This is a genomic window from Bordetella sp. (assembly GCF_051960075.1).
Classification (GTDB): domain Bacteria; phylum Pseudomonadota; class Gammaproteobacteria; order Burkholderiales; family Burkholderiaceae_B; genus Bordetella.
This window is the reverse complement of sequence record NZ_JBQCER010000049.1, coordinates 54,738-111,081: the sequence shown is the minus strand read 5'-3', so window position 1 is coordinate 111,081 and position 56,344 is coordinate 54,738. Positions and strand designations below refer to the sequence as shown.

General features: G+C 61.5%; 52 protein-coding genes, 1 tRNA gene and 1 pseudogene (2 of these 54 only partly in view). 28 read left to right on the top strand and 26 right to left on the bottom strand.

All coding sequences use genetic code 11. The annotated features are described in order from the left end of the window. From ACTHJ1_RS07055 to ACTHJ1_RS07035, 5 genes and pseudogenes are all read left to right on the top strand, one after another. On the top strand, positions 1-392 hold the 3' portion of the coding sequence (locus ACTHJ1_RS07055; RefSeq protein ID WP_440189761.1) for an AsmA family protein. The gene continues 1,819 nt to the left of window position 1, outside the view; only the last 392 of its 2,211 coding nucleotides appear in the window; its start codon lies off the left edge, out of view; its stop codon occupies positions 390-392. Positions 393-528: 136 nt separating this feature from the next. Further along, positions 529-604: transfer RNA gene (locus ACTHJ1_RS07050), tRNA-Lys, on the top strand. Between the two features lie 170 nt (positions 605-774). Next, a complete protein-coding gene (locus ACTHJ1_RS07045) occupies positions 775-1,782 on the top strand; it encodes a site-specific integrase (RefSeq protein WP_440189758.1) in 1,008 nt (335 codons plus the stop codon). A 92-nt stretch (positions 1,783-1,874) separates the two neighbouring features. Beyond that, positions 1,875-1,967 carry a ParA family protein gene (locus tag ACTHJ1_RS07040; RefSeq protein ID WP_440189755.1) on the top strand — a complete coding sequence of 31 codons (93 nt, stop codon included), beginning with the start codon at positions 1,875-1,877 and terminating at the stop codon, positions 1,965-1,967. Positions 1,968-2,079: 112 nt separating this feature from the next. Then, positions 2,080-3,131: pseudogene (locus tag ACTHJ1_RS07035) on the top strand (IS3 family transposase); the annotation flags it as partial. Positions 3,132-3,282: 151 nt separating this feature from the next. Here ACTHJ1_RS07035 and ACTHJ1_RS07030 read toward each other — a convergent pair. Then, positions 3,283-3,462 carry a DUF4113 domain-containing protein gene (locus ACTHJ1_RS07030; protein ID WP_440189752.1) on the bottom strand — a complete coding sequence of 60 codons (180 nt, stop codon included), beginning with the start codon at positions 3,460-3,462 and terminating at the stop codon, positions 3,283-3,285. A 284-nt stretch (positions 3,463-3,746) separates the two neighbouring features. On the opposite strand from ACTHJ1_RS07030, the gene ACTHJ1_RS07025 reads away from it, so the two are divergent. The 9 genes from ACTHJ1_RS07025 (at position 3,747) to ACTHJ1_RS06985 (ending at position 13,929) form a co-directional block, all read left to right on the top strand. Next, positions 3,747-4,919 carry an ABC transporter substrate-binding protein gene (locus ACTHJ1_RS07025; protein ID WP_440189749.1) on the top strand — a complete coding sequence of 391 codons (1,173 nt, stop codon included), beginning with the start codon at positions 3,747-3,749 and terminating at the stop codon, positions 4,917-4,919. A gap of 20 nt (positions 4,920-4,939) precedes the next feature. Then, a complete protein-coding gene (locus tag ACTHJ1_RS07020) occupies positions 4,940-6,850 on the top strand; it encodes an ABC transporter permease (protein WP_440189746.1) in 1,911 nt (636 codons plus the stop codon). After that, on the top strand, positions 6,847-7,605 hold the full coding sequence (locus tag ACTHJ1_RS07015; protein WP_440189743.1) for an ABC transporter ATP-binding protein: 759 nt from the start codon (positions 6,847-6,849) through the stop codon (positions 7,603-7,605). Before ACTHJ1_RS07020 ends, ACTHJ1_RS07015 begins: the two co-directional genes overlap by 4 nt. A 13-nt stretch (positions 7,606-7,618) precedes the next feature. Then, a complete protein-coding gene (locus ACTHJ1_RS07010; protein WP_440189740.1) occupies positions 7,619-8,407 on the top strand; it encodes an ABC transporter ATP-binding protein in 789 nt (262 codons plus the stop codon). A gap of 418 nt (positions 8,408-8,825) precedes the next feature. Next, complete coding sequence (locus ACTHJ1_RS07005; protein ID WP_440189737.1) at positions 8,826-10,145, top strand: Rieske 2Fe-2S domain-containing protein; 1,320 nt, start codon at positions 8,826-8,828, stop codon at positions 10,143-10,145. A 13-nt stretch (positions 10,146-10,158) separates the two neighbouring features. Continuing rightward, positions 10,159-11,148 carry an ABC transporter substrate-binding protein gene (locus ACTHJ1_RS07000; protein ID WP_440189734.1) on the top strand — a complete coding sequence of 330 codons (990 nt, stop codon included), beginning with the start codon at positions 10,159-10,161 and terminating at the stop codon, positions 11,146-11,148. Between the two features lie 11 nt (positions 11,149-11,159). Next, entirely contained in the window at positions 11,160-12,125 is a 966-nt protein-coding gene (locus tag ACTHJ1_RS06995) for a PDR/VanB family oxidoreductase (protein ID WP_440189731.1), read from the top strand. 12 nt (positions 12,126-12,137) lie between these two features. Continuing rightward, positions 12,138-13,322 (top strand): Gfo/Idh/MocA family protein, encoded by a 1,185-nt coding sequence (locus ACTHJ1_RS06990; protein ID WP_440189728.1) that lies wholly within the window; start codon positions 12,138-12,140, stop codon positions 13,320-13,322. Between the two features lie 58 nt (positions 13,323-13,380). Continuing rightward, positions 13,381-13,929, top strand: a complete 549-nt coding sequence (locus ACTHJ1_RS06985) for a MarR family winged helix-turn-helix transcriptional regulator (RefSeq protein ID WP_440189725.1) — start codon at positions 13,381-13,383, stop codon at positions 13,927-13,929. Between the two features lie 852 nt (positions 13,930-14,781). On the opposite strand, the gene ACTHJ1_RS06980 is transcribed toward ACTHJ1_RS06985, so the two are convergent. The 9 genes from ACTHJ1_RS06980 to ACTHJ1_RS06940 form a co-directional block, all read right to left on the bottom strand. Next, on the bottom strand, positions 14,782-15,252 hold the full coding sequence (locus tag ACTHJ1_RS06980; protein WP_440189722.1) for a PRC-barrel domain-containing protein: 471 nt from the start codon (positions 15,250-15,252) through the stop codon (positions 14,782-14,784). Between the two features lie 88 nt (positions 15,253-15,340). Next, positions 15,341-16,378 (bottom strand): zinc-dependent alcohol dehydrogenase family protein, encoded by a 1,038-nt coding sequence (locus ACTHJ1_RS06975; protein ID WP_440189719.1) that lies wholly within the window; start codon positions 16,376-16,378, stop codon positions 15,341-15,343. Beyond that, a complete protein-coding gene (locus ACTHJ1_RS06970) occupies positions 16,375-16,797 on the bottom strand; it encodes a DUF779 domain-containing protein (RefSeq protein ID WP_440189716.1) in 423 nt (140 codons plus the stop codon). Before ACTHJ1_RS06970 ends, ACTHJ1_RS06975 begins: the two co-directional genes overlap by 4 nt. Positions 16,798-16,859: 62 nt before the next feature. Next, positions 16,860-18,392 carry an aldehyde dehydrogenase family protein gene (locus ACTHJ1_RS06965; RefSeq protein WP_440189713.1) on the bottom strand — a complete coding sequence of 511 codons (1,533 nt, stop codon included), beginning with the start codon at positions 18,390-18,392 and terminating at the stop codon, positions 16,860-16,862. 119 nt (positions 18,393-18,511) lie between these two features. Next, positions 18,512-19,540 carry an alcohol dehydrogenase AdhP gene (adhP, locus tag ACTHJ1_RS06960; protein ID WP_440189710.1) on the bottom strand — a complete coding sequence of 343 codons (1,029 nt, stop codon included), beginning with the start codon at positions 19,538-19,540 and terminating at the stop codon, positions 18,512-18,514. A gap of 242 nt (positions 19,541-19,782) precedes the next feature. Further along, on the bottom strand, positions 19,783-21,105 hold the full coding sequence (locus ACTHJ1_RS06955) for an MmgE/PrpD family protein (protein WP_440189707.1): 1,323 nt from the start codon (positions 21,103-21,105) through the stop codon (positions 19,783-19,785). Between the two features lie 13 nt (positions 21,106-21,118). Further along, the gene (locus ACTHJ1_RS06950; protein WP_440189704.1) at positions 21,119-23,218 is read right to left on the bottom strand and encodes an acetate--CoA ligase family protein; all 2,100 of its coding nucleotides are present in this window, start codon (positions 23,216-23,218) and stop codon (positions 21,119-21,121) included. Positions 23,219-23,222: 4 nt separating this feature from the next. Beyond that, complete coding sequence (locus tag ACTHJ1_RS06945) at positions 23,223-24,014, bottom strand: enoyl-CoA hydratase/isomerase family protein (protein ID WP_440189701.1); 792 nt, start codon at positions 24,012-24,014, stop codon at positions 23,223-23,225. Positions 24,015-24,048: 34 nt separating this feature from the next. After that, complete coding sequence (locus ACTHJ1_RS06940) at positions 24,049-24,981, bottom strand: tripartite tricarboxylate transporter substrate binding protein (RefSeq protein ID WP_440189698.1); 933 nt, start codon at positions 24,979-24,981, stop codon at positions 24,049-24,051. A gap of 233 nt (positions 24,982-25,214) precedes the next feature. Here ACTHJ1_RS06940 and ACTHJ1_RS06935 point away from each other — a divergent pair, with 233 nt between their 5' ends. Continuing rightward, positions 25,215-26,009, top strand: a complete 795-nt coding sequence (locus ACTHJ1_RS06935) for an IclR family transcriptional regulator (RefSeq protein WP_440189695.1) — start codon at positions 25,215-25,217, stop codon at positions 26,007-26,009. Between the two features lie 8 nt (positions 26,010-26,017). Here the strand turns inward: ACTHJ1_RS06935 and ACTHJ1_RS06930 are convergent, their stop codons facing one another. Together ACTHJ1_RS06930 and ACTHJ1_RS06925 are read right to left on the bottom strand one after the other, a co-directional pair. Then, positions 26,018-26,437 (bottom strand): DoxX family protein, encoded by a 420-nt coding sequence (locus ACTHJ1_RS06930; protein ID WP_440189692.1) that lies wholly within the window; start codon positions 26,435-26,437, stop codon positions 26,018-26,020. Between the two features lie 80 nt (positions 26,438-26,517). After that, on the bottom strand, positions 26,518-27,885 hold the full coding sequence (locus ACTHJ1_RS06925) for an HD-GYP domain-containing protein (protein ID WP_440189689.1): 1,368 nt from the start codon (positions 27,883-27,885) through the stop codon (positions 26,518-26,520). Positions 27,886-28,231: 346 nt separating this feature from the next. On the opposite strand from ACTHJ1_RS06925, the gene ACTHJ1_RS06920 reads away from it, so the two are divergent. Next, positions 28,232-30,520: a bifunctional diguanylate cyclase/phosphodiesterase gene (locus ACTHJ1_RS06920; RefSeq protein WP_440189686.1), complete on the top strand. Its 2,289-nt coding sequence runs from the start codon at positions 28,232-28,234 to the stop codon at positions 30,518-30,520. Between the two features lie 48 nt (positions 30,521-30,568). On the opposite strand, the gene ACTHJ1_RS06915 is transcribed toward ACTHJ1_RS06920, so the two are convergent. The 3 genes from ACTHJ1_RS06915 to ACTHJ1_RS06905 form a co-directional block, all read right to left on the bottom strand. Beyond that, positions 30,569-32,479 carry a diguanylate cyclase domain-containing protein gene (locus ACTHJ1_RS06915; RefSeq protein ID WP_440189683.1) on the bottom strand — a complete coding sequence of 637 codons (1,911 nt, stop codon included), beginning with the start codon at positions 32,477-32,479 and terminating at the stop codon, positions 30,569-30,571. A gap of 263 nt (positions 32,480-32,742) precedes the next feature. Further along, positions 32,743-35,283, bottom strand: coding sequence for a YbcC family protein (locus ACTHJ1_RS06910; RefSeq protein ID WP_440189680.1), 2,541 nt, complete (start codon positions 35,281-35,283; stop codon positions 32,743-32,745). A 19-nt stretch (positions 35,284-35,302) separates the two neighbouring features. Continuing rightward, complete coding sequence (locus tag ACTHJ1_RS06905; RefSeq protein ID WP_440189678.1) at positions 35,303-36,856, bottom strand: NADH-quinone oxidoreductase subunit L; 1,554 nt, start codon at positions 36,854-36,856, stop codon at positions 35,303-35,305. A gap of 100 nt (positions 36,857-36,956) precedes the next feature. Here ACTHJ1_RS06905 and ACTHJ1_RS06900 point away from each other — a divergent pair, with 100 nt between their 5' ends. The 5 genes from ACTHJ1_RS06900 to dmeF all read left to right on the top strand — a co-directional run bounded on the left by ACTHJ1_RS06900 (position 36,957) and on the right by dmeF (position 41,440). Further along, on the top strand, positions 36,957-37,898 hold the full coding sequence (locus tag ACTHJ1_RS06900; protein WP_440189675.1) for a LysR family transcriptional regulator: 942 nt from the start codon (positions 36,957-36,959) through the stop codon (positions 37,896-37,898). Positions 37,899-38,025: 127 nt separating this feature from the next. After that, positions 38,026-38,574 carry a fasciclin domain-containing protein gene (locus tag ACTHJ1_RS06895; RefSeq protein ID WP_440189672.1) on the top strand — a complete coding sequence of 183 codons (549 nt, stop codon included), beginning with the start codon at positions 38,026-38,028 and terminating at the stop codon, positions 38,572-38,574. Positions 38,575-38,747: 173 nt separating this feature from the next. Beyond that, positions 38,748-39,788 (top strand): sensor domain-containing diguanylate cyclase, encoded by a 1,041-nt coding sequence (locus ACTHJ1_RS06890; protein WP_440189669.1) that lies wholly within the window; start codon positions 38,748-38,750, stop codon positions 39,786-39,788. A gap of 86 nt (positions 39,789-39,874) precedes the next feature. Then, on the top strand, positions 39,875-40,147 hold the full coding sequence (locus ACTHJ1_RS06885; RefSeq protein ID WP_440189666.1) for a metal/formaldehyde-sensitive transcriptional repressor: 273 nt from the start codon (positions 39,875-39,877) through the stop codon (positions 40,145-40,147). 9 nt (positions 40,148-40,156) lie between these two features. Then, positions 40,157-41,440, top strand: a complete 1,284-nt coding sequence (dmeF, locus tag ACTHJ1_RS06880) for a CDF family Co(II)/Ni(II) efflux transporter DmeF (protein WP_440189663.1) — start codon at positions 40,157-40,159, stop codon at positions 41,438-41,440. Positions 41,441-41,549: 109 nt separating this feature from the next. On the opposite strand, the gene ACTHJ1_RS06875 is transcribed toward dmeF, so the two are convergent. Next, the gene (locus ACTHJ1_RS06875) at positions 41,550-42,338 is read right to left on the bottom strand and encodes a sulfite exporter TauE/SafE family protein (protein ID WP_440189660.1); all 789 of its coding nucleotides are present in this window, start codon (positions 42,336-42,338) and stop codon (positions 41,550-41,552) included. A gap of 202 nt (positions 42,339-42,540) precedes the next feature. Between ACTHJ1_RS06875 and ACTHJ1_RS06870 the strand changes: the two genes are divergently transcribed. Together ACTHJ1_RS06870 and ACTHJ1_RS06865 are read left to right on the top strand one after the other, a co-directional pair. Continuing rightward, positions 42,541-43,425 carry an MBL fold metallo-hydrolase gene (locus ACTHJ1_RS06870; protein WP_440189657.1) on the top strand — a complete coding sequence of 295 codons (885 nt, stop codon included), beginning with the start codon at positions 42,541-42,543 and terminating at the stop codon, positions 43,423-43,425. Between the two features lie 40 nt (positions 43,426-43,465). Continuing rightward, a complete protein-coding gene (locus ACTHJ1_RS06865) occupies positions 43,466-45,172 on the top strand; it encodes a TIGR01244 family sulfur transferase (RefSeq protein ID WP_440189655.1) in 1,707 nt (568 codons plus the stop codon). A gap of 21 nt (positions 45,173-45,193) precedes the next feature. Here ACTHJ1_RS06865 and ACTHJ1_RS06860 read toward each other — a convergent pair whose 3' ends face one another. The 6 genes from ACTHJ1_RS06860 to ACTHJ1_RS06835 form a co-directional block, all read right to left on the bottom strand. After that, complete coding sequence (locus ACTHJ1_RS06860) at positions 45,194-45,859, bottom strand: YoaK family protein (RefSeq protein ID WP_440189652.1); 666 nt, start codon at positions 45,857-45,859, stop codon at positions 45,194-45,196. Between the two features lie 82 nt (positions 45,860-45,941). Then, a complete protein-coding gene (locus ACTHJ1_RS06855) occupies positions 45,942-46,388 on the bottom strand; it encodes a DoxX family protein (protein ID WP_440189649.1) in 447 nt (148 codons plus the stop codon). A 20-nt stretch (positions 46,389-46,408) separates the two neighbouring features. Then, positions 46,409-48,301 (bottom strand): amidohydrolase, encoded by a 1,893-nt coding sequence (locus ACTHJ1_RS06850; RefSeq protein WP_440189646.1) that lies wholly within the window; start codon positions 48,299-48,301, stop codon positions 46,409-46,411. 54 nt (positions 48,302-48,355) lie between these two features. Then, positions 48,356-48,628: a XapX domain-containing protein gene (locus ACTHJ1_RS06845; RefSeq protein ID WP_440189643.1), complete on the bottom strand. Its 273-nt coding sequence runs from the start codon at positions 48,626-48,628 to the stop codon at positions 48,356-48,358. Positions 48,629-48,673: 45 nt separating this feature from the next. Then, on the bottom strand, positions 48,674-49,357 hold the full coding sequence (locus ACTHJ1_RS06840) for a hydrolase (protein ID WP_440189640.1): 684 nt from the start codon (positions 49,355-49,357) through the stop codon (positions 48,674-48,676). 146 nt (positions 49,358-49,503) lie between these two features. Beyond that, positions 49,504-50,208, bottom strand: coding sequence for a pirin family protein (locus ACTHJ1_RS06835; protein ID WP_440189637.1), 705 nt, complete (start codon positions 50,206-50,208; stop codon positions 49,504-49,506). A gap of 115 nt (positions 50,209-50,323) precedes the next feature. Here ACTHJ1_RS06835 and ACTHJ1_RS06830 point away from each other — a divergent pair, with 115 nt between their 5' ends. Continuing rightward, a complete protein-coding gene (locus tag ACTHJ1_RS06830; protein WP_440189634.1) occupies positions 50,324-51,244 on the top strand; it encodes a LysR substrate-binding domain-containing protein in 921 nt (306 codons plus the stop codon). Positions 51,245-51,259: 15 nt separating this feature from the next. Here the strand turns inward: ACTHJ1_RS06830 and pdxR are convergent, their stop codons facing one another. Further along, positions 51,260-52,726 carry a MocR-like pyridoxine biosynthesis transcription factor PdxR gene (gene pdxR / locus ACTHJ1_RS06825; protein WP_440189631.1) on the bottom strand — a complete coding sequence of 489 codons (1,467 nt, stop codon included), beginning with the start codon at positions 52,724-52,726 and terminating at the stop codon, positions 51,260-51,262. A gap of 85 nt (positions 52,727-52,811) precedes the next feature. Here pdxR and ACTHJ1_RS06820 point away from each other — a divergent pair, with 85 nt between their 5' ends. Continuing rightward, the gene (locus tag ACTHJ1_RS06820; protein ID WP_440189628.1) at positions 52,812-53,435 is read left to right on the top strand and encodes an FMN-binding negative transcriptional regulator; all 624 of its coding nucleotides are present in this window, start codon (positions 52,812-52,814) and stop codon (positions 53,433-53,435) included. A 4-nt stretch (positions 53,436-53,439) separates the two neighbouring features. Here ACTHJ1_RS06820 and infA read toward each other — a convergent pair whose 3' ends face one another. From infA to ACTHJ1_RS06805, 3 genes are all read right to left on the bottom strand, one after another. Then, positions 53,440-53,715, bottom strand: a complete 276-nt coding sequence (gene infA / locus ACTHJ1_RS06815; RefSeq protein ID WP_440189625.1) for a translation initiation factor IF-1 — start codon at positions 53,713-53,715, stop codon at positions 53,440-53,442. Between the two features lie 78 nt (positions 53,716-53,793). Beyond that, positions 53,794-54,090 (bottom strand): hypothetical protein, encoded by a 297-nt coding sequence (locus tag ACTHJ1_RS06810; RefSeq protein ID WP_440189622.1) that lies wholly within the window; start codon positions 54,088-54,090, stop codon positions 53,794-53,796. A gap of 15 nt (positions 54,091-54,105) precedes the next feature. Next, positions 54,106-54,318 (bottom strand): cold-shock protein, encoded by a 213-nt coding sequence (locus ACTHJ1_RS06805; protein ID WP_440189619.1) that lies wholly within the window; start codon positions 54,316-54,318, stop codon positions 54,106-54,108. A gap of 286 nt (positions 54,319-54,604) precedes the next feature. On the opposite strand from ACTHJ1_RS06805, the gene ACTHJ1_RS06800 reads away from it, so the two are divergent. The 3 genes from ACTHJ1_RS06800 to ACTHJ1_RS06790 all read left to right on the top strand — a co-directional run. Then, positions 54,605-55,387, top strand: a complete 783-nt coding sequence (locus ACTHJ1_RS06800) for a COG4705 family protein (RefSeq protein ID WP_440189616.1) — start codon at positions 54,605-54,607, stop codon at positions 55,385-55,387. Between the two features lie 92 nt (positions 55,388-55,479). After that, positions 55,480-56,145, top strand: coding sequence for a response regulator transcription factor (locus ACTHJ1_RS06795; protein WP_440189613.1), 666 nt, complete (start codon positions 55,480-55,482; stop codon positions 56,143-56,145). Continuing rightward, positions 56,121-56,344 carry the 5' end (the start) of an ATP-binding protein gene (locus tag ACTHJ1_RS06790; RefSeq protein ID WP_440189610.1) on the top strand. It continues 1,150 nt past the right edge of the window, so 224 of the gene's 1,374 nt are visible here — the first part of the coding sequence; it begins with the start codon at positions 56,121-56,123; the stop codon falls past the right edge of the window. The genes ACTHJ1_RS06795 and ACTHJ1_RS06790 overlap by 25 nt, the downstream gene beginning before the upstream one ends.

The window sequence follows — 56,344 nt, the reverse complement described above, 5'->3', positions numbered from 1 at the left end:
CCGCGGACCTGGGCATGAACAAGGGCATCATGAAGACCCGCGCTCTGGTGTTCGATACCGATAATGCGCTGGTCAATGTCAACGGCACCGCCAATTTTCGCGATGAGACGTTGAACTTGACCGTGTCTCCCGAGAGCAAGGGTTTTCGCATTTTTTCGCTACGGTCGCCGTTGTATGTCAAGGGCACTTTCGCCAAGCCGGATGTCGGCGTGGAGGTGGCGCCGCTGCTGGCGCGCGGTGCAGGCCTGGTGGCCTTGAGCGTGGCGCTGACGCCCGCAGCCGGTTTGCTTGCCCTGATCGCCGGGCCGGGCAACGATGCGCATGAGCAAAGTGCCTGCTCCCGGCTGCTGGCCGAGGCGAAAAAGCCTGCAAGGTTGTCGGCGAAAAAGTGAGGGCGGTCGGATCGAACCGCGGGTGATGGATAGATTTGACTTGCGCTAAAAAGACCATATACAATCATGGTCTTCGCTTTTTATTTCTGCTTTTTATGCAAGCAATGTTTGCGACCAAAAGCAGCAAAAAATGCGCGGGCTGTTAGCTCAGTTGGTAGAGCAGCGGACTCTTAATCCGTAGGTCGAGTGTTCGAGCCACTCACAGCCCACCACCACCCTTCCCAGGGTGTTGCGAGGAAAATCAAGCACTTGCGAGCGATCGCGGTGCTTTTTTTTCGTCCATGCTGGGCGCCTACGCGGCAAAAATTGGTATTTGCCGGAAATCTGCCGGATTTCGAGAATCCAGGTCAAGCGTGTTGTCACGCACCTGGAGTCTTAATAAATGGCATACATCAGTCAGCGCGGCGCTTTTTGGTGCGCAGAAATCCACCGGCGGGGATACAAACCGGTCTACCGTACCTTCGATAGCAAGCAGCTCGGCCAGCAGTGGGCTCGGCGGATCGAGTCTGAGATGGACGCAAGTGTTTATCTCGATCGCACCGACGGGGAGCGCACCACCCTAGGTGAAGGTCTGGACCGATATCTGCGAGAGGTCGTCCCTACCAAAACCTCGCCCGATCAAGAAAAAGGCCGTGTACAGCGCTGGAAACAGCACTCGCTTAGCTACCGGATGATGGCCAGCCTGCGCGGGGCGGACTTCGCCCGTTATCGGGACGAGCGTCGCGCCGCAGGTAAAGCAGAGAACACAATCCGGCTCGAATTGCAGCTCGTTAACCATCTGTACGAGACAGCTCGCAAGGAATGGGGAATGGAGGGGTTGATGAACCCCTTGAAGAACATCCGCAAACCTAGCGGCAGCAAGGCACGAGATCGGCGACTGCAATCCGGAGAGTACGAAGCCCTCCGGACCTACCTAGCCGATTCCGGCAATCCTTACACCGCGCCGGCTTATGACCTGGCGATCGAAACGTCGTTGCGTCAAGGCAAGCTCTTTGCATTGCGATGGGAATGGATCGATCTGAATGCGCGCTTGGTGCGTATCCCTTCGGTATTCCGTCAAGCAGGGAACAAGGGTGTTCCGGCTATTTTGCCGCTATCGCGACGAGCTTGCGATGTACTTGCCCAACTACAAGCGCGTGATGGTCGCACCGAAGGCAGAGTGCTCGATACGACCGCTAACGCCGTGGTCTGCTTGTGGAAACGAGCTACCAAGGCGCTCAAGATCCACAATCTGCGATGGCACGACCTGCGCCATGAGGCTACGTCACGTTTGTTCGAGAAGGGTTTGAATCCGATGGAGTTGGCCAGCATCACAGGTCACAAGAGCATGCAAATGCTCGCGCGGTATACCCATCTGAAACCCGAAACCATCCTGGCCAAGCTGGATTAGCAACGTTGTATCTCGCAAAGGTGAACGTTTATGGGGCTTATCCCCCACGTATTTAATGAAAATCGTAAATATCCAAATGCAGGAGTGCAGAAATGGTGATTTCAGTTCTGAATCAAAAGGGCGGTGTTGGCAAAACAACCTTGGCGGTGAACTTGGCCGCGAGCTTGCCCGTCCTGCAAGCATAAGGAACGAGTTTTCACGTTCCAAGGCAAGCCCATCGTTAACGCGAACACTCGCGCCTGGCGCAATGCATTGAAGAACGCCAGTATCGAGAATTTCCGTTGACACGACTTGCGCCATTGCTGGGCATCCTGGCTCGTGCAAAACGGCACGCCGTTATATGTAGTGCAGGAGCTGGGCGGGTGGAGTTCGGTTCAGATGGTGCAGCGGTATGCACACCTACAGGCCGAGCTCAAGCGGGTGACCGAGGAGTGCGACATCCTAAAAAAGGCCGCAGCGTACTTTGCCAAGGGGTGAGGGCAAAGTACGTGTTCATGCAAGCGCATCTGAAGCAGTTTCGGGTCACGAGCATGTGCCGGGTTCTGCGCGTGCAGCGCAGCGGCTTTTATGCCTGGCAGCGCTAGCCCCATAGCGCCCGGCACAAAGAGGATCAGCGCCTTCTGGGGTTGATCAAGCAGTCCTGGCTCGAGAGCGGCACGGTCTGCGGTTATCGCAAGATAACGCAGGATCTGCGCGACCTGGGTGAGCAGTGCAGCAAGAACCGGGTAGCGCGGTTGATGCACGATGAGGGCCTACGAGCGCAGGTCGGCTACGGCCGTCGTCCCAGGGCCGCAGCAGGCAGGCCGTCGGTTGTCGCACCGAACCGGTTGGATCGGCAATTCGATGTCCCGGCCGCCAATACTCATTGGGTCACCGACATCACCTATATCCGCACACATGAAGGCTGGCTGTACCTGGCCGTGGTCATTGATCTGTACTCGCGGCAGGTCGTGGGCTGGGCCATGGACGGTCGGATGCAGACCGATTTGGTATTACAGGCCTTGCTAGCGGCCGTATGGCGACGCAAGCCGCCTGCCGGATTGATGCTGCATTCGGATCAGGGCAGCCAGTTCACAGGCCAGCAGTGGCAAGCGTTCTTGCAGAACCACGATATCGTTTGCAGCATGAGCCGGCGCGGCAACTGCCACGACAATGCCGTGGCCGAGAGCTTGTTCCAGCTTTTGAAGCGCGAACGGGTCAAGCGTCGGATATACCTGACCCGCGACCAGGCGCGCAGCGATGTGTTCGATTACATCGAGATGTTCTACAACCCGAAGCGGCGCCACAGTTCCAACGGTGGCCTGTCTCCGGTAGAGTTCGAGCAACAGGCAGTTCTGTCAGGCTTGTAGGTGTCTACAGAACCCTGGTCGATTCAATCCAATGGATGGCCTTGCTTCATCTTTCTGGGTAAAGGGAACTGTTAGATCGATATGGGGCATGATTTTTATGGTCGATGTGTCAGCCATGCAATCATAAGCAAATCGGTCAGGCCGCCGGCGACTACTTCCAGGCTTCGATGCACTGGTCCCAGTTGGTTGTCGCCGCCGGCGTCATGCGCGACTGGTGGGTACCCTGGAGGGCATCTGGCCGGCACTGTCTGGCGCCCCAGGCTACGCTGCTGCGGCCAAAGCGCTGATTCAGTGTGTCCACCGCGTGCGCCAGCTGCAAAGTGTCGCGCACACTTATATGCGTCTGCGCTGTCGGCAGTGCCCCCAAAAGCTCGCCCTGAGCGCAGGCCTGCGCCGGGCTGGCGATGTCCAGCAGGCGCACACCTGCCGTGGCACTTCAGCTCGATCATCTTCTCTGTAAAGGGTATTCACTTAGGCTTCTAAGGTTGAGTTTTTTTTTCTCGCCAATATACTTAGAGGACTAATATTTTCTTTGCGCTTGTTGGCTGTGGATTCAAGCGCATAAGAATGACTAAGTGGGTTGAACAAATACCCCAAATATGTGAGGAGACAAAAATGAGAAAACTCAGGCAATTGATATCGCTGAGTGCGGTACTTCTTTGCGCGACATCCGCGTCATACGCGGTAGAACCCTTTGATATCGACGTCGTATTGCCCTTGACCGGGGGGGCGGCCTTTCTTGGCAAGGCCGAGCAGCTTGCACTACAACGGGCAGAAAAAGGACTGACGGGTGACCAAGGCATAGGCGGCCGTCCAGTCAGATTCGTTTTTCATGACGATCAGTCCAGTCCTCAGACAGCGGTTCAACTAGCAACCCAGATTGTGACCCGTAACCCGCCGGCGGTACTCGGTTCGGCGGTGGTCGCCATGTGCAACGCAATGGCGCCGTTGATGAAGAACGGTCCGGTTCTGTACTGCCTTTCACCTGGGGTACATCCAAAAGAAGGGAGCTTCATGTACACGTCCAGCGTGGCCACGGGAGATCTCGCTGCCGCTTTGCTGCGCTACTTCGACCTGAAAGGCATGAGAAAAATAGGCCTCATTACGAGCACTGACGCCTCAGGCCAGGACGCCGCGCACAACATTGAGGAATTGCTCAAAAAGCCAGAGTTCAAGCAGATTCAGTTGGTCTCGAATGTCAGTTTCAACCCGTCCGACGTCAGTGCCAGTTCACAGGTTCAACGTATCAAGGGATCGAAACCTGATGCCATCATTGCGTGGAGTACAGGCGCCGCAATCGGTACTGTATTCAAGGCCATTACAGATTCCGGCCTCAATGTTCCGGTCGCCACCACCGATGGCAACATGACCTACGCGCAGATGGCACAGTACGAAAAATTTTTGCCGAAAAACCTGCTGATACCTTCACCGCAATGGTTGCCTGATTCACCGCACGATGCTCCGCAAGGACAAGTGGAAGCCAAGCAAGCGTTGGAAGCCGCCTATGCGGGAACGGGTATCAAACCAGATGCGGCCTCATCTTTCGCCTGGGATCCTGCAATGTTGGTCGTAGCGGCCTTGCGTAAGTTAGGGCCCAGCGCAACAGCGGGCGAATTGCGCACCTATTTGGCGCAACTCAAGGGATTTTCCGGCCTAAACGGAACCTATGACTTCACTGCCGTGCCGCAGCGAGGTCTGGCCGACATGAATGTCTACATCACCAAGTGGGACGCCGAGAAAAAGACCTGGGTTGTCGTGAGCGGCTCCGGCGGCGCATTGCTGAAGTGATATTTGCCGAACAAACGGTCATGACAGAACTCATTCAGATCATCGTCGGTGGGCTGCAGGTTGGATGCATTTACGCACTGGTTGCCCTTGGTTTCTCACTCGTTTACCGCGTGACCAACGTCATCAACCTCGGGCAAGGTGCGTTTTGCATGCTAGGCGCTTTAGGAGCCTATACCATGCAGGTGAGTTTTGGCTGTGGACCGTTGCTATCGTTGGCGGCCGCCACCGTTTTTACGGTGGTGGTTGGCGTGTTCGTCGCCTACGTCGCATTTGTGCCTGGACTCTCGCGGTTGTCCAACGCCAATATGTTGATGCTCAGCGCTGGTTTGCTGACGATGTTGGAAGGGCTGATTCTGGTTGTCTGGGGTAGTCAGCCCTATGCGATGGCGCCATTCTCAGGAGAGAAACCGATTTCGACCTTGGGCATCCTGGTTCCGACGCAGGAGTTCTGGATTATCGGTACCACCTGCCTGGTCATTGCTTGCCTGTGGTATCTGATTCAGAAGACTTCGCTTGGTCAGGCATTGCGTGCCTGTGCCGAAAATCCGATTGCTGCCACCCTGATGGGTGTGAATGTCACGCGCATGCAGTTGTTCAGCGTCGCGGGGGCAGCACTAATTGGCTCTGTTGCAGGTATTGTTTCGGCGCCAGCAATGTCGCTTCAGTTTGACACCGGTCGGCTATTCACGATTCAAGGTTTTATCGCTGTCGCTATTGGCGGTCTGGCGTCATTCCCCGCAGCGGTTGCCGGGGGGCTACTGTTGGGCATTGTCAGTCAGCTCGCAACGGCATATGTGTCGTCGCTTTTCAGTAACGCCATTTCGCTGGCGCTATTGCTCGTCGTACTGTTATTTCGTCCCAATGGACTGATTAGTGGGCGCACTACAAGGCGTCAAGATGTGCGAGAGGAGCCTCGCGTCTGGAAACACGTTACTCGTCTACCGGTTCGCGCCAAGTGGCTGACTGCGGCGGCAGGATTGATACTTTCGCTGTTGGTTCCGGTTTTCATTCCCCAAGGCTCAGTGCTAAGTGGTGTGATCATTGCCGCTATTTTCTTCATTGCCCTGATGGGACTTGACCTGGTGATGGGTTACGCCGGACAAGTCAGTCTTGGCCAAGCCGGATTCATGGCAATCGGCGGTTACACCGCTGGCTACATGACGACCCAGTTGGGTGTCTCGCCGCTGTGGGCACTTCTGTCGGGCGCCGCATTGTCGCTGGCGGCTGCGTTGTTGCTATCAACGGTCACGATGCGATTGCGCGGGTTGTATCTGGCGCTTGCCACGTTGGCGTTTGGCTTGCTCGTTGATTCATGCGCTGTAGGCCTGGTCGATATCACTGGAGGGCCTTCGGGCCTTGTAGGAATTCCCTCTTTTTCATTGGGACGCTTTAGTTTTGATGCGCCGGTCTCAATGTATTACCTCGTATTGACGTTGAACGTGATCCTGCTGATTTCTCTCGGCGGTTTGATGCGATCCAGTTTTGGACGTTCGCTACAGGCAATTCGAACCGATCAGATGGCCGCTGCGGCCTTGGGCATCAAGGTGGTTCGCTGCAAGCTGATCGCGTTTTCAATTGCAGCGGTTCTAGCCTCCGTCGCAGGCAGTCTCTATTCCTACTTCTTTCACTTTTTATCGCCAGACATGTTAGGTACGCGCAGTTCGCTCGAATTGGTTTCGATGCTGGTGATCGGCGGCGAAGGAACGTTGGTAGGGGGATTGTTCGGTGCAACGCTCTTGACACTGATGCCGACGATTTTTCAACCGTTGGCGCAGTGGAAGACATTCGCCAGCGGCGCATTGCTGGTAGCGGCTTTCCTTTACCTGCCGGAAGGTATCTGGGGCTCGCTGGCACGCTACCTGTCGGTGCTTGACAGGCGCTTTAGGCCAAGCAATACGACGCCCGCCATTCCGCGGGAGATACAACCGTGAGCAATGCGAGTTTACGGGTGCGCGGTCTTAGCCGCTCTTTCGGCGGTCTTAGGGCTGCCAACGATGTTTCTTTCGATGTGGTACGCGGCACCATTACCGCGCTGATCGGCCCGAATGGCGCCGGCAAGACCACACTGTTTAATTTAATTACCAATCTGTTTTCTGCCGACACCGGCGAGATTGAGTTTGAGGGGCGACGCATCGACAAAATGCAGCCGGGACGGATCGCCGATCTCGGTCTGATCCGTACTTTTCAGACTGCGCGCGTATTCCCAGGTATGACGGTTCTCGAGAACGTCATGGTGGGGCGCAGTCGAATCTCAAAATGTGGATTGTTGCAGCAGGCGCTTTGGAGCTCAGATTGTCGCCGCGCCGAGCGAGATTTGACACAGCGCGCCGATGCGCTGCTGGCGCTAACCGGATTGACGAGGTTCCGCGATACCCATGCAGTGGAGCTGCCGATGGGGGCGCAAAAAATGCTCGAAATTCTGCGTGCACTGATGGCCCAGCCCAAGCTGCTACTGCTCGATGAGCCTGCCGCCGGTTTGAACGATACCGAGACTTCCGAGTTGGCGTCGCTGATGTTCGCCATTCGTGCCAGCGACATCACGGTGCTCATTGTTGAACACAATATGGGACTGGTCATGGGGGTCGCAGATCGTGTCGTGGTACTAGAGACTGGGGCCGTGATCGCCACGGGTACGCCAGCCGAAATTCAGACAAATGATCGCGTTATCAAAGCCTACCTAGGCTAGAGAGAATCAAAGAATGTTGCTCGAGTGCAAAGGCATTACAGCGGGCTATTCCAGGTCGCCGGTACTTCAGGACATTGACTTTGCCGTTGACGAAGGTGAGATCGTCACGCTGGTGGGTGCCAACGGAGCCGGAAAGTCGTCTCTAGTGAAGACCATCTCCGGTCTTCTGCGGCCGATGCGCGGTGAATTGTGGTACCTGGGCGAGCGCATCGATTCACTCCCGACCGCCGAGCGTCTACGGCGTGGAATTTGCCATGTCCCGGAAGGGCGACAGGTTTTTTCCGGGATGACCGTAGCTGAAAATTTGAGCATGGGCGCCTATGTCCGACGTGCGAAAGATAAGGCGTCAGTACAACAGCGCCTGGAAGAATTGGTGAATCAGTACCCTTTCCTCAGAGAGCGCCTGAGCGATGCCGTTGGCAATTTTTCCGGGGGGCAACAGCAAATTCTCGCGATTGTTCGCGGACTCATGTCGCAGCCTAAATTGATCATGCTGGATGAGCCATCGCTAGGGCTTTCGCCGATGATGATTATCGAGGTATTCGATTTGGTTAAGGAACTGCGCGCCAAAGGCCATTCCATATTGCTGTCTGAGCAAAATGCTTACGCTGCGCTGGCTATCGCGGACCGTGGCTACGTGATTGAAAATGGTCGTGTAACCATGACCGGAAAGGCCTCCGACCTGTTGGCGTCTTCGGAAATCGCTGAACGCTATCTAGGCGCCGGTTCGAGCGAACGATTTGAAACCGATACGACTCAGAGAACAGCCACGCAAATTCGCGCCTGCATTGACAGTTTTTGATCGGCAAGAGGGGCCTGATAGTTCGGCTAATAGGCTGCATGGCGAGGCACATTAAGTTTTTGCGTCTGCTGCGACATAGTGCGCTTCCATCTTCCTGCCACTAAGAAGTGGATTCCAGGTTCGATGGGATTTTTCGACTCCATTAGGGCAGTGATTTTGCGCTTAGATATTTTTACTTAGCTGGATAATTATTTATTGTTATTTAGTTAGATATCTAATAATATTCGAACATGAGATATGCCTCGTGCATCGGCAGGGACCAATGGCAACAATCCGCTTGCTGGAGAGCACAACAATGCAAGCAGAAAGTGATGTTCGGCCCGTGCCAGTACCGGCTCACTTGGTAGCCCGTGCCTTTTGAACTGGAAATAGGTGCTGCGTGGTTGCACAGTCTCAAAAAAAATTTTGAGGAATCATCATGTTGACCGTTGAAGAAAATGACCTGCTCTGCCGCGTCGAGGGCGACGCTGCCATGGGCAAGCTCATGCGCCAGCACTGGACGCCCATCTGCCTGACTGAGGAAGTCAGCGAGCCGGACGGCACGCCGATCCAGGCCCGCATCCTGGGCGAGGACCTGGTGGTGTTCCGTGACACCGAAGGCCGCGTCGGTGTGATGGACGAGTACTGCCCGCACCGCCGCGTCTCGCTGGTCTACGGCCGCAACGAAGACAACGGCCTGCGCTGTCTCTATCACGGCTGGAAGCTGGACGTGGCCGGCGCCGTCGTCGAGATGGTGTCCGAGCCCGCGGCGGCCTTGGCGGCCAATCCGGTCAAGCACAAGGCCTATCCGGTGCGGGAATGGGGCGGTATGGTGTGGGCCTTCATGGGTGACCAGAATGCAGTGCCTGAATTCACGCCGCCGCCCTGGGCGCCCACCGAAGACACCAAGGTCAGCGTTGCCAAGGTCATCCTGCCCTGCAACTGGGCGCAGATCCTCGAGGGCGCCATCGACTCGGCCCACAGCTCCAGCCTGCACTCGTCGGACTTCGTGCCGGCGCGCGTGACGGGCGCCGAAGCCACCGACAAGCTATGGCTGCGCCCGTCCACCGACAAGGCGCCGCGCCTGCAGGTGCAGCGCGCTGGCTACGGCTTTCGCTATGCGGCCATACGCCGTCCCATCGTCAATGCCGCGCAGAACGACTACATCCGGTCCACGGTCTTTGTCGCGCCCGGCACCGTCCTGATCCCGCCGAACAATCTGTACAACGTAGCCAACGTCAACGTGCCGCGCGACGACGAAAGCTCAGTCTTCTATTTCCTGGCCTGGGGCGACGCTGCCGCCACGCCGGACACGGCGACCTGGCGCCAGTTCCTGGGGCAGCAGGTCGGTATCGATCTGGACGAACGCTATCGCCCCCTGCGCAATCACGAGAACCGCTTCTGGCAAGACCGCCAGGCCATGAAGGCGGGCAATTTCACGGGCATCACGGGCTTTCCCAACCAGGACGTCGCCATGTGGGTGACCATGGGCAAGATCGCCAAGCGCTGGGAAGAGCGCCTGGGCGCGAGCGATCTAGCCATTGTCGAGTTCCGACGCCAGATGGTCGACGCCGCGCGCGAAGTCCAGCAAGGAAAGCCGGCCATCGGTACCGGCGAGCAGCGCATCCCTGCCTCGATCTGCTCGTTCCAATCCATCATTCCCAAGACCACGGACTGGCGTGACTTCGCGGCCCGGCCGGTCACTCGGCAGACTCCGGGCCAGCAAGGCCTGGACAGCAACTACGAAATCAAGGCCTGACAGGAGCATCGCCATGTCCAAGCTGCAACTCTCCATCGCCATGGGCGACTACGACCGCAACCGCGCGCTGTACGACGGCGCCGTGCAGATCGACGGCGTCGATCCCGTCTTCATGCTGCAAACGCCGGAGGAAATGTTCTTCCGCTCCTTCCGCCACCAGGCCTACGACGTGAGCGAGCTGTCGCTGTCGAGCTATCTGGTCAAGCACGCCGCGGGCGAGAGCCCCTACATCGCGCTGCCGGTATTCCTGTCGCGCGCTTTCCGCCACACGTCCATTTATGTGCGCAAAGACCGCATCAAGTCGCCGGCCGATCTCAAGGGCAAGCGCGTCGGCATTCCCGAATACCAGCTCACGGCCAACGTCTGGGCGCGCTCGATCCTGCAGGACGACTACGGCGTCAAACCGTCGGACGTGACCTGGGTGCGCGGCGGCATCGACGAGCCCGGCCGCCCCGAAAAAATCAAACTCAAGCTGCCTGCCGACGTGAAGATGGAGTCTGCGCCGGAGGGCGTCACCATCTCCGATCTGATCGACCGCGGCGAGATTGACGGCTTCGTGGCGCCGCGCGCACCCTCGGGCGCGGCACGTCATAACCCCAATGTGGGTTGGCTATTCGACGACCCCACCGCTGTCGCCAAGGACTACTACAAGCGCACGGGCATCTTTCCCATCATGCACGTGCTGGGTGTGCGCAAAGCGCTGGCCGAGCAGCATCCGTGGCTGCCCGGGGCGTTGCTCAAGGCGTTCGAGGCTTCCAAGGCCGCCGCCCTGGCCAAGCTCGAAGATACCTCGGCGACCAAGGTCACGCTGCCCTTCGTCGAAGAACAGCTCAAGGCCGCTAAGGAAACCCTGGGCGAAAACTTCTGGGCCTACGGCGTGGACGCCAGCCGCCCGACGCTGGAGGCTTTCGCGCGCGCCCACTTCGAGCAGGGCTTGTCCAGCCGCCGAGTGCAGGTGGAAGAGATGTTCCACCCGAGCACCTACGAAGGCTTCAAGATCTGAGGGATGGAATCATGCTGGACACGGAAAACGGCGATGCGCTGATGCCTCTGCGCATCGTGGCCACGCGCGAAGAAGCCAGCGGCATTCGCAGCTTCGAATTGGCGCGCGAGGACGACGGCGAGCTGCCGTCCTTCACGCCAGGCTCGCACGTCAAGGTGCGCGTGCCCAACGGCGAGCTGCGCAAATATTCGCTGTGCGACAGTCCAGAGCGCCTCAACCGCTACGTGATCACCGTCAAGCGCGAAGCCAACGGCCGCGGCGGCTCGATGAGCCTGGTGGACCTGGCCCGCGTAGGCGACATTCTCCCCACCTCGGTGCCGGACAATGCTTTCCCTCTGGTCGACAACCCCGGCAATCTGATCTTCATCGCCGGCGGCATCGGGATCACGCCCATGCTGTCCATGATCCGCTCTTTCGGCGAACTGCCGCCCTGCTCGTGGAAGCTCTACTACCTGAGTCAGTTGGCCGCAACCACCGCCTATCTGGACGTGCTGGCTGACCCTGCCATCAAGGCCAACGTCAAGGTGCATCATGACGAGGGTGATTTCAATAAATCCTTCGATCTCTGGCCCGTGCTGGAAAAGCCCAACCGCGGCCACGTCTATTGCTGCGGCCCGCGCGGCCTGATGGATGCGGTGCGCGACATGTCGGGCCACTGGTCGCCGGGCCGCGTGCACTTCGAGAGCTTCGTCGACGGCAGCGTGCCGCGCGCCGACGACCAGCCTTTCGAAGTCGAGCTGGCACGCACCGGCAAGACACTGACAGTGCCAGTGGGCAAGAGCATTCTGGGCGTGCTGCGCGAAGCGCAGGTGCGCGTGCCCTATTCGTGCGAGAGCGGCACGTGCGGCTCCTGCCGCACCACGCTGCTCGAAGGCCAGGCCGACCATCGCGACATGGTGCTGATGGAAGAAGAGCACGCCAGCCAGATCATGGTGTGCGTGTCTCGCGGCTGCGGCAAGCTGGTGCTCGACCTTTAAGGAGTGCTTTCCATGACAACTCCATTGCGGCTCGGCATCATCGGCCTGGGACGAGCGTTTTCATTGATGCTGCCCACCTTCCTGAACGACGAGCGCCTGCGCCTGGTGGCCGCATGCGATCCGCGTCCCGAGGCGCGCACGCGCTTTGCCGAAGATTTCGGCGGAACGGCCTTCGAAGATGCGCGGTCTGTCGTCGCCGACCCGGACGTCGAGGCGGTCTACATCGCCAGCCCGCATCAGTTCCATGCCGAGCACACGCGCCTGGCGGCGGCGCACGGCAAGCACGTGCTGGTCGAGAAGCCCATGGCGCTGAGCCTGGACGAGTGCGACGCCATGATCGCGGCCTGCGACGCGGCGGGGGTGAACCTCATCATCGGCCATTGCCACAGCTTCGACACGCCCTATCTGCATGCCCGCGACCTGATCCGCGGCGGCGAGTTCGGCGCGGTGCGGATGATCCACGCGCTGAACTACACCGACTATCTCTACCGGCCGCGCCGGCCCGAGGAACTGGTCACGGCGGAGGGCGGCGGCGCGGTGTTCAGCCAGGCCGCCCACCAGGTGGACATCGCCCGCATGCTGGCCGGCGAGCGGCCGGTGCGCTTGCGCGCCGCGCTGGGGCGCTGGGATCCCTCGCGCCCCACCGAGGGCGCGTATTCCGCGCTCCTGTGGTTCGAGTCCAGCGCCTACGCCTCGCTCAGCTACAACGGCTACGGCCATTTCGACTCCGACGAGTGGATGCGGTGGACGGACGAAATGGGCAACAGCAAGAATCCCGACGATTTCGGCCAGGCGCGCAGAAAGCTCGCCACCATCGGCAATCCCGAGGAAGAGGCCCGGTTGAAAGCGGCCGGCACCTACGGGGGTTCCGGCTTCAAGCTGCCGCCGCGCGGCGAGGCTGCCCGCCCGGCCGCGCACCAGCACTTCGGTGCGATCGTCGTGTCCTGCGAGCGCGCCGACCTGCGGCCCATGGCCGACGGCATCTGGATCTACGGCGATCAGGCAAAGGAATTCAGGCCCCTGCCCGCGCCCGCGGCGCCGCGCCTGGAAGTGATCGACGAATTATTCATGGCCGTCAGGCAAGGCCAGCTGCCTTTGCATGATGGACGATGGGCCAAGGCCACGCTGGAGATCTGCCTGGCGATGCTCGCGTCCAGCCGCGTTGGCGAGGACGTGCCGCTGCGCTGCCAGGCCTGATGGAGGGGGGCTGGTATTATTTCTCTCTGGTTTATCTGCACCACTTTATATCGATCGGATGAGCTCCCAGGAAACCCAAAACGTACTGCATCACTGGCGCGAAGCAGTACCCGAAGACCGCCTTGCACACTTGATCAAGGATGCGACGCGCTCCCTGATCCGCGCGTTGCAGTTTCGCCTTGCCGATCACAATGTTTCCTTCGGCCATTGGGCCTTTCTGCGCATCTTGTGGGAGCAGGACGGCCTGACGCAGCGCGAACTCAGCGAGCGGGCCGGCGTGATGGAACCCACGACCTTCGCGGCCATGAAGGCCATGGAAAGTCTGGGCTACATCGAACGCCGACATCTGCCGGGCAACAAGAAAAACCTCCACGTTTATCTAACCCGCACGGGCAAGGCGCTGAAGAAGCACCTGGTGCCCCTGGCCGAAGAAGTCAACGCCATTGGTACGCATGGCCTAAAAGAGTCCGAGATCAAGGCGGCGCGCAAAGTGCTGCTGACCATCATCGCCAATCTCGCCGAGGACGAGGCCGCGATGGAGGCGGAAGAACGCCGCCTGCCGTCCACACGCGAGCTATATCGTCGCACTAACGGTGGTGATGCCTAGAATTTGTTGACCGATTGTCCTCCGAAAAGCACGACACTAGTCTTCCCTGCCGCGGTGCAAAGCTGATGGTAATTAGAACGAAGGCCACGAACTGGAGGCACAACCAAGTCACCAGTGCTAAAGCTATACCCAAAAAGGGGCGGGTAGGCCAGCCTTCATAGGCGATTCCGACACCTACGGCGCAGGCAGCGATCCGCACTATGCGCGCCGCAAATGCAAAAGGTCGGGGGTGACTGAAATACGCGGTCAAGGCGCTCTGAATTGTGTGATTGGTCATGGCATGCTCTTTGGGTATGGGTAACCAGGGTTGGTGAACTTCCGATAAGTTCAAAGCGTTGGACGCATGCCAAAAGATATCAATTGCTAGCTTCCAGCGGTTTCGCTCATACCCGTGATTCAAGGGCGCACAAAAGCTATCAATAGCTATCTCAAGTAGAGTGCTGCCAGTAACTAAGCCCTTTGCATTTCCGCGGGAATCTTCGTCGACTCGACTGTCAACGCGATGATCACAATACGATTAAGGACGGCTGAAAATTGAGTAGAGAGTTGTTGGGGATCGTGATGAGAGATCTGGCGTAACACAGCACGTAAAACCTGACCATTTTCTGTGCCGTACATGTGTCATGGTGCGCCTGATGAGCACTGGATATGTTTGGTTTAGACTGGAAGAGAACACGGGGCAAGCGTTGTAAGGCATTGATTAATAATAATTAATTCCTTGGTTCTGTCAGTCTCTTAATCCGTAGGTCGAGTGTTCGAGCCACTCACAGCCCACCAAAACACATTAAAAAGCCCCTGCGGTCTTAAATTCCGCAGGGGCTTTTTGTTTTTTGGGGTCTTGTGCAATGAGCGCTACACCGCCTCCGTGTCGGTAGAGGTGGCCGCGCCAGGCAGATTGTCGCCACCGCTGGTGATGTTGCGTTTCATGTTGGATTCGGTACCGTAATATTCATGAACGGAATTTGCCCAGGCGCGGTTCGTCATCGAGGGCCAGCTATCTTTGTCGAAACCTGGCGCATTCTTGATCTTTTCCGACGAAATCGACAACTGCAAGGTCTTTCGCTCAGGATCTATGGCAAACGCGCGCCACGGAATGGCGAGCAGCTTGTCGCCCATTCCGAGAAATCCGCCGCTGGACAGCACCACGTAGGCAATTCGGCCGGAATTCATATCGAGCATGACTTCCTTTATTTTTCCGACATCGTCGCCATCGGCGCTGTAAACCGTCTCGCCGTCGAGTTTGCTGGCCGCGAGGACGCGATGGCCGGGTATCTCTACGGCGTCCAGATTTTTTTGTGTCGGTTGCTGATCGGATGAAATCATGATGAGGCCTCCTTGATGGGATTGGCGAGAATCATGCGAACTATCCTAGCATTTGATTCGTTCGCAAGGCCAGAAGGTCTGTCCCCGATCAGGCTTCGATGATGACTTTCAGCGCGTTGGTCTTTCCGGCGTGGCTGAAGGTTTCATAGGCGTCCGTGATTCTGTCGAGCGTGAAGTGATGCGTGATCAGTTTGGCCGGATCGACTTTGTGCGACTGCACCGTCTTGAGCAGCATCGGCGTTGTCGCGGTGTCCACGAGCCGCGTGGTGATTGCGATGTTTCGGTCCCACAGCTTTTCCAGATGCAGATCGACTTTCACGCCGTGCACGCCGATATTGGCGATGACCCCGCCCGGCGCCACGATGTCCTCGCAGGTGACGAAGCTCGCCGGCACGCCTACCGCTTCGATGGCCGTGTCGACGCCGCGTCCTCCCGTCATTTGCATGATTTTTTCGACCGCCTTGCCATCAACGGCATTGATGATCTTGGTCGCGCCGAACTTCTTCGCGGCGTCGAGGCGATTGTCGTCGAAGTCGACCATGATGATCTCGGCAGGGGAATAGAACTGCGCCGTCAGCAGCGCGGCCAGACCGATCGGCCCGGAACCTACGATGGCAACGGTCGCACCCGGCTGAATCTTGCCGTTGAGCACGCCGCATTCGAAGCCTGTGGGCAGAATGTCGCTCAGCATCACCAGCGCTTCCTCGTCCGAATTGTCGGGAATGTGATAAAGGCTCGTGTCTGCGTGGGGCGTACGCACATATTCGGCCTGGGTGCCGTCTATGGTGTTGCCGAGTATCCATCCGCCCGTGGTGCAGTGTGAATACATGCCCTTGCGGCAGTAATCGCACTTGCCGCAGGCTGAAACGCAGGACACGATTACCCGGTCGCCGGGCTTGAAAGCGGTGACGGCTGCACCGATCTGATCGACGATGCCGACGCCCTCGTGACCGAGAATACGGCCCGGTTTGCACGTCGGCACGTCGCCTTTGAGGATGTGCAAGTCGGTGCCGCAAATCGTGGTCTTGACGATTTTGACGATGGCGTCGGTCGGCGCCGCGATTTCCGGTTTCGGACGATCCATAAGCGCCGATTTCCCCGGGCCCTGATAAACGAATGCCTTCATGATCGGATTCCTTGATGTCGATTGTTGGTTGAATGCGGCATGGAGCCTGCCGGCGACGGACCCAGGGCGTCGAGAATGCGGGTTTCTTCGTCCGTGAAAAGCCGCGAGCGCGTAATGAAGCGCACACCCCCGGGCGCTTCGAGCGAAAAGCTGTCGCCGCCGTCTTTCGTCACGTCGATGACGAGCTGCATGCTGGAAAAATACTGAAATGTGGATGCACCGATGTAGAACGGGCAGCCTTCGATCATGCCCAGAAACACATCGTTGGCGCCGACGCGAAAATCGCTCTGCCTGAAGCACATCGGCGCCGTGCCCTCGCAGCAGCCCCCGGATTGATGGAATATCAGCGGGCCGAACTCATCTTTGAGCCAGCGCACCAGCGCCTTGGCTTTTTTGGTGGCGATGACGCGCTCGATCATGGCGATCTCCACGAGATGCGCCGGGCGAGCGCAGGAGTTCGCGCCCGTCCGGCTGCGGTTGATCAGAAAAAGCCCTGGGCCTTGGTGCTGTAGCTGACCAGCATGTTCTTGGTCTGTTGATAGTGCTCGAGAATCATCTTGTGAGTCTCTCGGCCGAAGCCGGAATGCTTATAGCCGCCGAACGCCGCATGTGCCGGATAGGCGTGATAGCAGTTCGTCCAAACCCGTCCCGCCTCGATGCCCCGCCCGACGCGGTAAAGATGGTTCGCATTGCGCGACCACACGCCGGCGCCCAGGCCATACAGCGTGTCGTTGCCGATATCGATTGCGTCGTCCAGGTCCTTGAACGTCGTGACCGAGAGGACCGGACCAAAAATCTCTTCCTGAAAAATTCGCATCTTGTTGTTGCCGGTGAAAATGGTGGGCTGCAAAAAGAAGCCCTTCTCGAAATCGCCCCCCAGATGCGCGCGGTCGCCTCCGGTGGCCAGCCTGGCACCTTCCTCTTTGCCGATCTTGATGTATTCCAGAATCTTCTCCATTTGTCCGTGCGAGCATTGCGGACCCATCTGGGTTGCAAGATCGAGCGGGTCTCCCACCTTGATTTTCGCCACCCGGGCAACCGCCTTCTCCATGAACCTGTCGAAAATCGACTCCTGCACCAGCGCACGAGACGGGCAGGTGCAGACCTCGCCCTTGTTGAAGGCGAAGAGCGCAAAGCCTTCGAGCGCCTTGTCGAGAAACTCGTCGTCCTTGTCCATGACGTCGGCGAAGAAGATGTTCGGCGACTTTCCGCCCAGCTCCATCGTTTGCGGAATGATCGTCTCGGCCGCGTATTGCATGATCTGGCGGCCGGTCGTCGTCTCCCCGGTGAAGGCGATCTTGGCGATGCGCGGGCTGCGCGCCAGCGGCGTGCCGACTTCGGCGCCATGGCCGAAAACCACGTTGAGAACGCCGGGAGGCAGAATGTCGCCGATCAGGTCCATCAACACGCACAGACTGAGCGGCGTGTCGGAGGCCGGCTTGATCACGACGCAATTGCCGGCGGCCAGCGCGGGCGCGAGCTTCCACGCAGCCATCAGCAAAGGAAAATTCCACGGGATGATCTGTCCCACGACACCCATCGGCTCTTTGAAGTGATAAGAGATCGTGTCGTGGTCGATCTCGGAGATGGCGCCTTCCTCGGCGCGGATGCATCCCGCGAAATAGCGGAAATGATCTGCCGCCAACGGCACGTCGGCGTTCAAGGTCTCGCGAATCGGCTTGCCGTTGTCGACGGTCTCGACATTGGCGATGAACCGAAGGTTTTCTTCGATCTTGTCGGCGATCTTGTTAAGAAGTCGCGCGCGTTCCGCCGGCGCTATATTCGCCCACCGACGGCGTGCCTTGTGCGCCGCGTCGAGCGCGAGCTCGACGTCTTCGGCACCGGATCGGGCGATCTGCGCCAGTTCCATCTGGTTCAGTGGACTGCTGTCGGTGAAGTAGCGGCCTTTTACCGGGGCTACCCAGTTTCCGCCGATGAAGTTGTCGTAGCGCGGGCGAATCGCCGAGGGCTTATATTCGAATTTCGGTGCGGATTTTGACACCGTCGTATCCATTTTCATCTCCTTGGTTCGATGGCGCGTGCGTCCACCGGAATGTCGGCAATGGAAAAAGGCTACGCTTCGATGAGTGCTCAGTCTTGACTCAGATCAATAGGCTTGCGGGAGCCGACAGGCTAGGCCTCGAAGTCGAGCACCACGCGACCCTGAATGTCGCCGCGGCGCATCCGGTCGAACACGTTGTTGATATCTTCGAGCCGAGCGGTCTCGACCGTCGCCTTGACCTTGCCCTCGCCGGCGAAGTTCAGCGCCTCCTGCAGGTCCAGTCGCGTGCCGACGATCGAACCGCGCACAGTAATGCCGTTGAGCACGGTGTCGAAGATCGGCATCGGGAAATCGCCTGGCGGCAACCCGTTCAAGGACACGGTGCCTCCGCGGCCGACCATGCCGAGCGCCTGTTCGAAAGCCTTGGGCGAAACAGCGGTCACCAGTACGCCTTGGGCTCCGCCGATTTCTTGTTTGACGAAGGCTATCGGATCCTGTTTGCGCGCGTTTACCGCCAGCGAGGCGCCAAGCTGCCTGGCCAGATTCAGTTTTGCGTCGTCGATATCGACTGCGATCACATTGAGCCCCATCGCCTTGGCGTACTGGACCGCGAGATGCCCAAGGCCGCCGATACCCGAGACCACTACCCAATCATCCGGCTTGGTGTCGGTCACTTTCAGCCCCTTGTATACCGTCACTCCGGCGCACAAAATGGGGGCGATGTCGATGAACGGCACATTGTCCGGCAGGAGCCCGACGTAGTTCGGATCGGCCAGCACATACTCGGCAAAGCTGCCGTTGACCGAATAGCCGGTATTTTGCTGCTCGCTGCACAAGGTTTCCCAGCCGCCCAGGCAATGCCGGCAATGCCCGCAGGCCGTGTAGAGCCAAGGCACGCCGACCCGGTCCCCTTCTTTGACATGTGTGACGCCGGAACCGACTGCAACCACATGGCCGACACCTTCGTGTCCCGGGATGAACGGCGGCTTGGGCTTGACCGGCCAATCGCCGCCCGCGGCATGCAGATCGGTATGGCATACGCCCGTCGCAGCGATTTTGACGAGAATCCGGCCCGGTCCGGGCGCTGGAATAGGCACGTCTTCGAAAACCAGCGGTTTGCCGAAATCGCGTACGACGGCTGCCTTCATGGTTTGGGGCATGATCGGATCTCCAGGGTTTCTACAGCGGTTTCCGTGGCCGGGCCGGCGCGAACCCGCTGCCGAGAAGAGGACGAGGCTGGGGTGCCGACGAAACCAGCGTAGGGCGCCGGGGAGTCATTGCAATTGACGCAGATCAACCGACGCCTCGCGTCGGGTGCCTTGTCACCGATTTGAAATAATCCACATCTCAAATCGCGATTCGGGTGGGCTTTGCGCGCCGTCGCCCCCCGATCGCGCCGCCATTACACCGACCGGGCTGACTCCAGCGACCACAGTCGCGCCAGCATTGCCCGAGCCGGGGTGTCGCCGATCGCGGGCGAAACCAGCTCGAGGAATTTTCCTTCCAGCTCGGCATCGGAGAGCGGCAATTCCGGATCGCCCTTGCGGTCGGGCTGCATGTGGATCAGGCGGTCGCCGCCGAGAGTCAACACGTCGACTCGAGCCGATCTTTTTCCCGGGAAAGCCGCGTCGATCTCGGGATCCACATGCACGTCGATCCGTTCCATCAGTTCGCGTACGCTGCGATCTTCCAATTGCGCCGGCTCGTAGGCGGCAAGCCTCACGCTGCCGCGCGCAAGCGCGGTGGCCACGACATAGCGCATGCTGAAGCGCGCCTCGTTGGCGCTTTCGGGTTTTTCGTAGCAGGCAATGTCCAGCGCCGGCTTGTATGTTTCTACACGCACCCGTGCAATATCCTGGACTTTCAGCCCATGCTTTTCCCGCAACGCAAGCGCGGCATCGATGGCCGCAAACGCGTGCCCGCAGCCGATGTGATTCTTGAAGGTGAGACGGGTAATGTGGAAATCGCTGCCCAGAGTATCGCCCACGCGGGACCAGTCCGGTCCGTCGCTCATGGCTTGGCCCAGGCCGGCCTCTCCGTCCAGAACATCCAGCGCGCCTGTGACGCCCTGCGCCGCCAGTTGCGCGGCGAGAAGGCCGGCTTCGGCCGCTCTGCCCGCGTGCAGAGGTTTGGACATGGAGTCCATGCGAAATGCCTGCTGCAAACCCGCCGTGAACGTGGCGGCGGTGGCGAGCGCGTCGGCGAAACGCTGTTCGCCCAGGCCGAGCACGCAGGCCGCCGCCGCCGCAGCGCCGAAGCTTCCTACCGTGCCCGTGTTGTGCCAGTAGCGATAGTGCGGACGACCCATGACCACGCCGATGCGCGTCGACACTTCATAGCCCAGTATCAGCGCGCGCAGGAAGGACAGGCCGTCTGCGCCCGCGTCCTGGCTGGCCGCCAGCGCGGCTGCAATGGTGGCTGCGCCGGGGTGATACATCGCATCGCGGAAACTGTCGTCGATCTCGGCGGCATGCGCCGCCGTGCCGTTGAACAAGGCCGCGGCGCGCGCGGTTGCCGCGCGGCCATTGCCCAGCCGGGCTCTGCCACGGTCCAGGTCGTCGGCCAGCACGTGTTCCAGCTGAGCCAGCGGCGCGGTCGACAGCCCTGGAAATAGCGAGGCATGCCAATCGATGACAGCCCGCTTGGCGTGATGGATGACCTCGTCGGGCAAAACCTGCTTCTGATATCGCTCGGCATAACTGCCGAAGACTTCCGTTGCGTACATGACCCGAGCCTCTTCACGCCAGAACGGCGACTCCGTCGGCCGCGCGCACGCCAAGGCCCTGCTCGAGCACGAAGACCGGATTGATTTCCGCTTCGACCAGGCATTCGCCGAGCTGGGCGACCATCCGGGAGAACGCGACGACAGTGTCGGCCAGCGCCTGAACGTCGGCTTTCGGGCGGCCGCGAAAGCCGTCCAGCAACGGCCAGGTTTTCAGATCCTGGATCATCGACAGCGCCTGGGCGCGGCTCAAAGGCCTCAAACCCCGTTCATCCTGTTGCAGCAGTCTCATGGTGACGTCCTTGAACAGCTCAGCCGTCACGCCGCCCATGCCCAGAAGGATTGCGGTTCCCAGCGCGTCCCGATGCATACCCAGTATGAGTTCCGTGCCCCCGGAAACCATCTCCTGAACAAGAAATCTCTCGGGCGTCACGCCGCTGCCGGCTTTGACATCGGCAATCATTCGGCCGAGCCGTTCGCCTATGGTCGCGCAGTTCAAGTTGACGGCAACGCCTCCGACATCGCTTTTATGCGTAATTTGCGACGATAGGATCTTGAGCACGACGCGGTCGCCCAGATCACGGGCGGCGGCCTCGGCTTCGGCAGCGCAGGCAACGGCCGATTCGCGGGCGCAAGGCACGCCGAAGCGCGCGAAAAGCTGTTTGGCCTGCATTTCGTCGAGAGCGCCGCCGGGCAGCGGGCCGGTTTCGATCGGAGCGGCCGCGGCATCGCTTTCCTCGGTTGGCGTGAAATGCCGGACGCTCAGCATGGCCGCCAGGGCCGCGGTGCAGCTTTCGGCGGCCGCGAAAGCCGGCACGCCGCTTCGCGTCAGCAGAGCCCCCACCTCGGGCGCATGCGGGCTTATATAAGCCATTATCGGCTTATCGGAATTGGGCAGGCATTCCTTGATGGCATCGACCATCAGTTCCGGCATGGCCAGGCTGGAAGAGCCGACAATGATTACCAATGCGTCGTAGCTCGGGCTTGCCAGCAGCGCATTGATGGCACCGCGCAACAGATCGGGGCGAAGGCCGGCCAGCGTTACGTCGATGGGGTTGCGGTCCAGCACCGCTTCGCCGCCGGTCTGCAGTGCGCGCAGTGCGCCGGCTGTGGCCGCATCAGGTGCCGGTGTCTCGAAACCCGCCACGCCCAGATCGTCGGAAACCAGTGTGCCGGCTCCTCCCGTGGAGGTCAGGACGGCGACCCGCTTGCCGCGCAACAGGCGGTGCGTGACCAGCGCAGCAGGGATATCCAGCAAATCGGAAAAATTCTGCGCCCGGATAACGCCGATCTGATTGAACAGCGCGTCGTACATGCTGTCGGCTCCGGCCAAGGCCCCGGTATGCGATACCGCGGCCTTGGCTCCGGCTTCCGAGCGTCCGATCTTGAACGCCACCACAGGCTTGCCCCGGCGCGCGGCTTTCAGGCAGGCGGCGCGAAACTTGGCCGGATTGCGGACCGTTTCGACGTACAGCGCGATCACTCGGGTGGCGGGGTCATCTGCCAGATGATCGATGAAATCAGCCAGCTCCAGATCCACCTCGTTGCTGGTGGATATCAGTTTTGACAGGCCGATTCCACGCGCGGCGGCACGCGACAAAAGCGCTCCCAGAATCCCCCCGCTTTGCGACACCACGCCGATGCCGCCCGCGGGAAATTCGCTCATTTCCAACGCCCCGGAAGGCGACAGCACGATCTTGTCGGTCAAGTTGACCAGGCCTATGGTGTTGGGGCCCAGGATGCGCATAGGGCCTGCGGCCTCGATCAGCTGCTTCTGGCGCCGCGCCCCCTCGTCACCCGTCTCGGTGTAGCCGCTGGCCAGAACGATGGCAGCCGCGCAGCCGCGTGCCGACAGTTCCTGCACCGCAATGTGCGCGCGATCGGCGCCCAACAGCACGACGGCGACGTCCGGCACATCGGGTAGCGAGGCGATATCCGGGTAACAAGGCAGATCGCCGATGCGTTCGACCTTGGGATTGACAGGCATGATTCGCCCGGAATATCCGTGCTTGCGCAAATAGGCGACGGGTCTGCCGGTGGTTTTCTGCGGATCGGCCGACGCGCCGATGATGGCGACGCTGCGCGGCGATAGAAGCTTGCTGATGGTGTCGCTCACGCCGTCACTCCCTGACTGCCGATTTGGCGAGAAAAGCTTCGACACAGGCGCGGTGCTCGCTGCTGGTGTAGCAGATTCCCTGAGCCTGACTGCCCTGGGCGAAGACATCGTGGGCCGAGAGTTCGAAGCTTTGATTCAGAATGGTCTTGGTAAGCGCCAGCGCGGTTGAGGACGCTTTCGATAGCTCGCAGGCCCATGCCTGGGCTTCGTCCAGCAGCGTCTCGGCACCGGTTTTGCGATCGACGATGCCCAGGCTCAGCGCTTCGTCCACCTTGACCTGGCGGCCAGTGAAAATTAGCTCTTTGGCCTTGGTCAGGCCGACGCGGCGCGGCAGGAAGTACATGCCCCCGCCATCGGGAATGAGGCCGCGATGGATGTAGGACCAGGTAAAGCTGGCCCATTCGCTGGCGATGATGAAATCGCAAGCCAGCGCGGTATCGGCCCCCAGGCCGGAGGCGGCGCCGTTCACGGCGGCGATCACGGGCTTGGGCATGGTGTGCAGCAACGCCTGCGCGTGGTGGACACGCTGCTGGCGTTGCCAGCCGTTGAAGGCGATCTCGCCGGCAGGCGCATTCATTCGCCTTTGCATGCCGCTGATATCCCCGCCTGCGCAGAATCCTTTGCCGGCTCCCGTGAGAACCAGCGCCCTGATGCGCTTGTCGGCTGCCACCGCATCCAGGGCATCGATGAATTCCGAACGCATGTCGTCGCTCATCGCATTGTGCTTTTCCGGACGGTTGAGCGTAATGGTCGCCACACTGTCGGTGACTTTGAAGTCAATCAAGACATGGTCCATGGCATTCTCCGATCTTTATCAAGTTGGTTCAGCGTTATTCGGGCTTGATGTGGTCTTCTTTGACAACATGTCCCCAGCGCTGCTCCTGGGCCTGGACATACTTCGCCAGATCCTGCGGCGTTCCCGGACTCGCGGCCAGGCCCTCGCGCTTGATCATTTGAGTGAACACGGGTTCCTGCACGGCCTTGCGCGCAGCGGCGTTGAGTCGATCGATCACCGCGGCCGGCGTACCTGCCGGGGCATACATTCCGTACCAGCTCTCGACGGCAAAGCCCGGAACGCTATCCGAGACGGGCGGCACGCCCTTGAATGCGGGCGAGGGCGTGGTGGTCGTGACGCCCAGCGCCCTGAACTTGCCGCTGTTGACTAGCGGTCCCGCTGCCTCGGCGGTGGCGAACATCATGTCGACCTGGCCGCCCATCAGGTCCGCCATCGCGGGACCCGCGCCGCGATACGGGACATGAGTCATTTTTGTCTTGAGAAGATCGGCGAACAGCGCCCCGGCCAAATGCGCCGACGTGCCGGTTCCCTGGGACGCATAGGTCAGCTTGCCGGGGTGGGCCTTGGCGTAGGCAATGAGATCCCCGATCGTCTTGAACGGGCTGCCTGCACGCACCACCAGCACGTTCGGTCCCCGCGCGATCAGCATGACCGGCGCGAACGCCTTGTTGCTACCGTAAGGCAAGCTGGGTTGCAGCGTGGGATTGACGGCGTGCGCAAACGTCGAGATGACCAGGGTGTATCCGTCCGGCTTGCTCTTGGCGACGAAGTCTTCGCCGATCATCGTGCCTGCACCGGGCTTGTTTTCAACGATCACCGGTTGACCGAGGTCTTTCGACATTCCCACGCTGATCGTGCGCGCGACCAAGTCCGTTCCGCCGCCGGGGGCGAAGGGCACGATGATTCGGATGGGTTGCTCGGGAAAGGCGGCCAGGGCCGGCCCGGCATAGGCTGCTGCAGCCAGCATAAGCGCAATCGATTTCACGCTGCGATTAACGAGGGAAGCCCACATTTGTCTGTCTCCTGAAGGTGCGACGAGTGCCGCGTTGATTTGCCTAGTCGGCGCCAACATCTGATTTATGTGCTGCAAAGCTTATCGATTGGTAGAATTTCCCACAGCCCTCTGATTCCAAGGAGTGGAAATGCCGGCCGCTCGATCCCAGGCGGGACCCGTCGCTGAAATTCATTTGAGACATGACCATGGGCCAGCATCGATCCGCCATCCTCGACGACAAGCCGGGGCAATCTCCCGCCAACCGCTCGCTCGAGCGGGGCATAGAAATTCTTCGGGCATTTCGGCCGGGATCCGTGCTGCTCGGCAATGGAGAGATCGCGGAAAGAACCGGTCTTTCCAAATCCACCGTCAGCAGGCTGACCCAGACCCTGGTCGGAACGGGCATGCTGCAGATCGATGCGCAGACGCGCGCCTATCGGCTGGCGCCGGCCGTTCTCAGCCTGGCCCATGCCATGCGCACCGGGTCTCATATCCTGACGATCGCAGCGCCGCTGATGCGCTCGTTGGCCGAGAGTCAGCGCATCAATGTCGGCTTGGCCGCGCCCGACAGAGACGAGATGGTCTATCTCGAATCGATACGCTATAGCCGTCGTGTTGCGCTTCGGCACGTCGTTGCGGGCCAGCGCGTTCCCATGGAGTTGACATCGCTAGGACGTGCGTATCTGGCCGTCGCGCCGCAATCCCGGCGCAATGCGCTGCTCGCCGTGTTCAAGCGGCGCAGAACTCAGTGGGACGTCGTCAGCAAAGCGATCGAAGAAGCGCGAGAATCCGTGATCACGCGCGGTTACTGCTTTGCTGCCTGGCAGCCAGAGGTCGTTGCGGTTGCGACGCCCCTGCTTGTGTCGGATGCCATTTACGTTCTCAACATCAGTCTCTCTACGGAAGAGCCTTTGAAGAGAGTGGTCGATAAATTCTGCTCGCCCTTGTTGGCGCTACGCCAGTCGATCCAGAAAGAGTTGGACGTGCATATCCGGGATTGAACCGGATATCAGGCGTTTGCCGCGCGCGAACGGGATTGTGCGCAGAACACGGCCGCAAGGAGCAGCCCGCCCACCATGCCGATGTGCTCGACGACGAACATCGAATCCAGAAAGGCCATGTCGCCCGATTCTTTCCAGAAGGCATGGGCGACGGGAATGGTCAGCAGAGTGAACACGATCAAGGCTCCCGAGCCCAGCCAGATCGCGCGGCGCATGATGATCAGCAGGGATCCGAGCAACTGCACGGCAATGACCAGAACCCCGAACACGGCCGCCGGCGCCAGATTGAAATGCTGCATTTCGCCCAGCGTGCCGTTGAAATCCAGCAGCTTCACGATGCCGCTGAACCAGAACGGAAAGGTCAACAGCACGCGGGCAAGCAAGGCCGCCCAAGGACGGGACAGCAGTGCGTTGATGACGTTGTTCATGGCGTCGCGGCTCCCGGCGAAAAATGATGAGAAGAATGTTTTGGGTTCGGGAATAGTACCCGGGAGTCGCGCTGGACCGGCTAGGAGACGAACTTGCGAAGCGCCTCGAAGCAGCTCGGGTCGATGGCCTTGCCGACTTCGTTTTCCATGATGGCCAGCGCTTTCTCCACGGGCATGGCGGCGCGGTAGGGCCGATCGGCGGTCAGCGCATCGTAGAAATCGGCGACGCTGATGATGCGGGCCTCGGGTGCGATCCGCGACGCCTCGAGGCCGAGCGGATAACCTTTGCCGTCCAGGCGTTCGTGGTGGGCACCTGCAATGCCGGCCATATCGCGCAACGGGCCTATGCGCGAAAGAATGGCGATGGTGTGGCTGGCATGGTTGCGCATTTCCACCCACTCATCGTCGTTGAGTTTGTCCGGCTTTTCCAGAATGCGGCTGGAAACGCCCAGCTTGCCGACATCGTGAAGCACGGCGGCACGGCGCAGTCTGCGCAAGGCGCTGCCTGAAAACCCCAGAGCCTCTCCCAGCGCCGTAGCATAGGCGCCGACCCGATTGGAGTGCCCGCCGGTGTAGGGGCTCTTGGCATCGATCACCGCGCCGAAGGCATCGGCGATGGCATCGAGGTAGTTTTCGTCTACCTGTTTGCGGTGTTCTTCGGGTTCCAGCGCGTGAATGCGCAGTTCGAGGTCGGGATCGCTGAGATCGAACCAGAATTCCGGATTGGCGCTCAGGCTCAGGAATACGTCGACCAGTTCCGGGTCGAACCAGGTGCCGCGCCGTGCAGCCACTTCGGCGTAGGCTGCGTCGGAACCGCCCGCCGTGTGAAAGACATCGACGATCTGGGCAAGCAGGGCGAGGCGCGCAGCCAGGGGAATGGCGTGACCGGCCGCGCCTTCGGGTTTGCCGTGACCGTCCCAGTGCTCGTCGAGCGCCGCGATGGCCAATGCGACGCTTTCGGAAAAGTGCAATTGGCGAGCGATGTTGGCGCCGCGAGTGCATCGGGTTTGAATCAGATCGGTAGCGATGCGGTTGCCGTCACCCAGAATGCGCGCAATGGCGCGCGCGCGCAAAGTGAGAGGCGATTTGGCGCCCGTGCGCTTGAATACGAAACCGAGCGTCGGCGCCAGGCCCTGCCCCACCAGTTTGAAGTCGTACTTGAATACCCGATCGTCGGCCAGATAGAGTTCGGCAATGCGCGCGGCATTGCTGGAACACCCCAGATCTTTTAGCAGCGTGGCGTAGTAGACAGTGCGTCGGTCGGCCGCGGGCAGGCCCAGCGTCTGCGCCATACGGCTGGCGATCCAGCAGGATCGTAGCGAATGGCCGGGAGGCTGCCCTTCGGTCAGATCCAGGGCATAGGAGAAGGCCCCCAGCAATTCGCTCAGCGACGTCGTGGACGGACTGGTTTCATCAGTCTCGAATTCGTTGGCAGTGGCATGGCGCATGCAGACGCTCCGATCAGACCGGCGGCCCCGTCTCGGCGCGCACCGACGGCGCGCCCGCCAGGGCGAGTGGCATCATGCTAACGCTACTCGAGGGTTGATTGCCATTCTTGCACTGCACAGAGTAGTGATAGGATCATGCTGTTTTAGAATTTTGCGCTTGTCTCTGCTCTGTTTTGCTGAAAATTCATCATAAGTTCATACGGCAATGACAGTCGAGTACCGACTTTCGCCCGCGGTGAAAGCTTCGATGCAAGTTTCTCATTCACGAGTGCCCCGATCCGGTTCCGCCGGTCGATTTCGCCTGAGACTCCTGATCCGTGGAGGCTTTACGGCGCTGATTCTCCTGATGGCGTCGACATCGGGTGTGGTCCTGTTCGCATTGCACGAACAGATGGCCAAGCGCCAGGAAAACACCACTCGCAGTCTGGCCCAATCTGTCACGCAGACCTTCGATGGTCTGATCGACACCGTCAATGTGGCGTTGCTGTCTCTGTCCGACGGGATCGAGCGAACCGATCCGGGCCGGCTGAATTCGGCTGACCTGACGCAAGCCATGCAGCGGCAGCAGTCGCGCATACCGGAGATCACGGGGTTCCGGGTCACCGACGACAAAGGCAATATCGTCAATAGCAGCAACCTCATACCGGGGGGCGTCCAGCTGGCGGATCGCGAATTCTTCGTGCGTTTGCGCGACGATCCGTCGGTCGGCCTGCTCGTGGCAAAACCGGTCGTCAGCCGCGTCACCGGCAAGTGGCTCTGGATCTTCGCGCGGCGCTTCAATCATCCCGACGGCTCGTTCGGCGGCACGGTCTATGCGATCATCAATGTCAGTGAAGTCGAGAAAATGCTCGACAAGGTCAAAATGGAGCCCGGCGGTTCGCTCGCCCTGCGCGACGATGATCTGGGGCTGATTGCGCGCTATACCTTCGGCTCCGAAAATCCGACGCCGATCGGAACCAGGAAGGTGAGCAACACGATGCTCGCAGCCCTGAAAGCAGACGGCTCCGAAGGCAGTTATCTCAGCGATGGCAATAGCCTGGACCCCGAACGCCGCTACTACTCCTATCTGCGCAGCCAGCGCTATGGCTATCTGGTCAATGTCGGTCTCAGCGAAAGATCGGCGTTCGCGGAATGGCGGCGCCAGGCATGGCTCGTCATCGCGCTGATCGGCCTGGCCGGCGGTATGCTGATTTTGCTGTCCGAACTGCTGATCCGTACCCTCGCCCGGCAGGACCAGTTCATTCAGTCGCTGGAGGCAGGACGAATTGCCCTGGATGAAAGAAACCGGGCTCTGGTCGCTGCCGAGGCCGATATGTGGCGCGCCGCGAATTTCGATGGGCTGACCGGGCTGCCGAACCGGCGGCTGTTCTCGGACCGGCTCGAACAGAAGATCCGGGAATCGCATCGCAATCGGTCTTCGCTGGCGGTCCTCTTCATCGACATCGACCGGTTCAAGGAGGTCAACGACACGCTGGGCCACGATATCGGCGATCAATTGCTTATCGAGGCGGCAAACCGCATCGCCGCGTCGGTGCGATCGACCGATATCGTTGCCAGGCTCGGTGGCGACGAATTTACCGTGGCCCTGTCGGATGTCGCGGACACTTCCGACATCGGGCAAATTGCCCAGAAAATCATCGACGGTCTTTCTGCGCCCTACACACTGCAACATTCGACGGTTTACGTCTCGGCAAGCATCGGCATTGCCAAGCTGCCCGACGATGCGACGACGCTGGTCGAGCTGCTGCGCAATGCGGATCAGGCGATGTACGCCGCCAAGAATTCCGGGCGGCAATGTTTCCGGTTCTTTTCCAACTCCATGCAGGAAGAGGCGCTGGCGCGCATGCGTTTGGCCGCAGATCTGCGTACGGCAATCGGGGCCGGGCAATTGCAGGTTCACTACCAGCCTATCGTCGATCTGCGTACCGGGCAGGTGATGAAAGCCGAGGCGCTGGTGCGCTGGCATCATCCGGACCGGGGCATGGTGTCGCCGGGTCGATTCATTCCGGTGGCCGAAGACACCGGGCTGATCCATCCGCTGGGAGATTGGGTTTTCGAAGAGGTCGTGCGTCAGGTCAAGCACTGGCGCGCGCGATACGGTTGCGATTTCCAGGTCAGCGTCAACAAATCGCCGATCCAGTTCGCGGCCGATCCGAGAAACCGCGGCCGGCATGACCGGGACAGCAGTCACTGGCTCGACATGCTCCGCCGGGAAAATTTGCCGGGTAAATGCCTCGTGGTGGAAATCACCGAAGGCGCGCTTATGGAGTCCGACATCAATGTCAAGGCGATCCTGCAGGCTTTTCAAGAGCAGGATGTGCAGATCGCCATCGACGACTTCGGCACCGGCTATTCATCATTGTCCTATCTGAAGAAATTCGATGTCGACTATCTGAAGATCGACCAATCGTTCATCCGCAATCTCAGCGCCGGCACGACCGATCTGATGCTCTGCTGCGCCATGATCGAGATGGCTCACAAGCTGGGCATCCAGGTCGTGGCCGAGGGGGTCGAGACGAGCGAACAGTACGACTTGCTCATCGAGGCCGGTTGCGATTACGGCCAGGGCTATTGGCTCGGCAGGCCCATGCCGCCCGAGGCGTTCGAGGATTTCATGCGCCAGCGGGGGCGGTAGCGAAAACGGCGCGCATCGGCTTTCCAGGCAGGCTCGCCGTTGGACGCGCTAGGCGATATGAAACCGATCTTTGCCGGCGGATTTGGCCTTGTACATGGCCTCGTCGGCCAGCTTCAGGAGTTCCTTGTCGGTGCGCGAGCGGCGGGAGTCGGAAATGGCCACTCCCACACTGGTGGAGCAAGACAGCGCCATGCCTTCTATCGGCTCCATGGCCCGGGTTCGCTCGATGATTTTTTGCGCGATGGCCTGCGAGTCGGTGCCCGGGTTCTGCAGATTTTCAAGAATGACCGTGAATTCGTCGCCTGCCAGCCGGCAGACGCGATCAGATTTGCGGACGCAGTCCTGGAGCGTTTTCGCGAAAGTCGACAACACCTTGTCGCCGAATTCGTGCCCATGGGTGTCGTTGATGCGCTTGAAGCCGTCCAGGTCCAGGAAGAGCAGGGCGATGCCGTGCCCGTCCTCGTATTGCCTGCTGCAGGCCTCTTTCAGCAGGCGCATGAAATGCCGGCGGTTGGGCAGGCCTGTCAATGCGTCTTGAAGGGCTTCTTTCTCCAGCTTGATTTGCCTTTCCTTGCGTTCGGAGATGTCGTGAAGGAAGGCATTGATGAACAGCGAGCTATTGGTGTTGGAAAATCCCAGCGTCATTTCCACCGGGAAGGATTCTCCCGATTTCTTCAGCGCCGTCATCTCCAGACGCCTGCCCATCATGTCGCTTTTTCCCGTGCTGACAAAGCGCGAAAACCCGGCATGGTGCTGCGCTCGCGCTTCGGGCGGAATGACGACGTCGGCCAGGTCCTGGTTCAAGACTTCGCTCTTGCTCCAGCCGAACAATTTTTCCGCTGCCTTGTTCCAGGCCTGGATCTTGCCGTGGCTGTCGATTTCCACGAAGGCATCGTTTACGTTTTCGAGCGTCGCCACGAAATGCGCTTTTTCTTCCTCCAGGCTTCTCTCCGAGCGGTGCCTGCGCTCGATCTCCTGGTTGAGGATGGCAATCGATTGCTTGAGTTTCTGGGTTCGCGCAGCCACCCGTTGCTCCAGGGAAAGCCTCAGCTTTTCCAGATCTTTCTCGATCCGCTTTCTATCGGAGATATCTGTCAGTATGCCGACCAGATACCGGTCCGCCATGTTGTCGTCCTGGAGGACGGAGACATTGAGCTGGATCCAGCGCGATGAGTTGTCATGATCGCGCAGGCGTATCTCGAGCGCAGAGAGGGCCGTTCCGGGAACCAGGGGCTCGCTGACGAGATTTTTCAGCTTTTCCCGGCCTTCGTCGTGAACGATGTCGTAGAAGGACTTGTTCCTGAGATCGAAGGGGGAGTAGCCCAGGATGTCGCACGCCACATGGTTCATCTGGACGATGGTTGCGTCGCCGGAGAGCCAGATGATTCCGACCCCGAGCGAGTGTATGGTGCGTTCCAGCAGTGAATTGGTGTTTTGCAGCAGATTTTCGACTCTCTGGCTGTTGCGCGAGACCTCCAGAGTCTGGAGATATCCTTCCACGATCTTCGCGAGATCTACCAGGCTGTCGACATCTTCTCGGGAAAATTCCCTGGGTTGGGAGTCCAGAATGCAGAGAGTCCCCAGGTTGTATCCCTCGATCGATTGCAAGGGATGGCCTGCATAAAATCTTATGTTGGGCTCTCCGGTAACCAGCGGGTTGTCAAAAAAGCGATCGTCTTTAAGCGCGTCGTTGACGACGAACGTGGCGTTTCCGAGAATCGCGTGACCGCAGAAAGAGATGTCGCGCGGCGTTTCCTTCGCATCGAGTCCGATGGCCGATTTGAACCACTGCCGCTTTTCGTCGATCAACGACACCAGCGCCGTCTTGACATGGAATAGCTTTCTTGCCAGACGGGTGATCCTGTCCAATTCGTCTTCGGGCGGGGTGTCCAGAATGCCCAGGTCGATAAGCGTGGACAGGCGCGCTTCTTCATTGGCAGGACATCCCGGTGGATACATGATTCATCTCCTATTCTCGGTGTCTTGAACGAAGGTGCATGTTCAATTTTCGGCATGGCGGGCAGGCTTGGGCATGACGTGCCGACAGTGTGGTTGAGCCGAGAGAAGGCAACGATGCAGGCAATGCGCTCATACCGATATCTGCTTTTTCAGAGCACGATATTCGCACGTTTTCGCGTTCGCAGGCGCGTGAGGCGCAAATGACATAGAAGCGGCTGAGTCAGGCAGATCGATTCAAACCCGGCTCAGCCGTGCCAAGGCGGTCAGCGCCAGGGCAGAGCGTGCCACCGGCCCTGGGCATAACGTTCCATGAGCCCGTCGCTGGCCCAGCGCCACAAATGCAACCAGCCGTTGTCGATCAATTGCCGCACCGCGACGTGAGACCCCATGACGCGCTCGATGGCGGCGGCCGGCGCGTCAATGGCCACGGTCAGCCTCAGCGGCTCGTGTACCCAGCGCGCGCCATCGTGCAGCGATTGCCGCGACAAGCCGATGCGAAGATCGCCGCCGTTGCCCTCGAAAACGCCGATGACGCCGCCCACCACGTTGTGCAAAAGCTTGTTGCCGCTGCCCAGGCGCTCGGGATCGCAGGTGCTGGCGTGGTACTGCCAGTTGATCCAGTGGGTGACGAGCATGGGCGCCGTCATCAGCTGCTCGAGCAGCGCGCCCTGCGGATCGCGGCTCGCGTCATAGTCGTGCAGAAAGCATCGTCCTTCCAGCGTAATGCCTCTGCTGCGCCAGCGCGGCGCGATCAGAAACGCGGCATTTCCCGTCAGGCCCCACTCCGGACGATTTTGGGCGCCGTCATTGGCACGGCGGCGGAACTGCCTGAGCAATGGGTCGTGGCCGTCGCGGGGAGCGATCCCCAGGCGCGGGGCGCGCTCGCGTCGCACCTGGTCGCCGGCACGGTGCAGAGCAGCATCCAACGCGTCGTAGCGCGCGCGCGCGGCGGGTTCGAGCAAGTCCAGATCGAAGCCCTCGATTTCGTCCGTCGTGGTGTTGTGCAGGGCGCCCACGAACCGGGTATCGGCAGGGATGACGATGCCCTGTTGAACCAACCCGGCGCGTACCGACGCCTCATTGAGCAGGCGTGCCAGGCTGCGGGCATTGGCCTCGCCGGTCTGTCCGCAGCAGGCGCCGCAGTCCAGCGCCGAGGCTTGGGCGTTGTTGCGGGTCTGGCTTCCGTGGCCGACGAATACCACCAGCGGCGCAAACTCCCGGTCAAGCCCCATGCCCCTGAGAACGCGCGCTGCCAACGCCACCTTGGCATCGGTGCCCAAGCCCTGCAGCGTGGGGCGGCACAAAGGCCGCAGGCGGGCGGGCAAACCCGCCAGATCATCGTTGACGCGCGGACTGTCCGACGGGCGTAGCCATTGCCCGAGCTTGGCCAGATAGCCGACACCGGCGGCCTCGACGAAGGAAAACGCGGCGCCCGGCCAGCGGCTGGCGCTCTGCCATTGTTGCGACAGCGCCAGTCGATTCTGTCTGGCACGGCGGGCCGCGTCCTGCGCAGCGGCGTCCTGCCCGGCATGGGCGTTTTCGGCCGTGATGATTTGCTCCGCGACATCCAGGGACGCGGGCAGCAGACCCGGTAGCTGCGGCCGCCGCATCGCCGTGCCCAACGGCGTATAGGCCATCGGCAAACCGAAGAATCCGGCATAGCCGAATGTCTGTACGGCGGGCCAGGTCGCCTCCAGCGCGCGGCGCAACGGTTCGCTGCGCACGTCAATGCAAAAGACGGCCTGCGCTTGAATGTTCTGCCGTGAATCCGGCGCCGGGCCGGCCGCGGCAAGCCGCTCGGACAGTTGACGCTGGTAGCCGATTTCCAGAGCCGATTGCCAGATCTCATCGGCCAGCAGTTCCTGCTCGCACTGCGCCAGCAACGAGGGGGCTTGCCGCCAGGCGCGATGCAAGACGCCGAAAGCCTGGCGCGTATCGGCATCGTCCTTGCCGTCCAGCAAAACGGCGCCCCATGCCAGGCGAATCGCGAGCAGGTCGCGTAAATGCAGATCGACGCGCCCCTCCTGTTGCGCCTGCCAGCGCAAATAGGAACACCATGAGGCCCAGCCGTTGATGGTGAGCAGCACGGCCTCCAGGTAATCCGCCCACAAGGACGGGGCGAGGTGCAGGCGCTCCATCGCCCAGCGCTCGGCCGCCTCGCGTGTGGCCGGCAGCGCGCCCAGCGCCTTGCCCAGCTTGGGCAGTCCCATCAGTGTGCCGATGCCGTGGTCATGGCTCAGCGTGTCGCGCCAGAATGCATAAAGGCCCTGATTGCGCTCGGGCTGCCACTCTGCCTGCTGCATATCGAAATAGGCGGCGCAGGTCTGGCTGATCTGATGCGTGATGGCCTGCCGCCATGACAGCCGTGTGTTGCGGCGGGCATCGTTGTCCAGGATGTCGATGAGCAAGGGCAGCTGATGCGTGCGCGGCGTCGTGTCCAGAACCGCCACCAGGCGATCCAGGGTCCATGCTGCGGCGTCTCCCGCAGGCAGCATGGCCAGGGCGTGGGCCAGATCGGTGGCTTGAATCCGCCCCTCCTGCCAGGCCTGGCGCTGTAGGGTGCGGGGGGCAAACACCTGGATGCGGCCGAACACTGCCATGCGCGCAGCCACTGTCCGAACCGGCATGCGGATGCGGGACCAGTGCGGATTCACGGCGATGGAGCGGTCCAGCGGCCAGGCAGGAGCGATCGCCTCGCAGGCCTGTTCGCAGGCCGCCTCTACACCGGCATGTTCGTTCGCGACAGTCTCGTTATGGGGGCGGGCGGTATCGCTCATCGGCGGAGCGAGTTCAATGGTGTTCATGATGGTCGGCCTCCTGAAGTCAGTAGACGTTTGCCGCGCTGGTGTTGGCATTGCCTGCAGAATGGCCGCGAGCGGCTTGCGGTGCGGCCCCCGTCCAGGGGGTAGGCCACAATCGCAGCGTCAATCTCGTGTAGTGCTCGTCAATGTAGAAGCCGGCATAGCTCCAGCCGCGCCATGTGGCCAAGGCCTGCGGGCGCCATTGCAACAACGCCAGGCATCCGTACAGCGCCGTCAGGCCGCTCAATGCCAGTATCCCCGGCGCGGTCTCGGGGGCATCGTGCAACCCGAGGGGCAGGAGGTGCGCCAGCGAGGCGACCCCTCCCAGGCCCGCGATCATGATCGACCCGGCCAGAATCGGGCGCAGTGTCGCGCCTGGCTCGCGCGTTCGAGGCAGCCAGAGAAGCGGCGCCCAGGCCAGGGCCAGCGAGACGGTCCACCACCAGGGCCAGTCCGCGGCGCCGGCCCTGTGCAGCAGGTGCAGCACCCCGGCTGCGGCGATGGGAGCCAGCAGCAAGCTGGCGGGATGAACGGGCGCCGCATCCCGCATCATCTGCCGGCGTGTCTGGCGCACCGCGCCGGAGGCCGAAAGAAAATGGTGCGCCTTGTAAAGCGAATGGCCCAACAGGTGCAGTGCCGCAAAGGTGTATAGACCCAGGCCGCACTCCAGCACCATGAAACCCATTTGCGCGACGGTCGACCAGGCCAGCCGCACCTTGATGGAAATGCGGGTGAGCATGACCAGACCGGCCAACGCCGCCGTCGTCAAACCTGTTATCACCAGCAGCCAGCGCGCGGCTGGCGCGTGGTCCAGCAGGGTGGCAAAGCGAATCAGCACGAATCCACCCAGGTTTACGACGCCCGCGTGCAGCAGCGCGGAAACGGGCGTCGGCGCTTCCATGACCTGGATCAGCCAGCCGTGCACGGGCAGCAAGGCCGTGCGCAGAACAACCGCCAACGCGAGGCAGACGGCGCTGCATTGCAGCGCAGGGCTGGCGCCGTGCGCTGCAATGCGGCTGGCGAGATCGCCGAGCGCGCCATTGCCCGTTTCGTGCCATGCCAGCAGCGCCGCGGCCAGCAGCAGCACGTCGGCCAGGCGATCGGCCAGACGCTTTTTGTGAGTGGCCAGACGCGCGAACGGACGGTCGCCGTAAAAGCACAGCAAGTGCTGCAAGGCGACGCCGATCAGCGACCAGGCTGCGATCAGCACCAGCCAGTGATTCGCCAGCAGCAACAAATGCACGGCGGCCAGCATGGCTGCCAGGGCCGCGGCGTAGCGTGTCTGGCCGTCCTCTCCTTCGAGGTAGCGCGCGGAAAACGCCCCGATCACGGTTCCCAGCAGCTGTACCAGTGCGGCCAGAAGGCCGCCCAACGGCGTCCAGGCCAGCCACGGCAAACCCGTCGGCATGCGCGCGCCGAACCATGCCGCAGACAGACTGGCGGCAAAAGCAAACGCGGAAAGCGGCATGAAGATACGCCATGGCCGAGCGCTCGCAGCGAATCGCAGCAAGAGCAGCGGCCCTATTCCCATCGACACGGCAGGAAGCAACAGAATCAATGCAGGCGTAGCGGACATGGCTTTTTTTCGTAAAAGAATCGACGGGCGTCATGTTGCGATGCATTATTAATTCTGTAAAATAGATTGATAAGAACAAAAACATATATAAAATAGAACGATGAAACTTGAGCAACTCAATTTCCATCATCTGCTCTATTTCTGGCGCGTCGCCCAGCTCGGGCATCTGACCCGCGCAGCCAGAGAACTGCATACCTCGCAGTCCTCTCTTTCTGCGCAAATCCGGCAACTCGAAGAGCGCCTGGGCGATGCCTTGTTCATACGCGAGGGGCGGCGCCTGGTGCTGACCGAAACAGGTCAACTGGTGCAGGCCTATGCCGAGAACATCTTCGGCCTGGGGCAAGAGTTGTTGGGGCGGCTGCAGGGGCATAGTGAAGGCGTCATGCGCCTGCGCATCGGAAGCGTGGCCACCATGTCGCGCAACTACCAGGAAAACCTGTTCCGCCCGCTTCTGAACGACACCTCGGTCGTGTTGACCCTGGAGTCCGGCACGCTGGAGCATCTGCTCGGACGTCTGGCCGAGCACCAGCTGGATCTGGTCCTGGCCAACGAGCCGGTCACCGCCGATCCGCAGCGCCCGCTGCACAGCCGCTTTCTTGGAGAGCAGCCGCTGTCATTGATCGGCCCGTCGCGGCGCTGGCGCGGCAAGCACCTGCGTGTGCCGCAGGATCTCGACGGCTTGGAAATCGCGCTACCGGGGCGGCATCACGCCGTGCGCTCCCAGTTCGATGCCTTGTGCCTGACGGCTCAGGTCAAGCCGCAGGTGCGCGCCGAGGTGGACGACATGGCCATGCTTCGCCTCATTGCCCGCGACAGTGGCTGGCTCGCGGTGTTGCCCGAAGTGGTGGTGCAAGACGAGTTGAGCAACGGGTTGCTTTGCATCGTCGGACAGTGCCCGCAGTTGCACGAGCACTTTTACGCCATCACCACGCCGCACCGTCATCGCATCGAGCGCTTGGAAGCGCTGCTGCAGTCGGCGCCCGATCTGGCGCTGGTCGCTGGGGCGGACACCGCTGCGGCGGGGCCTAATGCGGCGGGATGAATTTCTCTTTGTACGACACGGCAGTCCGCCTGCCTTGATTCTTTTTCATGACGGCGCATCCAAGCCCGATCCTCACTCGTATGTGTGATGGCAGTGCCTGGAAAACACCCCATTGAAAGGAATCGTCATGAAAGCCACTCTTTTGTCAGCAGTTCTCATCGCAGCCCTGTCGTCCGGCACGGCTGTCGCCGCTTCAGTTGACGTCGGCGGTGCCGCGATGTATCCCGAAAAGAACATTGTGCAAAATGCCGTGAATTCGAAAGATCACACGACATTGGTGGCTGCGGTCAAGGCCGCCGGCCTTGTGCCCACCCTCGAAGGCAAGGGGCCATTTACGGTTTTTGCCCCGACAAACATGGCTTTTGACGTGCTGCCCGCGGGTACCGTCGAGAACCTGCTCAAGCCGGAAAACAAGCAGCAGCTCGTGAAAGTGCTGACCTACCACGTCGTTCCGGGCCGTTATACCAAGCATGACCTCGAAAATCTGATACGCAAGCATGGCGGCCAGGCTCGACTCAAGACGGCCGAGGGCGGCATGCTCACCCTCATGATGAACGGTCCGCAAAATATCCAGATCAAGGACGGCACCGGCGGCGTCGCGGATATCAGCACCTATGATGTCATTCAGAAAAACGGGGTGATCGACGTGGTGGACAAGGTTTTGTTGCCCAAATAAGTCGATTTTTGGCTAAGATTTGCAGGGGGGGTGTTTCTCGCAGCATGCGAGTTCCCCCCCTGAAGCGACAAATTCATTTCAGGGCTGCAAAGGGGGTATCTGCGCAGCCTATATTCCTCTCGTATCAGCGCTTGATTGGCCAACGATTTCGTCTTCGAGCAAAGGCGTTTTTCATGGACCTTCAGCTGGATTGTCTTGCCAGATCCGTGGCATCGGCCAGGACGCTTGAGGAATTGACCCGGCCGTTGCTGGAAACGCTGGAAGCCGTTTCCGGCCTGGAATCGACATACCTGACCACCATCGATCTGGAGGCGGGCGTCCAGCAGATTCTCTATGCCCGCAATACGGGTCTGCTGCAAATTCCGGAAGGGCTGTCCGTGCCTTGGAACGACACGTTGTGCAAGCGGGCTCTGGAAGACGGGCGGTTTTTCACCGACGACGTCGGCGCATGCTGGGGCGACTCCGCCGCGGCGCGGGAACTGGGCATCCATACTTATCTGAGCTCGCCGGTGAGGCTGGACGACGGTTCTCTGTACGGGACGTTGTGCGCAGCCAGCACCGGGTCTCGCGTGTTGCCCGTCGATATCACGCACATACTTCTGCTGTTCGCGGGTTTGATCGCTCGTCAAGTCGAGCGCGAAAAGCTGATCCGGCAGCTGTGTCTGGCGAACGAAGCGCTCGCCCGCTATGCCGCCACCGACCCCTTGACGCAATTGGCCAATCGGCGCGCCTTGCAGCAGAAGCTGATGCAGATGCTCGAAGATCGCAATGCGCGCGATATCCCGGTGCTGATCGCTTTCGTGGATCTCGATGGCTTTAAGGCCATCAACGATAGATACGGCCATGACGTCGGCGACCAGTTTCTGGTGGAACTGGCCGCTCGCCTGCGTTCCATTCTGCGTTCCGGGGGCATGGCGGCCCGCATTGGGGGCGACGAATTCGTGGTGGTCGAGCTCTGCCCCGATGCGTCGGAGCCGGATCGGCTGGCTGCCGCGCGGCAGGCTTTTCATGAGCGGATATTTCTGGCTACGGCGGGCGAGTACCCGCTTGGAGACGTGAGGTTCGATTACACGGGTGCCAGCGTCGGCGTGTTGGACGTGAGGCCCAGTACGCACGACGCTGCGCAGGCGCTCAAGCAGGCAGATGCTTTGATGTATGCAGTAAAGAAGGAGCGCCGGGCTGCGGCCGCCCGGCGTTCCGAGGCTTCCGCCTAGTCCGGGGCGCAGGACGCCGGGCAGCACAGCGTTTTACGTCCTGTGATTTATACTATACCCCCCTATAGTATTTATGAGAGATGCCGGTGAGCCATACGATTCGCGAAAAGCAGAAGCTGCTCAACCGGGTTCGCCGCATCAAGGGGCAGGTCGAGGCCATCGAGCGCGCGCTGGAAGAAGAACACGGCTGCATGGATGTGCTCCAGCTTATCGCCAGCAGCCGCGGCGCGATGAACGGGCTTCTTGCCGTAGTTCTCGAAGACCACATCCGAACGCATCTGGTCGACGCGGAGCCGAACCACGGGCAAGGCAGCGGAACCGAGCAACTAATCGAAGTCGTCCACAGCTACTTCAAGTAAGAGGAAACCATGAGCGACTTTGAAGATTCCGCCTTCGGAGCGGGACACGACCATATCTTTCTGGGTGCGGCTCACGAGGACAACGAGCGCAGGACCTGGATGGTCATCGCGCTGTGCAGCGCGATGATGGTGATCGAAATCGTGGGTGGCGGTCTCTTCGGTTCGCTGGCGCTCGTCGCCGACGGGCTGCACATGTCTACGCACGCCGGTGCCATGCTCATCGCGGCATTGGCGTATACCTACGCACGTAGACACGCGGCCGACAGGCGCTTCGTATTCGGTACCGGCAAGCTGGGCGACCTTGCCGGCTTTACCAGCGCCATCGTGCTCGCCATGATTGCGCTGCTGATCGCGTACGAAGCGATATCGCGTTTTTTCTCGCCCGTACCCATCCACTTCAGCCAGGCGATCCCCATTGCCGCGCTCGGCCTGCTGGTCAATCTGGCGAGCGTTTGGCTGCTGAGCGGCGACCATCACGGCCACAGTCACGGGCACAGCCACGGTCATAATCACAGCCATGGACACGAACAGGGGCACGAAGGCGAGACGCATCGCATCGTTGGCAGCGCCGGCGCGTTCGTGTTGTCGGTCTTTGAAGACGGTGTGCCGCCGGTCTTTCGCATTGCGCCCGAAACGGCATCCATGACGCTGCAGGCCAATGCCGTTTCAGTGACGACGATCCGCCCCGACGGCGCGCGCCAGGTCTTCATGTTCGCAGATCGCGACGGTTATCTGGAATCCAAGGAAGATATTCCCGAACCGCATGCCTTCAGGGCCATTGTCCATTTGCCCGACGGCGAATATCAGATCGAGTTCGAGGAACACGAGCACGATCACGACGACGCTCAGGCGGCCGCGAACCGCGACCACAACATTCGCTCGGCCTACGTTCACGTCATTGCCGACGCGGCGGTCTCCGTGCTGGCGATCATCGGCTTGCTGCTGGCGCGTGCGTTCGGCTGGGTCTGGATGGATCCGCTTGCGGGCGTAATCGGCGCGCTGGTGATTGCTAACTGGTCATGGGGCCTGATGCGCGATACCGGCGGCATTTTGCTCGACATGAATCCGGACAAGCGCATGGCCGAGCATGTTCGCCATGTGATCGAAGACAACGGCGACGCCGTACTCGATCTGCATGTGTGGCGCGTCGGCCCGGGGCATATGAGTGCGATCGTCTCGGTGGCAACCGACGACGCTCAGCGCAGTCCGAGCTTCTACCGCACGGCGATCAAGCGCTTCAAAGGGCTATCGCATGTGACGGTCGAGGTGAATCCGACGCTTGCCGCTCGCTGACCGATTTCGGCGCTGCGATGTGGATGCCACATGGTGACGATTCCGACGTTGTCGCCACATGGCGGGTTCTGACTGATGCCGATATTCGCTTAGGCATGCCCGCAGCGGACTACCATTTGCCCAAGGCGTGGCCGCTGCGATAGAGCATGTAGATCGCGACGAAGAAGACAAGCCCGGCGAACACCAGATTGAGCATGCCCTTGCGCTTGGCCAGGCCGTGCGCGAACCGTGTGCCGATCAGTCCCCCGGCAACGCCGCCGCCGATGAAAACGAAAGCCAGAGGCCAGTCCACCCAGCCGACCCAGGCATAGTTGACTGCCGTGGTCAAGCCAAAGGCCGTTACGGCCACCAGTGACGAGCCGACGGCATAAAGGATGGGCACCCTGGCCGAGTACATGAGGCCGGGAACGATCAGGAACCCGCCGCCGATACCGAAAAAGCCCGATAGCAGGCCGGTCAGGCCCCCCATCGCGGAAACGCGCGCCGAGCGGTGCCGCACGGGTTGCGCTGCGGCGGCCTCGCTGCCGCCGCGATTGCGCAGCATCAGCGCGCCGACCGCAAGCATCAGCAGCGCGAACGCCGCCAGCAGTTTCTGCCCGTCGACGGCCTTGCCCAGAGACGAGCCCAGCATGGCACCGATGACGCCTGCGGCCGCGAAGGGGCCGGCGATCGACCACTTCACGGTGCCTCGGCGCGCGTGCGCAAGCAGGTTGGCGCCGGCGTTGGCGGCGACCGCGAACGCGCTGGTTCCGATGGCCAAGTGGGGGTCTGTTACCCCCACCAGGTAGACGATGAAAGGCACGGCCAGGATGGACCCGCCGCCGCCGACCAGACCGAGCGTGAAGCCGACCAGGGAGCCCGAGACGCCCCCCAGAAGGTACTGAACTGCCGAGAGCATCGATGCTTCTCCTTGGAGGCGTCGACCCTGGAGGGTCTTGTCTTCTCCGTCATAAATTACTTATAATAATAAGTATATTTCTATAAAGTATAAATAAGCAAGGCATTTCGGCGTGACAAAAGCCTGCGGTATGCGCCGGAAAGCAATGGACTGGGCCGGGAACGTTTCCCGTCGAAGACAGGCAGGCTGCGCGGGAGCAATCATGAGCGACAAGAAGGCAATGCAGATCGAAGGCTATTTCGATACCCACACCTCGACGATGAGCTACATCGTTCTGGACGAGGCGAGCAGGCAGTGCGCGCTGATCGACAGCGTGCTCGACTACGACCCCAAGTCGGGACGCACGTCCACCGCCAGCGCAGACAAGCTCGTCGCGCGCGTCAAGGAATTGGGTGCGACGGTGCAATGGATTCTCGAGACCCATGTGCATGCGGACCACCTGTCGGCGGCGCCCTATCTCAAACAGAAGCTGGGCGGCATGGTCGGCATAGGCCGGCACATCACGACCGTGCAAACTGTGTTCGGCGAACTGTTCAACGTCGGCGCGCAGTTCGCGCGCGACGGCAGCCAGTTCGACCGGCTGTTCGACGACGGCGATCGTTTTGCGATCGGCGGCCTCGAGGCGCGGATTATGCATACGCCCGGCCATACGCCGGCGTGCGTGACCTATGTCGTGGGCGATGGCCGCGAGCTGGCCGCTTTCGTCGGCGACACGCTGTTCATGCCCGACTACGGCACGGCGCGATGCGATTTTCCGGGGGGAGACGCGCATACGCTGTACCGGTCCATCGCCAAGGTACTGGCCTTGCCGGCCGAGACTCGGCTCTATATGTGCCACGACTATCAGCCCGGCGGCCGCGAACTGCAATTCGTCAGCACCGTGGCTCAGGAGCGCGCGCAAAACATCCATGTCCACGAAGGCATCAGCGAAGACGAGTTCGTAGCCATGCGCACCAAGCGCGATGCGATGCTTGAAATGCCGGTGCTGATCCTGCCCTCGGTCCAGGTCAATATGCGCGCGGGCCATTTGCCCGAACCGGAAAGCAATGGCGTGAGCTACCTCAAGATTCCCGTCAACGGTCTGTAAGACCCGCGCGACGAACGCACGCCAAATTCTGGAGAAAGACATGGATACCCGCGTACTCACCCCCGAGCTGTCGGTGTCGCCGCAAATTTTCCCGCAGGATGTCGCCGCTTTGCGAGCGGCGGGATTTCGCGCGCTGATCTGCAATCGGCCCGACGGCGAAGGCAACGACCAGCCTTCGTTTTCCGAAATCGAGCAAGCGGCCCGCGCGGCCGGGATGGATGCGGTCTATCTGCCGGTCGAATCCGGCAAGGTGACCGACGAACAGGCCCGGCAATTCGACGATGCCCTGGCGAGCCTGCCCAGACCCGTGCTCGCCTATTGCCGCACCGGCATGCGGTCCACGACGATGTGGGCGCTTTCGCAGGCCGGTAAATCGTCGCTTGCGGACATCCTGGAAAGCGCGCATCGCGCCGGGTACGACATGAGCGCCGTCACGCGCCGCATCGCCAACCCGGCGAGCGCTGCACCGGATATCAGTGCGGCGACACACGATGTGGTCGTCATCGGCGGCGGCGCCGCAGGCATCGCGGTGACCGCCAGCATGCTGAGCCGCCACCCCGGCCTGGATGTCGCCATCATCGACCCGGCCGACGTGCATTACTACCAGCCCGGCTGGACGCTGGTCGGACGCGGCATATTCCAGGCCCCGGATACCGCCCGCACCATGGGTTCGCTGATCCCGCGCGGCGCTCAGTGGATCAAGTCGGCGGTCGCCGCTTTCGACCCGCAGAGCAATGCGGTGATCCTCGACGGATGCCGGGTGGTTCGATACAGGCAGCTGGTCGTCTGCCCCGGCCTGAAACTCGACTGGGGCGGCATCGAGGGCCTGGCCGAAACGCTGGGCAGCAACGGCGTCACGTCGAATTACCGCTACGATCTCGCGCCTTACACGTGGAAGCTGGTGCAGTCCCTGCGAGGGGGCAGAGCCTTGTTTACCCAGCCGCCGATGCCGATCAAATGCGCCGGCGCTCCCCAGAAGGCGATGTATCTATCCGCCGATTACTGGCGGCGCCGGGGCGTGCTGAAAAACGTCGATATCGGTTTCTACAATTCCGGCGCCGTCCTGTTCGGCGTGGCCGATTATGTGCCCGCGCTCATGGAGTATGTGAAGGCCTATGGCATTGGCCTGAATTTCGGCCATACGCTGACCGCCATCGACGGCCCGGGCAAAATGGCCACGTTCGTCAGGACCGGGCCCGATGGCGGCAAGGAAACGATACGCGAAGCCTTCGACATGATCCACGTCGTACCGCCGCAAAAGGCGCCCGATTTCATCCGCGTCAGCCCGCTGGCCGATGCGGCGGGTTGGGTCGACATCGATCCGGCCACGATGCGCCATAAGCAATACGAAAACGTCCACGCGCTCGGCGATGCCGGCAATACGGGCAATGCCAAGACGGCCGCTGCCGCTCGCGCTCAGGCGCCCGTTGTCGCCCACAACGTGCTTGCGGCGCTGGGTTACGCCAAAGGCCAGGCACAGTACAACGGGTACGGGTCCTGCCCGCTGACCGTCGAACTCGGCAAGATCGTGCTGGCCGAATTTCTCTATGGCGGAAAAGTGGCGCCCAGCTTTCCCTCATGGCTTATCGACGGCACACGGCCATCCCGCCTGGCCTGGCTGCTCAAGGAACGCGTCTTGCCTTGGGTCTACTGGAAGGGCATGTTCAAGGGGCACGAATGGATGGTGCAGCCGAAATTGGTCGACGTGGCGGATCAGCCCAAGATCGGGGAAGACGCATCGGCTTGAGGCCGCTGCGGACCGAGACGCTCACGCACCGCGCGCAGCGCTCTCCGCGGCCATGGCGGCCATGGCTGCAACGGCTGGCGGCAGGGCGAAGCACCACATTCCCGTCCAGACATAGGCCAGCGCGGCGGCTGTGCAGCCGGCCGCAAAAACCAGGACGGCGGGCACCATCTTGCGCAGGCGCGTTCGCGCCGCAGCACGCGCGGAAGAATCTACGCCGCGCAGCAGATCGGCCAGATCGAGCATGATCTGCGTGGTCGTCCCGGTCATGAGCGTCGAGGGCGGCGCGCTCGTCAGGTGCATGCGCTGGACGGCATTCTGCACGGCCATGGCGGCCACCATGAGCATGCCGGCCGCGAAGGCGGGATCCGCATCGCTGTCCGGAAACGGCCCGTAGGCGATCATGAGCACCGCTGCCGCGGCGAGCAGAACGATCTTGACCGCCATAAGCGCACTTACCGAGCGCGTCATGCGAGACAGCATGACCAGAACGCAGAACACCGGCAGGGCGCACAGTTTCGCCAGGGCGCCGTTTGCGCCGTGTATTAGCGACGCGGCCAGGGTGACGAAGTTGCCGGTCACGTGGGCGGTGAACAGCCCATGCAGAGCCAGGAATCCGGCAGTGTCGACGTAGCCGGCGTTGAATCCGAGCAGACCGGTCAATCGAGGGGATGCGGTGGGCTGTTCCATGCTTTTGTTCTCGTCAGGAGATTTTGCGCGAGTAAGCGGCCTGCATGCGGGGGAAGCATGCGGGTCGCCGCACGCAGACATCTTATGCGGCTGGCGCCCGTTGCATGTCAAGCCAGGCAACGAGCAAAAAGCCTCCTGCCAGCCCGAGATGCTCGAAGAAAGAATTGGCCGCCATGAAGCGTTCCTGGCCGGCAGGCATGTCCCAGAAGCGCAGCGCGACGAAGGTGGCCAGTACGGTGAAGCCCGCCAGCCCCAGCGCGCCGAGCCAGCGCCGCCATCCCGCGAGAATCATGGCCGAGGCGCCCAATTCAAGAGCGATCACCAGCGCCGCGAACAGCGGTGCCGGCGACAGTCCGAAATGACTCATCTCGCCGATCGCGCCGGAGAAATCGGCGAGCTTGACCAGCCCGCCCTGGATATAGGCGGCGCACAACCCGAGATAAGCCGCGAAGCGCACCGCGCCGCCGCCCACGATGGGACGCACCAGTTCGGCCAGCCTGCTGAGGGCGGAAGAGAGGGGTCGCGACATGGTGCGCTCCGTTCGTTTTGCTATACGGCCCAGCATGAACAGCCGAGAGCGCCGAAGAATCCCTGGAGATCGGAGACCGGTGTCTTCGATGCCCAGGCGCGGGCATGATCGTGGCCGTGCAAACCGCAGGCGGTCGCGCAGCTGCAAGAGGCCATGGCCTGATAGCGCGGATAGCGCGAGTTCCTGCCGGCGCCTTCGGGCTCGCCCCAGGCGCCGTAGCCCTTGAACAGACGGGTGGGCGACCAGTCGGGCATGGCGGGCGGCAAGGGGTTGTCGTCCAGCGCGGCGAAGTCGCCTTCGCCGTAGACCACGCGCCCGCCGACCACGGTCAGGTGCGAGGTGAGAAACGAAATCTCGTCCTCGGGTACGCCGAAGTAGTCTTTGCTCGGCACGATGAAGTCCGCGAGCTGGCCTGATTGGATACGCCCGCGGCGGCCTTCTTCGTTCGAGAACCACGCTACGTTCTCGGTCCACATGCGCAGCGCCGTTTCGCGATCCAGCAAGTTGCGCTGCGGATAGAGCTGCAGGCCGCCCAGGGTCTTGCCGGTGACCATCCATGACAGCGACACCCAGGGGTTGTACGAGGCGACGCGCGTGGCATCGGTACCCGCCGAAATTTTGACGCCGCGCTCGAGAATGCGCTTGAAGGGCGGAGATGCCTCGGCGGCCCGGGCGCCGTAGCGTTCGACGAAATACTCGCCCTGATAGGCCATGCGGTGCTGCACGGCGATGCCGCCGCCCAGTGCAGCGATGCGGTCGATCGATTTGTCGGAGATCGTCTCGGCGTGGTCGAAGAACCAGTTGATGCCGGCAAGCGGCGTGTCCTGGTTGACCTTCTCGTAAACGTCCAGGGCGCGCGAGATGGTTTCGTCATAGGTGGCGTGCAGGCGCCAGGGCCAGCGGTTCTGCGCCAGGATGCGCACCACGTCTTCGAGCTCGCTTTCCATTTGCGGCGGCATCTCGGGGCGGTCGACGCGGAAGTCTTCGAAATCGGCGGCGGAATAGACCAGCATCTCGCCCGCGCCGTTGTGGCGGAAGTAGTCGTCGCCTTGCTTGTACTTGACCGACGCGGTCCAGTTGAGAAAGTCTTCTTTTTCCTGCTTGGGCTTTTGCGTGAACAGGTTGTAGGCCAGACGCACCGTGATCTGGCCCGCGTCGGCCAGCTTCTGGATGACTTCGTAGTCTTCGGGGTAGTTCTGATAGCCGCCGCCTGCGTCGATGACCCCGGTCACGCCCAGGCGGTTGAGCTCCCGCATGAAATGGCGGGTGGAATTGATCTGGTAGTCGAGCGGCAGCTTCGGGCCCTTGGCCAGTGTGGCGTAAAGAATCGTGGCGTTGGGGCGGGCCAGCAGCAGGCCGGTGGGATTGCCGTGGGCATCGCGCACGATCTGGCCCCCCGGCGGCTCGGGCGTGTCTTGGGTATAGCCCACGGCGCGCAGCGCCGCCGCGTTGAGCAGCGCGCGGTCGTACAGATGCAGCAGAAACACCGGCGTATCGGGCGCGATGGCGTTGATCTCGTCGAGGGTGGGCAAACGCTTCTCGACAAACTGGTGTTCGGTGAAGCCGCCGACCACGCGCACCCATTGCGGTGCCGGCGTGATGGCAACCTGGCGCCGGAGCATGTCCAGCGCGTCGGCCAGGGAACGCACGCCGTCCCAGCGCAGCTCCATGTTGTAGTTCAGTCCGCCGCGCACCACGTGCGTATGGTTGTCGAACAGGCCGGGCAGCACGGGGCGGCGCTCGAGATCGATGAGGCGGGTGTTCCTGCCCGCCAAGGGCAGGATTTCTTCGTCGCTGCCGACAGCGATGAATTTTCCGGCGCCGATCGCCATGGCGCTGGCCACCGGTTTGGCGCGATCGAGCGTCGTAATGCGGCCGTTATGGAAAATGATGTCGGGACGGGAGTCGGACATGTTGCATGCTCCTTTGCTGTCTGCGGATGAAGGCCGTCGCCTTGGCGTCGGCGACTACGTGTTCTCGCGCTCGGCCGTCTTCGCCGCGATGTGCCGCCCGGGCAGTTGGCCGAGCACGTGGTCCGTGGCCTGCGTCTTGTCGCATGCGGCGCAGAAGGCGCTGCCGTGGATCAGCTGCTTGCCTACGGGTATGACCTGCTCGCCGATAAGTATGCCGAGCAGTCCGACCAGCGCCACCAGGGGCGGCGCGGGGGACCGCACATGCAGCAGGCTGTAGACGATGCCGACGAGCAAGCCGGCGCCGAGCGACAGAATATAGAGCTTCATGGGTGGCCTCCGTTTCGAGTGGCGCAGCGCCGGTGCAGGGGCGAGTCAGTTGGCGGCCGGGTTGGGGCCGATGCGTTCGCCGTGCTGTACGCGCTCGGGCGCCTTGTGGACCATCGTATAGGCATAGTCCACGCCCATGCCATAGGCGCCGGAGTGCTCCCTGACGATGTTCATGACCGCGTCGTAGGTGTCTTTGCGCGCCCAGTCGCGTTGCCACTCGAGCAGTACCTGTTGCCAGGTCATGGGCACGGCGCCGGCCTGCACCATGCGGTCCATGGCGTAGTTGTGCGCGTCGAGCGAGGTGCCGCCCGAGGCATCGGCCACCATGTAGATCTCGTATCCGCCTTCGAGCATGGCGCTCAGTGCAAAAGTGGTATTGCAGACCTCGGTCCACAAGCCCGCCACCACGATCTTCTTGCGGCCGTTGGCGGCGAGCGAATCGCGCACGTTCTGGTCGTCCCAGGAGTTCATCGAGGAGCGCTCGAGAATCTTGTGCTCCGGGAACACGGCCAGCAGTTCGGGGTAGGTATGGCCCGAGAAGCCCGCAGTTTCCACCGTGGTGAGGGTGGCGGGGATATTGAACGCCTTGGCTGCCTTGGCCAGGCCGACGACGTTGTTCTTCAGGGTCTGGCGGTCTATGGACTGCACGCCGAAGGCCATCTGAGGCTGCTGGTCGATGAAGATGATCTGGCTGTTCTGCGGGGTAAGCACTTCGAGATAATTGGACATGAGATGGCTCCTTGGACGGACTTCGGGATAAGAAGGTGCGGCGGCGGTTCGGCGGGCGAACCGGTTCCGGCGATGCGGCATGCGTCGCGGGCAATATCGGCTCGCAGGCCCGGCCGCGCGGGCATGCGCGCTGTCAAACAAGGCGTTCAGGCGGCCGCGTCGACCAGGATCAGCTCGGCATCCTCGCCGGCAGTCACCCGAATGACGTCTTCGCCGTGAATCGCTGCACCGTCGCGGGCCTCCAGGGCCACGCCGTTGATGTCGATCTTGCCCTTGGCCGGCACCAGATAGCCGTAGCGCTCTTTGTCGGCGAAGCGATACTCGGCGGTTTCGCCGGCCTTGAGGGTCGCGCCCAGCACACGAGCGCTCGTGCGGATCGGCAGCGCATCGTCATCTCCTTCGAAGCCGCTGGCCAGCGCGACGAACTGGCCCGAGCGCTCGCCCTTGGGAAACGGCTTGGTGCCCCACGACGGCAGCTGGCCCTTGCTCTCCGGAAAGATCCAGATCTGGAAGATCTGGGTCACGCCGGGTTCCTGGTTGTATTCAGCGTGGCGGATGCCGTTGCCGGCGCTCATCACCTGCACGTCGCCGGCTTCGGTGCGGCCCTTGTTGCCCAGGCTGTCCTGGTGCGTGATGGCGCCTTCGCGCACATAGGTGATGATTTCCATGTCCGCGTGGCCGTGCGGCGGAAAGCCGGTGCCGGGCTGGATGGTGTCGTCGTTCCAGACCCGCAGCGCGCCCCAGTGCAGACGGGCAGGATCGTGATATTCGGCAAAAGAAAAGTGATGCTTGGCATCGAGCCAGCCATGGTTGGCGCCGCCGAGGCTGCCGAAGGAGCGACGTTCGATCATTGCGATCTCCTGGTGAGAATGTTTCGATGCGCTCAGTGTATGGACTGCGAGCCATGAAAGAAATGGCCAGAATGGAATAACATCCTTTCCATTCTTGGCATGATAGGAATTGAATATGACAAAACTCCCCGACCTCGAGGCCTGGGCCATCTTTGCCAAGATCGCCGAAACCGGGAGCTTTGCCCGCGCCGCCGCCGAACTCGCCCTGTCGCAAGCCACCGTGTCCAAGGCCGTCACGCGCCTGGAGGCGCGGATGAAGACCATGCTGTTTCACCGCACGTCCCGCCGCATGACCCTGACCGAAAGCGGGTTGGCGGCGTTGGAACATGCCACGCGCATCCTCGAAGAGGGCGAGACGGTCGAGGCGGTACTGGCCGAGCAGTCGCTCAGCCTGCGCGGCCCCGTCCGCGTTGCGGCGCCCATGTCGTTCGGGCTGTCGCACCTGGCGCCCGCGCTGCCGCCGTTCATGCAAATGCATCCCGAGGTGAGCCTGGATATCGAGTTCAGCGACGAGCTGGTCGATCTGGTGGCCCATCGCTTCGACCTGGCGCTGCGCGTGTCGCGTCTGGCCGATTCCAGTCTGCTGACCCGGCGCCTGTGCAGCGTGCGCATCCTGTTGGTCGGCTCGCCGGCTTATTTCGAACGCTACGGACGACCGCGCCATCCGCGCCAGCTCACCGAGCATCGCGCCTTGCAATATGCCTATGCGCTGAACGGCCCGAGCTGGCGCTTCCAGCACAAGCGGCACGGAGAGTTCGCCCAATCGATGGAAGCGGCGCTGCGCGTCAACAACGCCGAGGCGCTGGAGCCCGCCTTGCTGGCCGGGCTGGGGCTGGCGCTGCAGCCCGAGTTTTTGGTGTGGGCCGATATTCAGGCCGGCAGGCTGGAGACGGTCATGGACGACTGGCAAGTCGAGCCCATCGTGCTGCATATCCTGACGCCGCCCGGACGCAGGCGGCCCGCCCGGGTGCAAAGCTTCATCGACTACCTGGTCGAAATCTTCGCCAATCAGCCCTGGGCTCGGCGCGACGTATGACCCTGTTTCCGGTTTTCAGTTGGCGATTGCTTTCGCAAAAAGCCGGACCCCTTCCTGAATCTGCTCGATCGTCAGGCTGGCATATCCCAGGATGAAGCCCGCGGGTCCGGCCCTACCGCGCGAGGCGGTTCGCGCAAACAACGGAGATACCGGATAAATACCCACGCCGCTATCGCGGGCTGCCGCCGCCAGCGCGGATTCGTCATGCGATGCGAGAGTAGGCAGCCACAATACGATATGCAGCCCTGCCGCCGTGCCGTCCACGCGAGCGTCCTTGGGTAAATATCGCTCGATGGCCTCCAGCAGCGCCTCTCGGCGGCGCTCGTTTTCGCGGCGCATCCGGCGCACGTGGCGTTCGTAGGCACCATCGCCGATCAAGGCCGCCAGCACTTGCTGTTCGAGGGCCGGCGCGTGCCGGTCCGCCAGCCGCTTGGCTTGCCGGAAGACCGGCACCAGGGCGTGCGGCAGCACCAGGTAGCCGAGCCGCAGCTGAGGCGACAGGGCCTTGGAGAACGTGCCGACATAGATCACGCGGCCTTCCGTGTCGATGGACTGCAAAGCATCGATCGGGCGCTGGCCGTAGCGGAATTCGCCGTCGTAATCGTCTTCGATGATCCAGGCGCGCCGCTGCTGCGCCCAGCGCAGCAGTTCCTGGCGGCGGCCGAAAGGCAGCCCGCCGCCGAGCGGAAACTGGTGCGAGGGCGTCACATAGGCCAGCCGCACCCGATCGTCGTCGGGCAGGCGAGCCGTGTCGATGCCGTGCCCGTCGACCGGCACCGGCAGCAGGCGCGCGCCGGCGGCCTCGAAACAGTGTCTTGCCATCAGGTAGCCGGGGTTCTCGAAGGCGAAGGCATCGTCGGTATCCAGCAGCAGTCGCGCGCACAAATCGATGGCCTGCTGCGAGCCGTGCACCATGAGGATTTGTTCGGCATCGCAGACTATGCTTCGTGTACGGCGCAGATAGCCTTGCAGCGCGCGTCGCAACGGCAGGTCGCCTTCGGGCGGGATGTAGGACAAGTTGCGCTGCTGGCGCAGCAGCGCGGCCTGATAGGCGCGCCGCCATGCCAGGGTCGGAAAGTCCCGCGCTGCCAGCGCGCCGTAGAGAAAATCGTAGCGGACGGGCTCGACGCCGGGCGGCAGGCGCGTGGGCAGGTCCGCCACGCGGCGGCCGAAGGCGGACAGCCGCGGCGCGGCGCACGGCTTGTGCTTCGCAGCGGTTTTGCGTGAGGCGGGCGCGGTCAGTGTTCCGGCGACGCGTGCGGCACGGCCCGGCGCGGTCGCCAGGAAGCCTTCTGCGATCAGCTGCTCGTAGACGGCCGTGACCGTGGTGCGCGATACGCCCAGTTCCGCCGCCAGGGCGCGGGTGGACATGACCCGGGCACCGGGAGGCAGCGTACCGTCGGCCATCTGCCCGCGCAGTAGCTCGTAGATGCGGCGTCCGGCGCTGGGGCGGCGCTGCGCGGAGGAATGCAACTGGCCCATTGAAAATTACCAAAACTGGTTCTTTTAATGATGCCAGATTGGGGGCATAGTGATGGCACTATTTTCCTGACGAGTCGACCGCCCGATGTACATCCCCGCCCACTTTGCCGAAACCCGCCCCGAAGAACTGACCCGCATCATCCGCGCGCACCCGCTGGGCATGCTGGTCACGCACGATGCGCATGGGCTGGATGCCAATCACATTCCTTTCGAGTTCGATCCCGACGCCGGCACGCAGGGTTTGCTCACGGCCCACGTCGCGCGCGCGAATCCGCTCTGGCGGCAATGCGAACTCGGAGCGGACGTCATGGTCGTGTTCCGTGGCGCCGAAGGCTATATCTCGCCGAGCTGGTATCCCAGCAAGCACGAGACGCACCGTCAGGTGCCGACCTGGAATTACGAAGTGGTGCATGCGTACGGCCGTCTTGCCGTGCGCGACGACGAGAAGTTCGTGCGCGGCATCGTCGCGCGCCTGACGCGAACGCACGAAGCCGGTGAGCCCAAGCCCTGGAAGATGGGAGATTCCGCGCCCGAATTCATCGACGACATGCTCAAGGCCATCGTCGGCATCGAGATTGCGGTGACCTCATTGGTCGGCAAGCGCAAGCTCAGTCAGAACAAGGAAGCGCGCGACCGTCTGGGCGCCGCGCAGGGCGCCGCGCAACGCGGGCACTCCGAACTCGCACAAAACATGCGCGAGCCCGGTTGAATCATTAACGCCGATTTCCCGCCGGGCGATGGCGCTGCGCCTGGCCGGCGTCGGGGCGACGTTCGAGATGCCGGAAGGTGATGCGCCCTTTCGATAGATCGTAGGGGGACATCTCCAGCGACACCTTGTCGCCGGCCAGGATGCGGATGTGATGCTTGCGCATCTTGCCGCCGGTGTAGGCGACCACTTGATGTCCGTTATCGAGCGTGACGCGGAAGCGCGAATCGGGCAGCACTTCGTTGACGAGGCCCTGCATTTCGATGAGTTCTTCTTTGGCCATCCGGATGCTCCTGTGTGGTTGACGGGTGGAAATCCGGCTCAAGCGTACGGCGCCGTGCCGGGTTCAAGATGTGTGCGATCAGTGGCAGCTTACCCAGCTCAATCCTTCGGCGGTTGCGTAGCGTAGCGCCGCCTGGCGGTTGGGGAAGCAGGGCGAGAAGCGCATGATGCGATCCGTCGTACCCGTGCCGCGTCCCGATCGAATGGAAACGGAGGCTCTGAAGCCGCCTTCGGTGTGAGGGGAGGTCATGGGGGAAACAAGGTAACGCCCGACCTCAATATTTTTTTGCATATTGTCTTTTGAGGTGTGCGCCTTGATCGGAGAAAACCGTCTTGGCGCGGTTTGAGAAGAAAGGGGATGGTGCATCCCCTTCATATGGCTATCCAAGTGTCAGCACACCCGGATATTGGTAGCTTGCGGGCCCTTGGGGCCTTCCTTGGTTTCGAACTCGACGGTCGAACCTTCGGCCAGCGAGCGGAAGCCGCCTTCGCTGCGGATTTCGCTGTAATGCGCGAACAGATCCTTGGAGCCGTCGGCCGGGGCGATGAAGCCGAAGCCCTTTTCGTCATTGAACCATTTAACAGTGCCGGTTTGAGTGGCCATGGTGTTTCCTTTTGGAATTAAATTAAAAAACGCGCCTACCCCGAAGACACAAAGCCGACGGGGACAGAAACACTCAAACGCAATCAATGGGGATGCTGTAGCGAGCCGCTCGCGCGGTAAAGGCCGTGAGTGGCCAGCGGGGCTGCAGAAAGACCTTGGGAAAAGCGGACTAGTGCGAATCTATAAATAAAGTATATCACATATTTTCGGATCCTATGCCTGGGCTAAGTCGTCCCGGGCAGACTCCTGCCACTTTCTCACTTTTTACGTTCGGCAGGAGAACATCATGAGTACATGGCTCACCGCCAAGCCCGAGGGCTGGCTCAGCAAAGTTCCGGAAATCGCGTTGTCGTTCTGGGTCATCAAAATCATGTCCACCACGGTGGGCGAAACCGGATCGGACTTCCTTGCGGTCAATATGGGTTGGGGCCTGCCCGCGACCAGCGCCGTGACGGCCGCGTTGCTGGCGGCAGCCTTGTTTCTGCAGTTGCGCACGCATCGCTATACCCCGTGGATCTATTGGCTTACCGTGGTGCTGGTCAGCGTGGTCGGAACGCAGATCACGGATATGCTGACCGACGGCCTCGGCGTCAGCCTGTATCTGAGCACCTCGGTCTTCTCGGTGACGCTGGTCGCGATCTTCTACGCCTGGCATCGGGTCGAGCGCACCTTGTCCATCCACGACATCGTGACGCCGCGGCGCGAGCTGTTCTATTGGGGCGCCATTCTGTGCACTTTCGCGCTGGGAACCGCCTCCGGCGACCTGGCAACCGAAGCGCTGGGCATGGGCTTCGGCTGGGGCGTGGTCGTTTTCGGCACGATGATCGCCATTACCTATGCCTCTTGGCGCATGGGCGGCGACGCGGTGCTGACTTTCTGGATCGGCTACATTCTGACCCGTCCGTTCGGCGCTTCGCTGGGCGATCTGCTGACGCAGACCAGAGCCGACGGCGGTCTGGGCATGGGGACGTTGTGGACCAGTGCCTTGTTTCTGTCGGTGATCGTCCTGCTGGTGGCCGTCGCGCAGTTCGGCATGGCGTCGGACAAGCGCGAGCCGGCCGCCGAATAAGCGGTTGCGGACATCGCCGATCGCTCACCCGGAATCGGGTACGCTGACAGGCAGGCAAGGGCCGTGAGCGGCGGTTTCGGAGCGGAGGGCGAATGCGGGTATTGCTGGTCGAAGACGATCCGATGATCGGCGCGGCGATCCAGGGCGCATTGAGAGATGCGTCCCACGCGGCAGACTGGGTCAAGGACGGGCAAGCCGCGCTCGTCACGCTGGGCAGCCAGCACTACGACCTGGTGCTGCTCGATCTGGGCCTGCCCGGCAAGGACGGCTTCGACGTGCTCGATCGCATCCGCGCCCGGGACAATCCGGTTCCCCTGCTCATCATCACCGCGCGCGACGACCTGGATGACCGGCTGCGCGGTCTGGATGGCGGCGCGGACGACTATGTGCTCAAGCCCTTCGAGATGGCCGAATTGCTGGCGCGAATGCGGGCCGTTCTGCGTCGCAAGGGCGGCAGCGCAGCCCCGGTGCTCGGCAACGGCGTGGTGTCGCTCGATCCGGCCACGAAAGAGGCCTGCGTGCAGGGCGGCGATTCCGTGCAGCTGAGCGGCCGCGAGTTTTCCCTGCTGCATGCCTTGCTGGCGCGGCCTGGCGCTATTTTGTCCCGCGCTGAATTGGAAGACCGCATCTACGGCTGGGGCGAAGAGGTCGAGAGCAACGCCGTCGAATATCTGATCCATGCGCTGCGGCGCAAGCTGGGCAGCGAGGTCATCAAGAACGTGCGAGGGGTGGGATGGATGGTGACGCCAGGCGCCTGAACGCCTCGCTCCAACGCAAGCTGTCCTTGGCCCTGTCCCTGGTCATCCTCGCGGTGGCCCTCGTGGCAGGCCTGTTCTCGTTTATGTCGGCGTTGGACGAAGCGCACGAGTTGCAGGACGATGTCTTGCGCCAGGTGGCGCAGCTTGCGGACGGCCGTTTTTTGTCGACCGTCGTCCATCTGCAGAACGGCAATGAAGA

Coding starts and splice junctions, on each gene's coding strand:
- ACTHJ1_RS06895 (WP_440189672.1), top strand. CDS start 38,026: ATGAAAGCCACTCTTTTGTCAGCAGTTCTCATCGCAGCCCTGTCGTCC.
- ACTHJ1_RS07045 (WP_440189758.1), top strand. CDS start 775: ATGGCATACATCAGTCAGCGCGGCGCTTTTTGGTGCGCAGAAATCCAC.
- ACTHJ1_RS06865 (WP_440189655.1), top strand. CDS start 43,466: ATGGATACCCGCGTACTCACCCCCGAGCTGTCGGTGTCGCCGCAAATT.
- ACTHJ1_RS06980 (WP_440189722.1), bottom strand. CDS start 15,252: ATGATTTCATCCGATCAGCAACCGACACAAAAAAATCTGGACGCCGTA.
- ACTHJ1_RS06930 (WP_440189692.1), bottom strand. CDS start 26,437: ATGAACAACGTCATCAACGCACTGCTGTCCCGTCCTTGGGCGGCCTTG.
- ACTHJ1_RS06940 (WP_440189698.1), bottom strand. CDS start 24,981: ATGCTGGCTGCAGCAGCCTATGCCGGGCCGGCCCTGGCCGCCTTTCCC.
- ACTHJ1_RS07005 (WP_440189737.1), top strand. CDS start 8,826: ATGTTGACCGTTGAAGAAAATGACCTGCTCTGCCGCGTCGAGGGCGAC.
- adhP (WP_440189710.1), bottom strand. CDS start 19,540: ATGCCCCAAACCATGAAGGCAGCCGTCGTACGCGATTTCGGCAAACCG.
- ACTHJ1_RS06915 (WP_440189683.1), bottom strand. CDS start 32,479: ATGTATCCACCGGGATGTCCTGCCAATGAAGAAGCGCGCCTGTCCACG.
- pdxR (WP_440189631.1), bottom strand. CDS start 52,726: ATGGGCCAGTTGCATTCCTCCGCGCAGCGCCGCCCCAGCGCCGGACGC.
- ACTHJ1_RS06935 (WP_440189695.1), top strand. CDS start 25,215: ATGGGCCAGCATCGATCCGCCATCCTCGACGACAAGCCGGGGCAATCT.
- ACTHJ1_RS06795 (WP_440189613.1), top strand. CDS start 55,480: ATGCGGGTATTGCTGGTCGAAGACGATCCGATGATCGGCGCGGCGATC.
- ACTHJ1_RS06860 (WP_440189652.1), bottom strand. CDS start 45,859: ATGGAACAGCCCACCGCATCCCCTCGATTGACCGGTCTGCTCGGATTC.
- ACTHJ1_RS06985 (WP_440189725.1), top strand. CDS start 13,381: ATGAGCTCCCAGGAAACCCAAAACGTACTGCATCACTGGCGCGAAGCA.
- ACTHJ1_RS06820 (WP_440189628.1), top strand. CDS start 52,812: ATGTACATCCCCGCCCACTTTGCCGAAACCCGCCCCGAAGAACTGACC.
- ACTHJ1_RS06890 (WP_440189669.1), top strand. CDS start 38,748: ATGGACCTTCAGCTGGATTGTCTTGCCAGATCCGTGGCATCGGCCAGG.
- ACTHJ1_RS07025 (WP_440189749.1), top strand. CDS start 3,747: ATGAGAAAACTCAGGCAATTGATATCGCTGAGTGCGGTACTTCTTTGC.
- ACTHJ1_RS06990 (WP_440189728.1), top strand. CDS start 12,138: ATGACAACTCCATTGCGGCTCGGCATCATCGGCCTGGGACGAGCGTTT.
- ACTHJ1_RS07020 (WP_440189746.1), top strand. CDS start 4,940: ATGACAGAACTCATTCAGATCATCGTCGGTGGGCTGCAGGTTGGATGC.
- ACTHJ1_RS06870 (WP_440189657.1), top strand. CDS start 42,541: ATGAGCGACAAGAAGGCAATGCAGATCGAAGGCTATTTCGATACCCAC.
- ACTHJ1_RS07000 (WP_440189734.1), top strand. CDS start 10,159: ATGTCCAAGCTGCAACTCTCCATCGCCATGGGCGACTACGACCGCAAC.
- ACTHJ1_RS06805 (WP_440189619.1), bottom strand. CDS start 54,318: ATGGCCACTCAAACCGGCACTGTTAAATGGTTCAATGACGAAAAGGGC.
- ACTHJ1_RS06845 (WP_440189643.1), bottom strand. CDS start 48,628: ATGAAGCTCTATATTCTGTCGCTCGGCGCCGGCTTGCTCGTCGGCATC.
- ACTHJ1_RS06925 (WP_440189689.1), bottom strand. CDS start 27,885: ATGCGCCATGCCACTGCCAACGAATTCGAGACTGATGAAACCAGTCCG.
- ACTHJ1_RS06975 (WP_440189719.1), bottom strand. CDS start 16,378: ATGAAGGCATTCGTTTATCAGGGCCCGGGGAAATCGGCGCTTATGGAT.
- ACTHJ1_RS06945 (WP_440189701.1), bottom strand. CDS start 24,014: ATGGACCATGTCTTGATTGACTTCAAAGTCACCGACAGTGTGGCGACC.
- ACTHJ1_RS06970 (WP_440189716.1), bottom strand. CDS start 16,797: ATGATCGAGCGCGTCATCGCCACCAAAAAAGCCAAGGCGCTGGTGCGC.
- dmeF (WP_440189663.1), top strand. CDS start 40,157: ATGAGCGACTTTGAAGATTCCGCCTTCGGAGCGGGACACGACCATATC.
- ACTHJ1_RS06955 (WP_440189707.1), bottom strand. CDS start 21,105: ATGTACGCAACGGAAGTCTTCGGCAGTTATGCCGAGCGATATCAGAAG.
- ACTHJ1_RS06800 (WP_440189616.1), top strand. CDS start 54,605: ATGAGTACATGGCTCACCGCCAAGCCCGAGGGCTGGCTCAGCAAAGTT.
- ACTHJ1_RS06850 (WP_440189646.1), bottom strand. CDS start 48,301: ATGTCCGACTCCCGTCCCGACATCATTTTCCATAACGGCCGCATTACG.
- ACTHJ1_RS06900 (WP_440189675.1), top strand. CDS start 36,957: ATGAAACTTGAGCAACTCAATTTCCATCATCTGCTCTATTTCTGGCGC.
- ACTHJ1_RS06875 (WP_440189660.1), bottom strand. CDS start 42,338: ATGCTCTCGGCAGTTCAGTACCTTCTGGGGGGCGTCTCGGGCTCCCTG.
- ACTHJ1_RS06910 (WP_440189680.1), bottom strand. CDS start 35,283: ATGAACACCATTGAACTCGCTCCGCCGATGAGCGATACCGCCCGCCCC.
- ACTHJ1_RS06840 (WP_440189640.1), bottom strand. CDS start 49,357: ATGTCCAATTATCTCGAAGTGCTTACCCCGCAGAACAGCCAGATCATC.
- ACTHJ1_RS06905 (WP_440189678.1), bottom strand. CDS start 36,856: ATGTCCGCTACGCCTGCATTGATTCTGTTGCTTCCTGCCGTGTCGATG.
- ACTHJ1_RS07040 (WP_440189755.1), top strand. CDS start 1,875: ATGGTGATTTCAGTTCTGAATCAAAAGGGCGGTGTTGGCAAAACAACC.
- infA (WP_440189625.1), bottom strand. CDS start 53,715: ATGGCCAAAGAAGAACTCATCGAAATGCAGGGCCTCGTCAACGAAGTG.
- ACTHJ1_RS06830 (WP_440189634.1), top strand. CDS start 50,324: ATGACAAAACTCCCCGACCTCGAGGCCTGGGCCATCTTTGCCAAGATC.
- ACTHJ1_RS06920 (WP_440189686.1), top strand. CDS start 28,232: ATGGCGTCGACATCGGGTGTGGTCCTGTTCGCATTGCACGAACAGATG.
- ACTHJ1_RS06810 (WP_440189622.1), bottom strand. CDS start 54,090: ATGAAGGGGATGCACCATCCCCTTTCTTCTCAAACCGCGCCAAGACGG.
- ACTHJ1_RS06835 (WP_440189637.1), bottom strand. CDS start 50,208: ATGATCGAACGTCGCTCCTTCGGCAGCCTCGGCGGCGCCAACCATGGC.
- ACTHJ1_RS06965 (WP_440189713.1), bottom strand. CDS start 18,392: ATGGATACGACGGTGTCAAAATCCGCACCGAAATTCGAATATAAGCCC.
- ACTHJ1_RS07010 (WP_440189740.1), top strand. CDS start 7,619: ATGTTGCTCGAGTGCAAAGGCATTACAGCGGGCTATTCCAGGTCGCCG.
- ACTHJ1_RS06855 (WP_440189649.1), bottom strand. CDS start 46,388: ATGTCGCGACCCCTCTCTTCCGCCCTCAGCAGGCTGGCCGAACTGGTG.
- ACTHJ1_RS06995 (WP_440189731.1), top strand. CDS start 11,160: ATGCTGGACACGGAAAACGGCGATGCGCTGATGCCTCTGCGCATCGTG.